The sequence below is a fragment of the Lachnoclostridium phocaeense genome (assembly GCF_959599685.1).
Lineage (GTDB): Bacteria > Bacillota > Clostridia > Lachnospirales > Lachnospiraceae > Claveliimonas > Claveliimonas monacensis.
The window spans coordinates 1-40666 of sequence record NZ_CAUGIN010000027.1; the positions used below are offsets into that span (position 1 = coordinate 1).

At 52.0% G+C, this 40666-nt stretch carries 45 protein-coding genes, 1 tRNA gene, 1 pseudogene, 1 CRISPR repeat array and 1 other annotated feature; of the genes and pseudogenes, 27 read left to right on the top strand and 20 right to left on the bottom strand.

Going from position 1 to position 40666, the window contains the following annotated elements; translation table 11 throughout:
- Positions 1 to 71 precede the first annotated feature (71 nt).
- A CRISPR array of direct repeats spans positions 72 to 477; the repeat unit is 35 nt; unit sequence TAGAAATGAAGAGAGCCCGTTTAGGGCGTTGACAC.
- A 164-nt stretch (positions 478 to 641) separates the two neighbouring features.
- The gene (locus Q5911_RS11455; RefSeq protein WP_303182890.1) at positions 642 to 1682 is read right to left on the bottom strand and encodes a WYL domain-containing protein; all 1041 of its coding nucleotides are present in this window, start codon (positions 1680 to 1682) and stop codon (positions 642 to 644) included.
- 247 nt (positions 1683 to 1929) lie between these two features.
- Here Q5911_RS11455 and Q5911_RS11460 point away from each other — a divergent pair, with 247 nt between their 5' ends.
- The 3 genes from Q5911_RS11460 (at position 1930) to Q5911_RS11470 (ending at position 5698) form a co-directional block, all read left to right on the top strand.
- Positions 1930 to 2637, top strand: coding sequence for a hypothetical protein (locus Q5911_RS11460; RefSeq protein WP_303182893.1), 708 nt, complete (start codon positions 1930 to 1932; stop codon positions 2635 to 2637).
- Positions 2638 to 2650: 13 nt separating this feature from the next.
- A complete protein-coding gene (locus tag Q5911_RS11465) occupies positions 2651 to 3769 on the top strand; it encodes a hypothetical protein (protein WP_303182896.1) in 1119 nt (372 codons plus the stop codon).
- A gap of 384 nt (positions 3770 to 4153) precedes the next feature.
- Positions 4154 to 5698 (top strand): TM1812 family CRISPR-associated protein, encoded by a 1545-nt coding sequence (locus Q5911_RS11470; protein ID WP_303182897.1) that lies wholly within the window; start codon positions 4154 to 4156, stop codon positions 5696 to 5698.
- A 29-nt stretch (positions 5699 to 5727) separates the two neighbouring features.
- Here the strand turns inward: Q5911_RS11470 and Q5911_RS11475 are convergent, their stop codons facing one another.
- Entirely contained in the window at positions 5728 to 6414 is a 687-nt protein-coding gene (locus Q5911_RS11475; protein WP_303182899.1) for a YoaK family protein, read from the bottom strand.
- A 184-nt stretch (positions 6415 to 6598) separates the two neighbouring features.
- On the opposite strand from Q5911_RS11475, the gene Q5911_RS11480 reads away from it, so the two are divergent.
- Positions 6599 to 7489, top strand: coding sequence for a LysR family transcriptional regulator (locus Q5911_RS11480; RefSeq protein ID WP_303182901.1), 891 nt, complete (start codon positions 6599 to 6601; stop codon positions 7487 to 7489).
- Here the strand turns inward: Q5911_RS11480 and Q5911_RS11485 are convergent.
- Entirely contained in the window at positions 7470 to 7757 is a 288-nt protein-coding gene (locus Q5911_RS11485; protein WP_087174241.1) for a phage holin family protein, read from the bottom strand. The genes Q5911_RS11480 and Q5911_RS11485 overlap by 20 nt on opposite strands.
- A gap of 140 nt (positions 7758 to 7897) precedes the next feature.
- A tRNA-Ala gene (locus tag Q5911_RS11490) sits at positions 7898 to 7970 on the bottom strand.
- A gap of 209 nt (positions 7971 to 8179) precedes the next feature.
- On the opposite strand from Q5911_RS11490, the gene arcC reads away from it, so the two are divergent.
- From arcC to Q5911_RS11540, 10 genes are all read left to right on the top strand, one after another.
- A complete protein-coding gene (arcC, locus tag Q5911_RS11495) occupies positions 8180 to 9109 on the top strand; it encodes a carbamate kinase (protein ID WP_303182906.1) in 930 nt (309 codons plus the stop codon).
- Between the two features lie 33 nt (positions 9110 to 9142).
- Positions 9143 to 9295, top strand: a complete 153-nt coding sequence (locus Q5911_RS11500; RefSeq protein WP_303182908.1) for a hypothetical protein — start codon at positions 9143 to 9145, stop codon at positions 9293 to 9295.
- Between the two features lie 160 nt (positions 9296 to 9455).
- Entirely contained in the window at positions 9456 to 10229 is a 774-nt protein-coding gene (locus Q5911_RS11505; protein ID WP_303182910.1) for an ABC transporter ATP-binding protein, read from the top strand.
- A complete protein-coding gene (locus Q5911_RS11510) occupies positions 10230 to 11447 on the top strand; it encodes an ABC transporter permease (RefSeq protein ID WP_303182912.1) in 1218 nt (405 codons plus the stop codon).
- Between the two features lie 86 nt (positions 11448 to 11533).
- Positions 11534 to 11788, top strand: coding sequence for a PRC-barrel domain-containing protein (locus tag Q5911_RS11515; protein ID WP_087174247.1), 255 nt, complete (start codon positions 11534 to 11536; stop codon positions 11786 to 11788).
- Positions 11789 to 11857: 69 nt separating this feature from the next.
- On the top strand, positions 11858 to 12319 hold the full coding sequence (nrdR, locus tag Q5911_RS11520; protein WP_087174248.1) for a transcriptional regulator NrdR: 462 nt from the start codon (positions 11858 to 11860) through the stop codon (positions 12317 to 12319).
- Positions 12312 to 13562, top strand: coding sequence for a threonine/serine ThrE exporter family protein (locus Q5911_RS11525; protein ID WP_331592489.1), 1251 nt, complete (start codon positions 12312 to 12314; stop codon positions 13560 to 13562). The genes nrdR and Q5911_RS11525 overlap by 8 nt, the downstream gene beginning before the upstream one ends.
- 130 nt (positions 13563 to 13692) lie before the next feature.
- Positions 13693 to 14427, top strand: coding sequence for a tRNA pseudouridine(38-40) synthase TruA (gene truA / locus Q5911_RS11530; protein WP_087174250.1), 735 nt, complete (start codon positions 13693 to 13695; stop codon positions 14425 to 14427).
- Between the two features lie 32 nt (positions 14428 to 14459).
- Positions 14460 to 15212, top strand: coding sequence for an exodeoxyribonuclease III (gene xth, locus Q5911_RS11535; RefSeq protein WP_303182916.1), 753 nt, complete (start codon positions 14460 to 14462; stop codon positions 15210 to 15212).
- Between the two features lie 29 nt (positions 15213 to 15241).
- Entirely contained in the window at positions 15242 to 15781 is a 540-nt protein-coding gene (locus Q5911_RS11540) for an isochorismatase family protein (protein WP_076776035.1), read from the top strand.
- A 43-nt stretch (positions 15782 to 15824) separates the two neighbouring features.
- Here Q5911_RS11540 and ymfI read toward each other — a convergent pair whose 3' ends face one another.
- Positions 15825 to 16571, bottom strand: a complete 747-nt coding sequence (gene ymfI / locus Q5911_RS11545; protein ID WP_303182921.1) for an elongation factor P 5-aminopentanone reductase — start codon at positions 16569 to 16571, stop codon at positions 15825 to 15827.
- A 138-nt stretch (positions 16572 to 16709) separates the two neighbouring features.
- Positions 16710 to 17027 (bottom strand): annotated as a pseudogene (locus Q5911_RS11550) (MFS transporter); the annotation flags it as partial.
- A gap of 146 nt (positions 17028 to 17173) precedes the next feature.
- Here Q5911_RS11550 and Q5911_RS11555 point away from each other — a divergent pair.
- The gene (locus tag Q5911_RS11555; RefSeq protein WP_087174257.1) at positions 17174 to 17710 is read left to right on the top strand and encodes an HD domain-containing protein; all 537 of its coding nucleotides are present in this window, start codon (positions 17174 to 17176) and stop codon (positions 17708 to 17710) included.
- Between the two features lie 63 nt (positions 17711 to 17773).
- Here Q5911_RS11555 and Q5911_RS11560 read toward each other — a convergent pair whose 3' ends face one another.
- The 10 genes from Q5911_RS11560 to Q5911_RS11605 form a co-directional block, all read right to left on the bottom strand.
- Positions 17774 to 18547: an ABC transporter permease gene (locus Q5911_RS11560; protein WP_303182922.1), complete on the bottom strand. Its 774-nt coding sequence runs from the start codon at positions 18545 to 18547 to the stop codon at positions 17774 to 17776.
- The gene (locus Q5911_RS11565) at positions 18522 to 19493 is read right to left on the bottom strand and encodes an ATP-binding cassette domain-containing protein (RefSeq protein WP_303182924.1); all 972 of its coding nucleotides are present in this window, start codon (positions 19491 to 19493) and stop codon (positions 18522 to 18524) included. Before Q5911_RS11565 ends, Q5911_RS11560 begins: the two co-directional genes overlap by 26 nt.
- A 109-nt stretch (positions 19494 to 19602) precedes the next feature.
- Positions 19603 to 20244 carry a TetR/AcrR family transcriptional regulator gene (locus tag Q5911_RS11570; RefSeq protein ID WP_303182926.1) on the bottom strand — a complete coding sequence of 214 codons (642 nt, stop codon included), beginning with the start codon at positions 20242 to 20244 and terminating at the stop codon, positions 19603 to 19605.
- A 61-nt stretch (positions 20245 to 20305) separates the two neighbouring features.
- On the bottom strand, positions 20306 to 20647 hold the full coding sequence (locus tag Q5911_RS11575; RefSeq protein ID WP_303182928.1) for a hypothetical protein: 342 nt from the start codon (positions 20645 to 20647) through the stop codon (positions 20306 to 20308).
- A gap of 31 nt (positions 20648 to 20678) precedes the next feature.
- Positions 20679 to 21131 (bottom strand): thioredoxin-dependent thiol peroxidase, encoded by a 453-nt coding sequence (bcp, locus tag Q5911_RS11580; protein WP_303182930.1) that lies wholly within the window; start codon positions 21129 to 21131, stop codon positions 20679 to 20681.
- Between the two features lie 26 nt (positions 21132 to 21157).
- Positions 21158 to 21529: a hypothetical protein gene (locus Q5911_RS11585; RefSeq protein WP_303182932.1), complete on the bottom strand. Its 372-nt coding sequence runs from the start codon at positions 21527 to 21529 to the stop codon at positions 21158 to 21160.
- A complete protein-coding gene (locus tag Q5911_RS11590) occupies positions 21526 to 22140 on the bottom strand; it encodes a helix-turn-helix domain-containing protein (RefSeq protein ID WP_303182934.1) in 615 nt (204 codons plus the stop codon). Before Q5911_RS11590 ends, Q5911_RS11585 begins: the two co-directional genes overlap by 4 nt.
- A 164-nt stretch (positions 22141 to 22304) precedes the next feature.
- The gene (locus tag Q5911_RS11595) at positions 22305 to 22976 is read right to left on the bottom strand and encodes a DNA alkylation repair protein (protein WP_303182936.1); all 672 of its coding nucleotides are present in this window, start codon (positions 22974 to 22976) and stop codon (positions 22305 to 22307) included.
- Positions 22973 to 23338, bottom strand: a complete 366-nt coding sequence (locus Q5911_RS11600) for a helix-turn-helix domain-containing protein (protein ID WP_303182938.1) — start codon at positions 23336 to 23338, stop codon at positions 22973 to 22975. Before Q5911_RS11600 ends, Q5911_RS11595 begins: the two co-directional genes overlap by 4 nt.
- Before the next feature lie 127 nt (positions 23339 to 23465).
- Complete coding sequence (locus Q5911_RS11605) at positions 23466 to 23816, bottom strand: DUF2200 domain-containing protein (protein WP_303182940.1); 351 nt, start codon at positions 23814 to 23816, stop codon at positions 23466 to 23468.
- Positions 23817 to 24127: 311 nt separating this feature from the next.
- Between Q5911_RS11605 and Q5911_RS11610 the strand changes: the two genes are divergently transcribed.
- Complete coding sequence (locus Q5911_RS11610; RefSeq protein ID WP_303182942.1) at positions 24128 to 25087, top strand: hypothetical protein; 960 nt, start codon at positions 24128 to 24130, stop codon at positions 25085 to 25087.
- On the opposite strand, the gene Q5911_RS11615 is transcribed toward Q5911_RS11610, so the two are convergent.
- The 4 genes from Q5911_RS11615 to Q5911_RS11630 form a co-directional block, all read right to left on the bottom strand.
- Complete coding sequence (locus tag Q5911_RS11615) at positions 25056 to 25532, bottom strand: GNAT family N-acetyltransferase (RefSeq protein ID WP_303182944.1); 477 nt, start codon at positions 25530 to 25532, stop codon at positions 25056 to 25058. The genes Q5911_RS11610 and Q5911_RS11615 overlap by 32 nt on opposite strands.
- Positions 25529 to 25858 (bottom strand): LPS biosynthesis protein, encoded by a 330-nt coding sequence (locus Q5911_RS11620; RefSeq protein ID WP_303182947.1) that lies wholly within the window; start codon positions 25856 to 25858, stop codon positions 25529 to 25531. The genes Q5911_RS11615 and Q5911_RS11620 overlap by 4 nt, the downstream gene beginning before the upstream one ends.
- Before the next feature lie 25 nt (positions 25859 to 25883).
- Entirely contained in the window at positions 25884 to 26627 is a 744-nt protein-coding gene (locus tag Q5911_RS14960; protein ID WP_334307018.1) for a M23 family metallopeptidase, read from the bottom strand.
- 239 nt (positions 26628 to 26866) lie between these two features.
- The gene (locus Q5911_RS11630; protein WP_076780679.1) at positions 26867 to 27211 is read right to left on the bottom strand and encodes a TIGR04076 family protein; all 345 of its coding nucleotides are present in this window, start codon (positions 27209 to 27211) and stop codon (positions 26867 to 26869) included.
- Between the two features lie 146 nt (positions 27212 to 27357).
- Here Q5911_RS11630 and Q5911_RS11635 point away from each other — a divergent pair, with 146 nt between their 5' ends.
- From Q5911_RS11635 to sigF, 11 genes are all read left to right on the top strand, one after another.
- On the top strand, positions 27358 to 28029 hold the full coding sequence (locus Q5911_RS11635; protein ID WP_191384805.1) for a Crp/Fnr family transcriptional regulator: 672 nt from the start codon (positions 27358 to 27360) through the stop codon (positions 28027 to 28029).
- Between the two features lie 321 nt (positions 28030 to 28350).
- Positions 28351 to 29277 (top strand): DUF1848 domain-containing protein, encoded by a 927-nt coding sequence (locus Q5911_RS11640; protein ID WP_303182950.1) that lies wholly within the window; start codon positions 28351 to 28353, stop codon positions 29275 to 29277.
- A gap of 16 nt (positions 29278 to 29293) precedes the next feature.
- Positions 29294 to 30097 carry a protein-ADP-ribose hydrolase gene (locus tag Q5911_RS11645; protein WP_303182952.1) on the top strand — a complete coding sequence of 268 codons (804 nt, stop codon included), beginning with the start codon at positions 29294 to 29296 and terminating at the stop codon, positions 30095 to 30097.
- 696 nt (positions 30098 to 30793) lie between these two features.
- Positions 30794 to 31039 (top strand) — a binding site (T-box leader).
- Positions 31040 to 31138: 99 nt separating this feature from the next.
- The gene (locus tag Q5911_RS11650) at positions 31139 to 33799 is read left to right on the top strand and encodes a valine--tRNA ligase (protein WP_303182954.1); all 2661 of its coding nucleotides are present in this window, start codon (positions 31139 to 31141) and stop codon (positions 33797 to 33799) included.
- A 92-nt stretch (positions 33800 to 33891) separates the two neighbouring features.
- Positions 33892 to 36105, top strand: coding sequence for an LTA synthase family protein (locus tag Q5911_RS11655; RefSeq protein WP_303182956.1), 2214 nt, complete (start codon positions 33892 to 33894; stop codon positions 36103 to 36105).
- A gap of 2 nt (positions 36106 to 36107) precedes the next feature.
- A complete protein-coding gene (locus tag Q5911_RS11660) occupies positions 36108 to 37406 on the top strand; it encodes a bifunctional folylpolyglutamate synthase/dihydrofolate synthase (RefSeq protein ID WP_303182958.1) in 1299 nt (432 codons plus the stop codon).
- Between the two features lie 15 nt (positions 37407 to 37421).
- A complete protein-coding gene (locus Q5911_RS11665) occupies positions 37422 to 37565 on the top strand; it encodes a hypothetical protein (protein ID WP_164488608.1) in 144 nt (47 codons plus the stop codon).
- A gap of 18 nt (positions 37566 to 37583) precedes the next feature.
- A complete protein-coding gene (locus Q5911_RS11670) occupies positions 37584 to 38915 on the top strand; it encodes a tetratricopeptide repeat protein (protein ID WP_303182961.1) in 1332 nt (443 codons plus the stop codon).
- A 159-nt stretch (positions 38916 to 39074) separates the two neighbouring features.
- Positions 39075 to 39386 (top strand): STAS domain-containing protein, encoded by a 312-nt coding sequence (locus Q5911_RS11675; protein ID WP_076776163.1) that lies wholly within the window; start codon positions 39075 to 39077, stop codon positions 39384 to 39386.
- A 1-nt stretch (position 39387) separates the two neighbouring features.
- On the top strand, positions 39388 to 39855 hold the full coding sequence (gene spoIIAB, locus Q5911_RS11680) for an anti-sigma F factor (RefSeq protein WP_303182963.1): 468 nt from the start codon (positions 39388 to 39390) through the stop codon (positions 39853 to 39855).
- Positions 39834 to 40547, top strand: a complete 714-nt coding sequence (sigF, locus tag Q5911_RS11685; RefSeq protein WP_076776168.1) for an RNA polymerase sporulation sigma factor SigF — start codon at positions 39834 to 39836, stop codon at positions 40545 to 40547. The genes spoIIAB and sigF overlap by 22 nt, the downstream gene beginning before the upstream one ends.
- Positions 40548 to 40666 lie beyond the last annotated feature (119 nt).

Sequence of the window (40666 nt, forward strand, 5' to 3'; positions counted from 1 at the left end):
AATTTTCTGGCAAATACCTGCAAAAATGAGCCTGGGAAGCCAGTGTTTATGCGGGTTTCAGAAGGGTACTGTAGAAATGAAGAGAGCCCGTTTAGGGCGTTGACACCGGACATTTTTCGAAAGGCTTCTATGCTTTTATCATAATCATAGAAATGAAGAGAGCCCGTTTAGGGCGTTGACACACATATAATTTATGCTGGCAAACTCTGTTAAGATTTGTAGAAATGAAGAGAGCCCGTTTAGGGCGTTGACACCAAACAAACCAAACATCTTTTTCATCTTTTTTTCGTCGTAGAAATGAAGAGAGCCCGTTTAGGGCGTTGACACCAACTGTTTTTTCATTACCACAACATACATGATAATGGCGTAGAAATGAAGAGAGCCCGTTTAGGGCGTTGACACATTCATCACTTGGTGAGTCACCACTAGATGATAAACTCGGTAGAAATGAAGAGAGCCCGTTTAGGGCGTTGACACCTAAAGTCCTGACTCTGTGTATACTGATCAACCAAGAGTAGAAATGGAAGGAGCCCGCTTAGGACATATAAAGGAGAAATGCCAAAAAAACGAGACACTCCACACACGTTAGTATGGAATGTCTCGTTTTTTAGTAATGTAAATATGGAGTCCATTTTCTTCGTTCAGGTTAAAGCTTCTGCGTCTTCAGAAGAGTAAACGGCCAGTGCGTCTTTGTATAATGTTTGAAAATGACGGCGAAGCCGGTCAGGAGAGAGGATTTCGGCGTCTTTACCGAATTTGAAAAAATAGTATTCAGCCTGTCTGAGCGTGCAGCGGAAGACGTATTCATTTTTATCAGCCAGCTTTTCGACATATGCAGGTCTCATATAAATCTGAGAATTATATTTGTGAACGCCCTCCTCTGTTAATCGAACATGGATTTCCTCCTCTTCACCGAATAAAAACTGTACGGTTCTGCTGGAAATGGCTTCTTTGAGAAGCTCTCGTTCCGCCTGTGTAAGCTTCCCGCTCTGACGGAGAAGCTTAATATCTTTTGCGTTAGGAATCCGAAAGGATGCGCAGGATTTTCGAGCATCAGGGCTCTTAATATCCTGAGAAAGTCCAGTCAGATATTCCCTTGTGGATAGAGCGTCTGCTTCCAGTGAAAAGGGCCAGACCTTATAGGTTTTGCGGCCGGTTGTGATCTTCAACAGCTTCTCCTCCCTCAGAGCCTGGGATACGATATCGTATTTGCTTTTGAAAAATATATGTTCGCGTTTTATATAAGGCAAAGCGGCATATTCTTCAAGGATGCATTTGAGATAGAGCCCGGGACGGTCCTGATAGTATTCTGCTTCTTCACATTCTTCGCTCAGCAGATATCTCAGATTTTCTGTATTGATCCGGTAAATTCTGCTGGTTTCTCCATATCTTCCTTTTGTTTTCATCTGAGAGCGCAGGTCATCCTGCAGGTGTTTCTCTTCATAGAGCAGGAAGTGCTTTACAACCTTTTCCCTGACTTCGTCATTGCCAAGGCTGCTGATGTGTTCCGGGCTGTCAGAACAGCTGAGATCGGTGGAGGCGATATGCTGCAGCTTTGCTTTCTGATCATCCATATACAGTGTGGGAGACGACCTGGCAGACGGATAGAAATTGTGAAAAACAGTGTTCATAAAAGTCGAACGACTGGAAATGTGAAACCTCTCCATGTCTTCATTTATCATAAGAAAGGCTTTCTGGCTTAAGGTTATCCGGACCCGCTGCTCTTCTGAGTATAATTCAAATCCCATAGTCTGTTTGCTCCTTTAATTTGTTACCTATATAGTAACAAAATAAAAGAAAATAATCAAATAAAATGAGAAAACAGTAACAAAAAAGAAAGTTAAATGTACAACTGTTTTGTTTCGTATTGCTCCTGTATAATGACATTAGAAACAAGGAAAGAACAACAGATTTAAGGAGGAATGAGTTATGTTATGGTTTGTATTTGATCAGGTGGTACCAACTTCTATTCTGGGAACTATCGTAAAAGAAGTTGTCGCGGAGTCTGTCACAGACACGGTTGCTGACCTTTTAGGAATCGACAGGGGCCCGTCTGTCTTCGAGAAGATCGAGACAGTCCTGACAGATGTGGAGACGGAGGGAAGGAAGAGAGGCTGTACCAAGGCGGCAGAAGAATATAAATCTGCCATCAAGTACCTTGAGAAGGAGTACGATGCCGCGGTGAAATTTCTCGGGGAAATCAGGGAGCAGGCTGCCAGCGGAACAGAAAGACTTTTCGTGCAGCTGGAGCATCTGACCCGGGAAAAGGAGTCTCTTCAGGCCGAGCTGGACAAGAAGGCAGATCGCGTTGCGGACAAGTATGACATACCTGTCTGCGAGGTGAAGAAATGCTGTATCGGAAGCCGCTTTACCGGAGGACCAGGGGCGTCCCTTGCGGTTCTGGATCTTGTATACGCATACAAGAGGCATAAGCTTCTTGAGGCGGAGCAGGCTGCCTACAGCAAGGCGAGGGAGGAATACGAGGCAAGGGTGGCAGAGCTGAGACAGCGGCTGACAGCAGTTGCTGAAAAGGCTGACAGAAACATGAAGCGGTATGTGGAGCTTTGCCAGGAGCTGCTGGATGAGATGGCCAGGGCTAAAGCAGAGGTAGTCGAACTCGGCATATTATTGAGATAGGGGGGAAAAGAAAATGGGATATGAAGAATTAGTGGAAAAAAGAAAAGTGCTTCTTGCTGATATGGATCAGGACGCTGCGGAGGCAAAGTGCGGACTTGAAGAGACAAGAAAACTCTATCACGTGGCCATCCATACGAGAGAAATACTGGATGATCTGGACCAGCAGTTCAAGGAGAAGACCAGGCTCACAGACGAGGATATTGCGTTCCTGTTCATCGCGGTGGGACTGCAGGTGATGCGCCAGTATCTGCTTACGAGATTTCCGAAGATCATGGATGATAAGACTGCGGCAAAGCGCACGCCCGGGCATCTGGAGGAACATTCCGACCGTCATCACAGGCTCTATAATCCTTCCCTGGCGGAGATTATAACAAATCCTGTGCCCTTTGACGCCATGGTCGGTGCAGACGGAGCTTTAAAAGGGGGCGGGAAAATGGGACACCGCGTGACTGCGATCGGCCATGATCCCCTTCTGGGTCTGATTTTCGGGACGGCGAACATAGCTACGTCTACCCTTACCACGTCCTCCCTTGCGTCCTACCATATCTATACAAACGCGCAGAATGTGGATTACTTCCGCAGTAAGGCAAGGACTGAGCTTGTAATAGGGAAGACCATCAACAAAGCGCTGTATGAGAGGTATGAGGGGAAAGCTATAGTTGCGGCTTCTCTCGCCAAGGAAATCATCCATCTGCACTCTGATCTGTACACAAAGAACAGTCTGCCGCTTCCCGTAATCCCTGTGCTCAATTCCGAGCTGGCCGGGAGATTAGGAAGCTATGGATTACATATGGCCAATGTCCTTGCCGTCGGGAAGCAGGCTGCCGGTGCGGCTCTGATCAATTTCCTGATAGCGACAGCCCACAGACTGTACGGAGGCAATCTGCAGGGCAGAGAGGCAAAGTGCTACGAAGTCAGAACACGCAAGATCGTTTCGTACTCTGATGCCATTGCAACGGGATCCAATCTGGTGGCGACAGCCGTGACCAGGGATATCCGTCTCCTTGATATAGGCGGATTTGCTGTCACTGTATACAGACTGATCACGGACCGGAAGTTTATACGGAGCGTGAAGGAGGAATTTATCTTTGGCCAGTATTTTGACATGGTCAGGGGAGAGGAAAGGAGGTGATCAAACGAAAGACTTTTATTTGTAACAGAGTTCAGGTATAATATTGATACAGATAGAGGTATAAGGGCTGTAAATATGAACAAATTGTAAACATGTCAGAAAATATCCGGAAGTCAATTGATGTCAGAATTTTCTGGCAAATACCTGCAAAAATGAGCCTGGGAAGCCAGTGTTTATGCGGGGTTCAGGAGGGGACTGTAGAAATGGAAGGAGCCCGTTCAGGGCGTTGACACTCAACAGGGGTTGCAGGTTCAAGCGGAATCAATGGAAGTGGAAAAAAGAGAGCCCGTTGAGGGCATTTTTGCCGGAATATTCCGCATAGAAGAATAGGCATGGCTGGAATTAAAGCAATAAAAAAACAGATAAGTAATCAGGAGGACCGGTATGGATGAATTGAGAAAAGTGAAATCAATGGGAGAACAGCATGAGAATGTGCTGCTTATGGCGATGAGTACTCTGCCGCGTCAGCCCAAAATCAATACATATAAAATAGAGGACGGCGCAGAGACCTTATATTTTAAAAGTTTGTCTCAGATGGAGCCTCATACAAAATGTGTGCTGTATATGCTGGCTACCAGAGGGGAAAAGCTGGATCGGATCGTGATCCTGGAAAGCTCAAAGGTGCGTGAGGAAAAACCGGAGAACTGGAAACAGGAAACCGCCACATCACTTTTTGCAAAACGGATCTGCAACTATCTGGGCAGACATGAGGAAGTGGGAATTGAAGTGGCAGACGAACTGGAGAACCTGAAGGAGTCATCCTGCGACTGGAGCATATACGAAGAAGGTCTTCCGGATATTATCACGATCGACTTGGATAACTCAGTGTTTTTCTGGGAGGCGGCGAAGGCAATCCGGGGATCAGAGCGCGGGAAAAGGATCCATCTGTATATGGACATGCAGGGAGGCGACAGAAATGCGGTCTCTCAGATGAATGCGATCGCGGAGCTTCTGGGAAGGCAGAATGTGATCATTCAGGGCCGTTTCGCCAATGATTTTGAGCCGAAACGAGAAAAGCCGCTCCATACAATCCGGGATGCCAGCAGAGAGTACCGAACCTATGAGCTGATTTCGGCCATGGATATATTTGCCCGGTATGGCAGGGGTGATAAGCTGGAAGAATACTTCAGGGAAAGCGGCAGCGGCGATACGAAGGAAAAGAAGCTGGTGGAGGCGATCCAGGAAGCATCCCTTGCGATCAGCAGATGCAGCGGCGATGGATTTGACAGTGCCGTCCAGAAAATAGAGCAGCTGGAAAAAGAATTTGAAAATCCGGATACGATCACTGAGATGGATGTGGTCTACGAGGATATATTTGACGATTATAAACCCTTGCTCACGTCGAAGTACCGCTATGTGGCACAGATCCTCTGGTGTCTGGATAAGCAGTTCCTTCAGCAGGCGCTGACGATCCTTGAGGCGAAAATGCCATGCGAATTCGTGCGGTCAGGTCTTTTGTATTATCTTACTATAGATGAAGACAGGGAGAAATTTTTGGAGAAATGCGAAGAGATTTACAAGGAGCTGCCTAAGAAAGAAAGATACCGGATGAAGGATCTGAATCATTATCTGCTCAAGGACTATTTTTTTTATAATTATAAGCAGAAGTTTTTTGGGGATCCAAAGAAATTGCTGAAATTGAAATTTGGACTGAATAGTAAGCATCGAAAAGAGGTGGGGCTTCTGTGGGAGGACTATAAAGATATTTGCAATCTTCGAAACCAGATCAATCATGCTGCAGATGGGAAACATAATCCGGACGGCTTTTTCTGTTATATGAAGGAGAGAGCATTAGAGAAGGATTCTACTTGGAATGAAGATACGAGAGTTAATGTTGAAGAGAGGATCAGACAATTTTTAGATGACTGGACAAAGCTGGCCGACCAGGTTCCGGAAAAGACCCGGAGGAAAATTGTAGATCTGAGCTGATTTTTCACAGGGAGAGAGGAAAGTCTTCTCTATCCTCTCTCCCCCGCGCCCTCTGTCACAGCCAGAGGAAGCCACTCATTTGCCAGGCACACTGTGTACAGGGCGATGCAAAGGGGCAGCAGGGCGCAGAAGATGCTCCTGGGACCGATGAGCGTCCTGGCGGCAAAGGAACATGCCACACCCACATGGAAGAAGAGCAGAGTACAGCCAAAGAACTTTGCCTTTACCGTGTGGGTCTTATCTTTATTCAGGAAGACCTCCGTGACAGCCATGGTGAACTGCTTCAGATTGTTTGTGGAAAATAAAGTGGAGCTGGCAAAGCCCTTTGCCCCCTTGAAGCTGTTCCACTGGAAGGCAGTGGCAAAGAAGAAGGGGTAGAGAGCCAGGACCGGGTGGATGTCCGCCGGGAAAAGTCCGGCTATGACCGCCGCGGCGCCGTCCAGGAAAATGCTGGCCACCTGAAGATTGACGGAGCTGTGGCGGGGGAGCCAGACAGTCAGGGCGATGGCGGCCATAAAGAGGAGCACGCCGCCCAGCCGGAGGAAGGCATCCGCAAAATCGTGGCCTAGGAGGTCAGTCATAAAGTAGATCATATTGGCAGTCTGGGCGTTCCCGAACAGGTCACAGAAGCTCAGGATCGTATATACGCCGAAAAATCCTCCCACGAATGCCATCATATAGTGGAGGGGAGTCTCATATTTTTTCTTATTTTCCATTTGTCTTCACCATCTTATCAAAAATATCCAAAATCGGGGCACAAACGGCCGCCTTGTGTATTATAGCATATTGCGAAGACATATAAAAATACATATAATATATGATGAAATATATAATAAAAGTATGATAAACGGCGCTCGCTGTACAGAAGATGTGCGCCGGTGAGGCGAGGAGGAGAGCTGTGTGGACATTAAATCACTGAGGTATTTCCTTGCGGTAGTACAGGAGGGAAATATCACCCAGGCGGCGAAAAAGCTGTGCATCGCCCAGCCGCCGCTGAGCAGGCAGATCCGGCTCCTGGAGGAGGAGCTGGGAGTCACTTTGTTCCTGAGAGGGAAAAAGAAGATACGGCTGACTGAGGAGGGAAGGTTTCTCAAGCAGCAGGCGGAGGAGATCATCGAGCTCATGGAGAAGACCCAGGAGCAGCTGGGACGGCTGGGCAGCAGCGTCCACGGGCTTGTCTCCGTGGCGGCTGTGGAGTCCTTCGGCATCGGCCTCCTGTCGGAGATGGTGGAGGCCTTTCACAGGGAGTATCCCCGGGTGCACTTCCAGATATGGTGCGGAAACAGCGACGAGGTCCGGGACAAGCTGGAGCGGGGGCTTGCGGATGTGGGCATCGTGAGGGCGCCGGTCTACATGGTGCAGTGTGAGCAGATTTTCCTCCGGAGCGAGCCCTGGGTGGCGGCCATGAGCCGGAACCATCCTCTGGCCGGGGAGGCGGGGGATGAGGTGCGGCTGGAACGGCTCGGCGGTGAGACGCTGATGGTCCCTGTCCGGGCCTCCCTCCAGGAGGAGATCAACCACTGGTTCAACGAGATTGCCCAGGAAAGGGAAATCCTCTGCTATTATAATTCATCCGCCTCCATGCTGCCCATGGTGGAGCGGGGCATGGGGATCGCCATCTGCCCCGGGTCAGCCCGGTATTTTACAGGGGGAGAGGGCATCGTGTACAAGACCATCGTGGAGCCCAGGAAGGAGTCCCGGCTGTACATGGTGAAGCGCAGATATCAGATGCTCCCCCAGGCCGCCGGGGCTTTCTGGAACTTTGTCTCCTCTACTTTCCTGCCTGCTTGATGATCTGGTTGACATAGGTGGAAAGGCCTGCCACCAGCACGCCCTGGACAATGGCAGTGAACACGGCCATTGCTATCTCCGGACCGGTGTGGAAGGGGCAGGTGGCCAGGACCCAGACAGCGCACAGAGCGATGCCGAGCGCTCCCAGGATGAGAGGGATATACTTGTCGTTTACGGTCTGCGCCTGCTTGAGCCAGACGCCGATGAAATACAGGATGACTGCCACAATGAGCAGCTCTGGCTTGATATACTGAACGATCTGTTCCATAGGACTGTCCTCCGCGGTTCGTTTTCTGACAGCTGTGTGGTGCTGTCCCTTTATCCTATGCGGCTGGAGCCCGGGAGGTGAGGAGGGCTGTGAAGATAAAAAAGAGCTTCCGGCATTCAGCCGGAAGCTCCTGTCTGATATGGAGCATACGGGATTCGAACCCGTGGCCTCCACAATGCGAATGTGGCGCGCTCCCAACTGCGCTAATGCCCCATAAGGAAATTATACCACTTCAGGTGAAGAAATCAAGATGAATTTATGGCAGGATCCTTCTGAGTTAAAGACTGAGTTAAAGACCGTGATCAGTGTGTAAAATCCATTGCATTTTCTGAGAAAAAATAATATAATTTCTTTATATTTACTACAAAAGACAGACAAAACAGAGGTCTTAGAAGTCATAGAGGCGTAAAGGAGAAAGAGCGATGAAAAAAAGAGTAGTTGTTGCATTGGGACACAGAGCGCTGGGGATCACACTTCCGGAGCAGAAGGAGGCCGTGAAGAGGACGGCAGTATCTATTGCTGACCTTATTGAGGAGGGGTATCAGGTGGCCATCACCCACAGCAATGCCCCCCAGGTGGGAATGATCCACACGGCTATGAATGAATTCGGCAAAGTACATCAGGACTATACACCGGCTCCTATGTCTGTGTGTTCAGCCATGAGCCAGGGGTATATCGGATACGACCTGCAGAATGCGATCCGGGAGGCGCTCCTGAACAGGGGGATTTACCGCACGGTCAGCACCATACTGACACAGGTGACTGTGGATCCTTACGATGAAGCCTTCTACACACCCACCAAGGTTCTTGGGCGCTACATGACAGCCGAGGAGGCGAACGAGGAGCGCAGGAAGGGTAATTATGTGATCGAGGAGCCTGGGAAGGGCTTCCGCCGTGTCGTTTCAGCTCCCAATCCGGTGGGCATTGTGGAGATTGACGCTATCAAGGCGCTCATCAATGCGGACCAGGTGGTCATCGCCTGCGGCGGCGGCGGTATCCCTGTGATGGAGCAGGACCACCGGCTGAAGGGAGCCAGCGCTGTCATTGAGAAGGACCTGACGGCCGGAAAGATGGCGGAAGAGATCGATGCGGACGAGCTGATCATCCTGACGAGCGTGGAGAAGGTGCGCATCAATATGAACACGCTCCAGGAGTCCGAGCTGGGAGAAATTTCCCTTGCAGAGGCAAAGCAGTACATGGAGGAGGGCCACTTCGGTGTGTACAATATGCTGCCAAAGTTCAAGGCATCTGTGGAGTTCATTGAGAAGAGAGAGGGAAGAAGCGCCCTGATCACCTCCTTTGATAAGCTGAAGGACGGACTCAGAGGAAAGACCGGTACCATTATCCGCTAGGCGCCCTGTGTCGGCAGGCCAGGGATGGCGGAAATGCAGAAGCTGTATACAAGAGAAAAGCCCCGGCCGTGGGAGACCACGGCCGGGTTTTTCAGCATGGCCGTGTTTGCGGCACTGATCGGAGCTGTGTTTTTTGTCAGCCTGGCAGGTCTGGGGGCGAAGCTGTGGTTTCACAGGACGATGTGACACGGGCCGGGGCGGTTGGAACCCAAGATCGTGTAAAATTTCAAACAAAAGGTATTGACAAATTTCCGGGAGGAGATATATTATTGTACTAAAGTAATAGTACAGACGTCTGAGAGAACAAAATAGACCATCCCATGAGGGGAGAAAGGAAGCAGAGGCTATGATCGAGATCAGAGACCTGACCAAGGTGTACAGACTGAACAAAAAACAGATGGCTGAGTCCCACACGAAAAATCCGAAGAAGACGGCTGTGGACCACCTGAGCCTGACAGCGAAAAAAGGTGAAATCTATGGACTTTTAGGTCCCAATGGAGCGGGCAAGACAACGACCCTGCGCTGTGTTTCCACGATCATCAGGCCTACCGGCGGAGAGATTTACGTGGATGGGCACGAGGTGCAGAGGGAGCCTGAAGAAGTGCGGAACTGCATCGGGTTTCTCACAAGTGACATCAAGCTGGATGACCAGTTTGACCCGGACTATATGTTCCGCTTCTTTGGCCGCCTTCACGGAGTGCCGGAGGATGTGCTGCGGAGGCGCAGGGAGGAGCTGTTTGACTATTTTGGCATCAGTGAGTTCGCCCACAAGAAGATACGGGAGCTGTCCACTGGCATGAAGCAGAAGGCGGCCATCGCGGTCAGCCTTGTACATGACCCGGATATCGTTATCTTTGACGAGCCCACCAACGGGCTGGATATCATCACTGCGAGGAGTGTGACAGACTATCTGAAGAAGCTGCGGGATGAGGGAAAGCTGGTCATTGTCTCCACCCATATCATGTCCGAGGCCCAGAAGCTCTGCGACCGTATCGGCATCATCATTGACGGACAGAAGGTGGCGGAGGGCACTCTGGATGAGCTGCTCGCACAGACATGCACAAACGACTTGGAGGACGCGTTCTTCCAGCTCTACTCGGCCAGAAAGGGGGAACTGTAAATGTTAAACGGCATCAGACAGATATTCGGAAAAGAGATGTCCAGGATACTGAGGGATAAAAAGATGGTCTTCTCCGTCTTCCTTCTCCCGGTCATCATCATGGTGGTCCTGCTCACGATCATAAACAGCCTGGCAGGACAGATGCAGTCAGATATAGAAGAGCATACACCTATTGTCTGGATGCAGAACGAGCCGGACAGCTTTGAGGCCTTTCTCGAGTCAGCGGGAATGGAGTATGACGTCAGGACCGTGGCCTCTGACAGTGACAGGACAAAGGCAGAGGACCAGATCCTGAACGGGGAGGCGGACCTGCTCATAGAGTTCCCTGCGGACTTCGACGAACTGGTTACCGGATTCCAGGAGGGGGACCAGGTTCCGCAGGTCAAGACCTACTACAATCCCTCTGAGAATTATTCGTCCCAGGCATACCAGGAAATCTCCGTGGGCATGCTGGAATCCTACCGCCAGACCCTGCTGGCAGGGCGGGTGGGCAACCCGGATGCCATCACGGTATTTACGGTCAATTCTGACAATGACGAGATGGTGATCCAGGACGATGAGAAGGCCAGCGGTCAGGCGCTGGGCATGATGCTCCCCTACTTTATCACGATCCTCCTCTTTGCCGGAGCCATGGGGATAGGCACGGATATGATCGCGGGAGAAAAGGAGCGTGGCACTATGGCCAGTCTTCTCGTGGCGCCGGTGAAACGGTCCGCCATCGTGCTTGGAAAGGTGTTTGCGCTGATGGTGGTGTCAGGCATTTCCTCCATCATCTATGTGGCCGGCATGGTCGTATGTACGCCCTTTATGATGGACTCCATGACAGGCATGGACGAGGCGCTGAACCTGAGCCTGAAGGCGGACCAGATCGTGATGCTGGGGCTGCTTCTCGTGGCGCTCTCCTTCCTGTACTCCGCCGTGGTGGCGCTGATCTCCGTCTTTGCGAAGACCACCAAGGAAGCTAGCAGCTATATCATGCCTGTGTATATGGTCGTGCTGGTAGCGGGGCTCCTGACGATGTTCCGCATGGGAGACGGAAGCCCATGGGATTACTATATTCCATTCTATAACAGTGCCATTGCCCTCCAGGCTATCCTGAGTCATGACCTGACCATATCCCAGTACCTGGTCACCCTTGTAGAGACCCTGGCGCTGGGAGGCATCCTGACAGTGCTCATTGCCAGAGCCTTCAATAACGAGAAGGTCATGGCGCTGTAAAACAGAACAGAAAGCGAAAGTGGAAAGGGCCTCGTGCCGTCACGGACCTCCTTCCGTCTGCATAAGATGAAAGGGGAGGTGACAGCATGAGGCTCTGTGATTTTCAGCAGAAGGAAGTGATCAATGCCTGCGACTGCCGGAAGCTGGGCTATGTGGCAGACCTGGTATTTGATGAATGTACAGGCTGTATCGAGTCGGTGATCGTGCCCAGGGGAGGGTTCCTGTGCGGCTGGTTCGGGGATGCCGGTGAGTACGTCATTCCCTTTGCGTGTATCCGGAAAATCGGTCCGGATATCATCCTGGTAGAGGTACACGAAGAAAAAGGACACAGGAAAAAGTAATAAATTGACAATTCCGGCCAGCGGGATATATACTTGTCTTAATATGTGAAGAAAGGACGGAGGACCAAGATGAAATGCCCATATTGCAACCATCCGGACACAAGAGTCATCGACTCCAGACCGGCAGATGACGGTAATTCCATCCGCAGAAGGCGCTCCTGCGATGTCTGCGGAAAGCGGTTTACCACCTATGAAAAGGTAGAGACTATCCCGCTGATCATCATAAAGAAGGACAACAACAGAGAACAGTACAACCGCGGAAAGATAGAGACGGGCATCCTGCGGGCGTGCTACAAAAGACCTGTGTCCGCGGCTGAGATACAGAAGTGTATCGACAGAGTAGAGACAAAGATATTCAGCCTGGAGGAAAAGGAAATCCCCAGCAGCACGATCGGTGAGATCGTCATGGATGAGCTGAAAAGGCTGGATGAGGTGGCCTACGTCCGATTCGCATCCGTGTACAGGGAATTTAAGGATGTAAACACCTTTATGGACGAGATAAAGAAAATACTGGACAGGGGAAATGCATAAGACAATGGACTATCAGCGTATTTTGGAAGGAATACTCGATATTGGCGAAGCCATGCTCTGCAGCGGGGCGGAAAATTTCAGGCTGGACGACACCATGTACCGGATGTGTAAGAGCTACGGATTCAAGCGCTATGACGTGTTCGTCATACCCAGCAATATCCAGATCACGGTGGAGACGCCGGAGGGAGAGATCCTGACTCAGATCCGGCATATCGAGTCCACAGGCATCAACTATGACCGGCTGGATTATATGAATAATCTGGCCAGATATGTGTGCGCCCACACGCCGGATGCCCGGGAGCTGCACAGGAGGTATCTGGAGGTCATGGCCCGGAAGCAGCAGCCCCTGTGGGTCACCTATCTGGCGGGTGTCATGGGAGGGACCGGGTTTGCTGTCTTCTTCGGCTGCGGGCTGACAGATGCCGTGGTGGCAGTACTTGTGTCCCTGATGATCATGTTTGTGGGTGACTGGCTTGGGAAGAGGGAGGATAATCTCCTCATCTACAATCTTATCCTTGCCTTTCTGTCAGAGACGGTCATCATCGGCATGGATTTCCTGGGCATCGGGACCCATCCGGACAGGATCATGATAGGTATCGTCATGCTGCTCATCAGTGCCCTGAGCACCACCAACGGGATACGGGAAATCCTGCAGAGAGATTTCCTCTCCGGACTTATCAATATCATGAACTCTGTCCTGGGAGCGGCAGGTATTGCCTTTGGCATCGCCATTGCCATGCAGCTTCTCGGAGAAGGAGCCTACGACGGATTCACGCTGAACCACAGCGTGCCCATCCAGCTCGCGTCCTGCACGGTGGCCTGTGTGGGATTTGCCATGTGGTTTAAGATCCAGGGAAAGCAGGTGCTCTTCTCCGGAATCGGGGCCTTTTTCACCTGGGCCATCTACTGCCTGGTATATGCATTCTGGCCCAGCAACTTCGTGGCTACCATGGCGGGAGCTGTCTTTGTAGCGGCATTTGCCTTTATTATGGCCAGGGTCAACAAGGCGCCTGCCACGATATTCCTGACAGCATCGGCCTTTCCGCTGATCCCCGGACCTAATCTCTACTATATGATGTACGGCTGGGTGAGTGGGGACAGAGCCATGGCGGGGCAGGAGACCGGCGTGCTTCTGGAGACGTGCCTCGGTATCGCTCTGGGCTTCCTGATCGTGGATGTAGTGTCCCGGTGTGTCCTCTATGCGGTGAAGCGGGAGGGATTCCGGGGAGAAAATATCATCTAGCCCGGTGAGAAATAAATTGCGCATCCTATTGGAAAGTGCTATGATAAAAGAGGAAGCATATACAGCTTCTTCTTTTTTGATATGCAAAATTTGTTTTTTTCAGATTTACAGATAGATCGGGTGTGTGTGTATGAAAAACTATAAATTGACCATTGCCTATGACGGCAGCCGCTATCAGGGATGGCAGCGGCAGGCGACAACGGACAATACGATACAGTATATCATAGAGTGGAGCCTGGGGAGGATCGTGGGATACCGGGTGCAGGTGGACGGCTCAGGCAGGACGGACAGCGGTGTCCATGCCAGGGGACAGGTGGCCAGCGTGAAGCTGTCCGGTCTCTACGACCCGGCGGAGCTGAAAGCTGCTCTGAACCGCTATCTTCCGGAAGATATCCGCGTTCTAAAAGTGGAACTTGTAAAGAACAACTTCCATGCGAGAAAAAGCGCCAAGGGGAAGAAATACGAATACTATATAGACTGTCGGGAAAAGCCGGATGTGTTTTCCAGGAGATACTGCTACCATTATCCGGAGAAACTGGATATAGAAGCCATGCGGGATGCTGTGAAATATCTCATCGGCGTCAAGAATTTTGCCAGCTTTACGGACAACAAAGAAACCAACGATACAGTCCGCAGGATCTACAATATCAAGATCGTGCGCTCCGGGGAGAAGGTGAGGATCACCTACTACGGGTCGGGCTTCCTCTACCACATGGTCCGCATCCTGACAGGGACACTGATCGAGATCGGGACAGGCCGGCGGGATGCCAGCAAGCTCCCGGTGGTCATAGCGGCGGAGGACCGCAGCCTGGCGGGATTTCTCGCTCCGGCCAGAGGCCTGTTTTTGAGAAAAGTATATTATTAGATGGCAAATAGATAACAAGGAGAAACTAGACTATGAAATTGATCTCTTGGAATGTGAACGGCCTGCGGGCCTGTGTGCAGAAGGGGTTTACAGACTTTTTCAGGGAGGCGGATGCGGATATTTTCTGTATCCAGGAGACCAAGCTGCAGGAGGGACAGATTGACCTGGAGACCCCGGGTTATCATCAGTACTGGAACTATGCTGTGAAGAAAGGATACTCCGGCACGGCTGTGTTTACGAAGGAAGAGCCGTTGTCTGTATCCTGCGGCATCGGCATGGAGGAGCATGACCAGGAGGGCAGGGTCATTACCCTGGAGTACCCGGAGTTTTATTTTGTCACCGTGTACACCCCCAACTCCCAGAATGAACTGGCAAGGCTTCCCTACAGGATGCAGTGGGAGGCAGATTTCCTGGCTTACCTTAAGAAGCTGGAGGAAAAAAAGCCGGTGATCTTCTGCGGGGACCTGAACGTGGCCCACAGGGAGATTGACCTGAAAAATCCGAAGACAAACAGGAAGAACGCGGGCTTTACAGACGAGGAGAGGCAGAAATTTACAGAGCTCTTGGAGGCCGGGTTCATTGATACCTTCCGCTATTTCTACCCTGACAGGGAAGGGATCTATTCCTGGTGGTCCTACCGGTTTAAAGCCAGAGAGAAGAATGCAGGGTGGCGTATTGACTATTTCTGTGTGTCCAAATGCCTGGAGGACAGGCTGGAGGATGCGAAAATACTGACAGATGTGATGGGATCTGACCACTGTCCGGTGGAGCTGGATCTCAAATAACAGGATAAAAGAAAGGGGAGGGCGCATTTATGAGGATCGAAAGAGAACACACGGCAGCCATTGTCATTGATTACCAGGAGAAACTGATGCCTGCCATGGACAGAAAGGAAGCTCTCACTGAGAATTCTTCTATCCTGCTGGCGGGGCTGCGCACATTGGGCATTCCCATGGTGCTTACCCAGCAGTACACAAAGGGGCTGGGAAGTACAGTGAAAGAACTGACCCGGGCTGCGGGGACAGAAGAGTTCGTAGAAAAAATCCGCTTTAGTGCCTTTGAGGATGTGATCAGAAGCTGTCCGCAGATACAGGAGAAAAAATATATCATCCTGTGCGGTGTGGAAGCCCACATCTGTGTGCTGCAGACATTGATCGATCTGAAGGAGGCAGGCTATGTGCCTGTTCTTGTGACAGACTGTGTCTCCAGCCGCAGAAGAGCAGACTGCGAAACAGCTTTCATAAGAGCACAGCAGGAGGGAGCCATCCTCACGACATACGAGGCCCTGCTCTTTGAGCTGCTTGAAAAAGCCGGGACAGACGAGAGCAAGAAGATCCAGAGGCTTGTAAAATAAGAAGCACAGACGTAAATGGAAGGTATATCTGATCTGAGGCAGATCAGATATACCCTCCGTCTATTCCTATGATCTGTCCGGTCATATAGTGGGGAGCATGGGAGATCTGCCACACGAGATCCGCCACTTCCTCCGGCGTTCCAAAACGGCCGGCGGGAATCTCCTCTTTCAGCTCCTGATTCTCTTCGGGAGAAAGCCAGCCGTTCATGGCTGTGTCGATGACGCCGCAGGCGATGGCGTTGACCTGGATGCCGCTTGGAGCCAGCTCTTTGGCCAGCGCCCTGGTCAGTCCGTGGATGCCGGACTTGGCGGCCGAGTAGGCGGCCTCGCAGGATGCCCCCACGGTTCCCCACATAGAGGAGATGCTGATAATCCTTCCCTGTTTCCGGGTCACCATAGGCGGGATGGCGCTGCGGCAGCAGTAGAAGACGGAGGACAGATTGGTGTCAAGAAGTCTTTGCCACTCGCTGTCTGTCATGTCAGTGAGCAGTCCCATATGGGCGATGCCTGCATTGTTGACAAGCACGTCCAGGCAGGGACAGATCTGATAAATTTTCTCAAATATCTGCCGGACATCCGCCGGGCTGCCTACGTCTCCCGGAACCAGGGTACAGTGTCCGGGGAAATGGCTGTTGATTTCTCCCTGTACTTCTGACAGCTCATCCAGGGATGAGCGGCAGTTGAGAAAGACGTGCCACCCCTCCCGGGCAAATCGAAGGGCGCAGGCCCGGCCAATGCCCCTGGAGGCTCCTGTGATAAGTGCGTATTTTGCAGACGGTTTTGCGGACATGAACATTCTCCTTTTTCCCTTTTGCTCTATTTTACAGCAGAGTCCGGTCCGGTGTCCAGCATGTCCACGGTCAATTTGTTTACCGTTTCTGTATTATCCACAGAAAATACGATAAAAGTATGTCCTTCTTCAGTTTTTTCAACAGACAGCTTTCCTCTCATTACAGCAGCCCTCCTTTGGTTTTTTGGCGAGTGCGATTCCCGTCAGCAGAAGGAGCGGGAAAATGACACCTGCCAGAACGCCCGCTTTCAGATTGTCATCCATTGCTCCGGATACCAGGCCTACCAGGGTGGAACCTGCTGAGCAGCCAACATCTCCGCCAAGGGCCAGTAAGGCAAACAGGGCCGTTCCGCCTTTTGGAAGAGCGGCAGAAGCCTTGCTGAAAGTACCTGGCCACATGATGCCGACGGACAGACCGCAGACGGCGCAGGAGGCCAGACTGAGAAGAGGGAATGGAGGAAATCAAACAATAGAGTTGCTATTTCTGTCCACTGATGCTATGATGTATGCATGATTTAGACAAGTTATTTTTGCAGGGAGAGGAGAATTCGGAGACAATTATCATTAGCGATGGAAGCAGAGGATGAAAAAGAGGTATGAATATGATCGACAGGGCAGTTGAATTTGCGACGAAGGCTCACGAAGGACAGTTCCGGAAGGGGACAAGGCGCCCCTATATCGTCCATCCCATAGAGGTCAAGGACATTGTGTCCACCATGACCCGGGATGAGGAGGTGATCAGTGCCGCGGTGCTCCACGACACGATAGAGGACTGCCAGGGAGTGACCCGGGAGGTGCTGGCGCTAGAGTTCAGTCCCCGGGTGGCCGCCATGGTGGCGGGAGAGAGCGAGGATAAATCCAGGACATGGATGGAGAGGAAGAGCGCAACGATCCAGTCCATCGGGAGCGCCCCCAGGGAGGTGCAGATGATCGGGCTGGCAGACAAATTGTCCAACATGCGGGACATTGACCGGGACTATCCCAAGGTGGGGGAGGAGCTCTGGAAGCGCTTCCGCATGAAAGATAAGAAAATGATCGGCTGGTACTACAAGGGCGTGCGGGATGCCCTTGCCGAAGACTTCCAGAAGGAACCGGTATTTCAGGAATACTGCCGGTTGATACAGAAGAACTTCGACTAAGAAAAGGACCGGATATGCAGGCTGGGGCTTGTGCATATCCGGTCCTTCCTCTCGCGGCCGCTCCTATCCGTGCAGCTTTTTCCTGAGGAGCAGCACAGAGGCTGCGTAAAAGACAGATGAGAGGAGGATGCACCACAGAAAGGCAGCCGCAAGTAATCCCATATCTGCGGGATGCCCTGCCAGAGCGTCTCGCAGAGAGTCGATGACAGGGGTCATGGGCTGATGCCGGGCGAATGTCCGCAGCAGGGGCGGCAGATGTTCGGCAGGGACAAAACCGGAACTCAGATAGGGCAGGATGATGGCCAGAGAGGAGAGAGAACTGGCGCCCTGGGCGCTTTTTGACAGAATGCCCACAGTGGCAGAAAGCCAGGACAGCGCCAGGATCATGCCTGACAAAAGGAGGAATGAAATCCCCAGGCCCGGCAGGCTGAGGGCAGGGCGAAAGCCCATTAGCAGTGCGATGAGGAGGACGACAGCAGATGTCACAAGGCTCCGTCCGTACGCCTCCAGTACATGGCCGGATAGGAGAGTTCTCCGGCGGATGGGAAGGGTGACAAATCTGCTCATGATCCCACTGGTGATATCCTGGTTTATCATGATGGCAGTGGTGGAGGACCCCTGAGCCGCACACTGGATGAGAACGCCGGGGACGATGTAGGCTGTGTAGGATGTGCCGCCTACATGGATCAGGCTGCCGAAGAGAGAGACAAAGAGCAGCATCATGAGAGCGGGGAGCAGGATGCTGGTGAGAAAAGTTTCCGGGTTTCTGCAGGACAGGAGCAGACAGCGCCAGGCGATAGTGAGGGTGTCCCTATAGTTTCGCTTTGTTGTTTCCATACGATTTTTCCTCCTTGATCATGGTTAAAAATACATCTTCCAGTGAGGGGGAAAGCTCTGAGAATTTCCGGACAGAAATGTGTCCCTCCCGAAGATGGCGAAAGAGTTCTCCCAGAGTATCTGCCCTTCCGTCTGTAAATACGGTCAGAGCGCATTCCTCCGGATGGGAGCTGGTCTGCCATTTCCCCGCAGGAGTTCCCAGAAGAGAGGCGGCCCGTTCCAGGTCCTCCGGACTGTAGAAGGCAAACCGCACGGCGCCCCGGGGAAGGAGGGACTTCAGACGGGCGGGAGTCCCCTCTGCCAGGATTTTCCCTTCGCTCAGGATGCCGATCTGGTCAGCCAGCTGCTCTGCCTCCTCCAGGTGCTGGGTGGTGAGGAGGACGGTCATGCCTCCGTCCCGGAGTCTGCGGACAATCTGCCACATGGCCAGGCGGCTCTGGGGATCCAGGCCGGTGGTGGGCTCATCCAGGAAAAGGACATCGGGACTTCCCACAAGGCTCATGGCGATGTCCAGCTTCCTCTTCATCCCTCCCGACCAGCCGGAGACCCTTCGGTCCGCATGGGAGGAGAGGTCAAAATATTCCAGGAGCCGGACCGCTGATCTCACGGGGGCTGCCAGATGGCGCAGACGTCCCATGAGGAGAAGGTTCTCTGTTCCCGTCAGGCTCTCATCCAGGCAGGAGAACTGTCCGGTCACGCTGATGACATGGTGGACCTTCTCCGGCTCCCTGGTCACATCAAGGCCCCGGACCCGGGCAGTCCCACCGTCAGGGCGAAGCTGGGTGGTCAGTATGCGGACTGTGGTAGTCTTCCCGGCACCGTTGGAGCCAAGGAGAGCGTAGATGGTCCCTGCAGGGACTGAAAAGGTGAGGTCTCTTAGGACCTCTCTGTCTTTATAGCGTTTCTTCAGCGAGGATACGAAAATCGATACATTGTTTCTTTCCATGGGTGACCTCCTTTTTTGGAGCTTGTGTCGCAAGGCTCCTTTATACATTTATTAATACCGAACGAAGGTATGTATAAGTTTAATATAAAATTGCCTATGAAAGGCAATCTTATACGTCCTGCTGAAGGGCAGGGTGATTTCTGATCAGGTCAGCCGCCTTTTCATCATAGATGGGAAGCCCCATCCTGGCAAGCACCTCGCAGCTGCACTGGTACCTGCGGAATATCTCCTCCGCACTGCCGGGAAAGACAGATGGGATCAGCCAGACATCCAGAAGGACCATTAGCTCGGACAGCTCCTTTGGATAGTCTGTCTGGATGGAGCCGTCCCGGCAGCCTTCCTCGATGAGTTCCAGCCAGCGGGGGCACAGAGTATGGCGGTTTGTCTCCAGCATCCCAGCCAGGATCCGGGGATTTTTAAGGAGTGGGACAGCCTGGGCGGAAAAGCTGGCCTGCTCTTCGTTGGACTGGTTCAGCAGGATGGCCAGCTTTATCTTTTCCAGGCCACTCAGATCCGTCCGTTTCTTTACCTCCTCAAAGGGATTATTTTTGAAAAAGAGCCTGTCTCCCAGGGCATTCAGGATATCTTCCTTTGACTTGAAGTGGTGGTAGATGGCACCCTTGCTTAAACCCCCCAGCTCGTCTACAATGTCCTGGATCGTCGTATGGTCATATCCTTTTTCCAGAAAGAGCCGCTGTGATACATCCAGTATCTTCTCTACAGTGACTTCCGGGTACTTGTTTCTCGCCATGGCATCCTCCTGCATACATTCGTTTGGTATGTATATAGTATACGGGGCAAAGGACAATGTGTCAATGATTTTTCATACTGATAGTATAAATGACAGCCCTGAAGAGACACCCCACTCCAAGCCCCAGGTATCCGTCCGCCAGATACCAGAGGACATGTGGAAAGGCGGTGGCATTGTAGTGAATGGGAACTGTGGGAAGGAACAGGGCGCACACGAGGAGCGGATAGGCATATTTGAAAGGGGCCCGGGACAGAGCGCCCAGAAGAAGAGAGAGGAGAAAAGTGGAGAACAGCAGGACGACCACCAGTCCCATCATATCAGTGGGGCCGGCGGTCAGGGGAAACAGATAAAACATGACAGCCTGTATCAGAGCAAGTACAAGCTCTTTCCTGTATTTTTTCATCCTTCTGCCCTCCTTTCCGGGCCGGGGCAGACTACAGCTCTGCCAGCATCTGGGCCGGGTTGTCGGCTGCCTTCACCTTCCCGAAGGCTTTGACGATGGTGCCCTCCTCATCGATCAGGTAGGTGGTGCGCACCACGCCCATGGCCTTTTTCCCGTACATATTTTTCTCCTTCCACACATCGTAGGCCTGGATGCAGGTGAGCTCCGGATCGGAGAGCAGGGTGAAGGGAAGACCGTACTTTTCCTCAAATTTCTTGTGGGAGGTCACGCTGTCCTTGCTGACGCCAAGGACGACAGCGCCCTTCTCGGCAAACTGGGGATAGAGGTCCCCGAAGCCGCAGGCCTGTTTGGTGCAGCCGGGAGTGTTGTCTTTGGGATAAAAATAGAGGATGACCTTCTTTCCCCTGTATTCCTCCAGCGTGTGCATGTCTCCGTTCTGGTCCGGCAGAGAAAATGCCGGTGCCTTTGTTCCGATTTCCAGCATAGTGGTTCCTCCTTTAATCTGAAAATTTATTCTGAAATAAAGGGTATCCCCATCTTGCGCAGGGATTTCCCATAAAATGTCCGGGTTTCCTCGTCGGGGAAGAGCAGCAGGACCTGAAAATTATCTGCAGCAAGGCCTGTGTCGCTGCAGTGCCATTCCACGTCAAAAAGCATTTCCCGGAGTGCCTCCCCGGTGAGCTTTGCCGTTTTACGGTTGGACGAAAGGCGGGGGACATAGAAAGAAAAGCTTTCTTTGCCGTTCTCCACAGCCTTTACAAGAGACTGCGCGTACTCCTCCTTGCTGTTTTCTTTGGAAATCTTATCCGGCGCCTCTACAACCTGCATGCCCTCTTCCAGGGGCTGCGCAGGGGCGCTGTCAATGCAAAGCTTGATGATCATATGTCTGTGTCCCTTCCTTTCTCTGGAGCGGTGTCCTCCTCTCTGACGAGGCTGACCCGCAGAAAACTTTCCTTTACTTTGGCGGCATACTGCAGCTCATAGGACGTTTTTCCATCCAGCATGGCCTGTGAGATAGCCGCGGTCTCCTTCTGGACATCCGCCTCGTGGGCATACCAGCCGAGCATGGTCCTGTTCTCGCCCCAGAAGGAGGAGCTGTCCACTCCGAAGAGGGCAAAATGAGGCGCGTCCGGGTGGCTGGATACGCGCATGGACATCACCTTATAGCAGTTGACCAGCTGTTTGCCGTCGTGGCTGCGGATCATGATCTTGCCTGTGGACACTGCCGCGGGGGCGGGAGCGGGAGAGGCCGGTGACGGGCTCTCGGAAGCAGGGCCTGCCTGCTCCTGGCTGTCTGACTGGTCTGAGACCAGATAGTCCAGGGAGACCTTCAATATCCGGGAGAGGGTGATCATTTTCTCCATCTCCGGGTATCCGTTTCCCTGCTCCCAGCGGGAGATGGCCTGCCTGCTGACATGCAGCTGCTCAGCCAGCTCCTCCTGGGAGATATTTCTTTCTTTTCTTACTGTGCGAAGATTTTCTCCAAAGCTCATAGGGTGCCTCCTTATATGTATGATATGCTGTCAGATCCGGCCGCTTCCATGTGCGGCGGGCCGTTGTGGTATGCCTGTATCATAGCGGAAATGCCCTGAGCAGGCCACCAACCCTGGCTTGCAATAGCGCAACCTGGGGTTGCATTTTATATTTCAGAGGTATATCAGAGGTATTTTGACCCCTCCCGGACACTCAGCTTGTCCATCTTTTCCCCGTAGGTGCGGATAAAGTCCCGCACCCACTCGGGATCAGTCTTTGAGTAATCCCGCAGGCTCCAGCCGATGGCCTTGTTGATGAAAAACTCCCGGCTTCCCAGATTGTTGATGAGGATTTTCTCCAGCAGCTCTGTGTTGGTCTTCTCTTTCCTGCCAAGCTGATGGTCGATGGCGATCCTGCGCAGCCAGAAGTCCTCATCCAGAGACCACTCCAGCATCAGGTCATCCACCCGGCTGTCCTGAAGGCCAATGCGGCCGACGACCTGGTCAAAGAGGTCAATGGTGTCCCACCACTGCTTTGCCTTGATGTAGGTCCTTATCTTAGGGATATCCTCATAAGTGAGCAGGTCCTGCATAGTCCTCAGATAGTCTCCCGCCAGATACTGGAATTCCCGGTGCCCGTCTGCGTAGCACTGGTCGAGGAAAGTCCAGTCGATCCTTCCGGCTTTCTTTTCCTGTCTGAGAAAATCTCTGTACAGCGCTCTGCGCTTCGGGGTGGGAAGACCGTAGAAGGGGAACAGTTCCCTCATGTACCTGGACATTTTGACAGCGTTTTCTCTGTCTTCCTGTTCCTCAAATCTCTTTTTGACAGCAAGATATTTTTCCATACTCTGGTTCATTTCTGTACCTCCTGCAGCAGGTCCTCCGGCGCCATTCCAAACAGCTTTGCCAGGGCAATGAGGTTGGTGGTGGTGGGCTCCGAGGTGCCGTTTTCCCATTTGGAGACAGCCTGCCTGCTGATTCCCAGCGCCTGGGCCACGAATTCCTGGGTCATCCCACTGTCCGTGCGGTGCTTCCTCAGCACCTCACCCAGGGATTTCCTTGTCCTGGCCGTCTCAGGGGTGACATTGCCGGACCGGATGTATTTCCTTAGGGCTTTCACGACCAAAATGAAGAGATAGACGCCGCCCACAAAGGTCCCAAGGACATAGATGAGATTAAAAAATGCAATAACAACAGATAAAGCAGATAAAATTTCCATATAGGATCCCTCCTTTTGATGGATACAGCATAGCATGTATGCGCAGTTGCATCTATCAACCCGGGCGCAACTTTGCGGTTGCACCGGAAACTGCCCAAGGCGGATATGTAGAGGGCGTGCTTTTTTATCAGCTGCGCAGGATTTTCTCCAGGGCCTTGCCTTTGGCCAGCTCGTCAATGAGTTTATCCATATAGCGGATCTTCTGCATGAGCGGATCCTGGATTTCCTCCACACGGATACCGCAGACAACCCCCTTGATGAGAGAAGAGGCGGGGGTGATCCGGGGTGCGTTCTCAAAAAATGCCTTTAAGTCCGCCCCCGAGTCAAGCTGCCGTGCAAGTCCTGGCTCATCGTATCCTGTGAGCCAGCAGATGACAGTGTCTACCTCTTCCTTGGTCCGTCCTTTTTTCTGTGCTTTCTGAAGATACAGAGGATAGATGTCTGCGAAAGGATAAGAAAATACTTTGTTTTCTGCCATTGGAACCGCCTCCTTTTGTTATTCATAGTGTATCATCTCTGTTTTGCAGTGTCTATCATTTCCCTAAATTCGTTTTCATAAATTTGTACAATATGTCCTATTGATACCCTTGTCAGTTTCTTGTATAATGTAAACCATCTACAGAGAAAATCTTTTCTCTGAGGCTGCCCGGCAGCCATTCTTATTTATGATCATCCGGCATTCGTCCGGGGCGGTTTCCGCTACAGAAATTCCTTTTTATGAAGTCTGCAGACAGGTGAAAAGGTTGCAGTCCGTTGTTTTTATGTCTATAATGGAGGTGTGACATCTTTATGTGCATGACGAAAAAAGTAAATATGGTAAATGTGGATGACTCAGAATATCCCACAGCTGACCGGGAATACAAGGACCGGCTCTTCCGGCTCGTGTTCAACAACAAGGAGGACCTCTTGTCCCTTTACAACGCCGTGGCAGGCGCGCAGTATAAGAACCCGGATGAGCTGGAGATCAACACGCTGGGAAATGTGCTCTATCTTTCCATGAAAAATGACATTTCTTTCCTTGTCAGCGGCACCCTGAACTTATATGAGCACCAGAGCACCTACAATCCCAATATGCCCATGAGGGGAGTGTTGTATTTTGCCAGGCTGTACGGAAAGATCATAGCCCGGGACAATATCAACATCTACAGCTCCAGTCCCAGGAAGTTTCCTTTTCCGCAGCATATTGTGTTCTACAATGGGACGGAAAACCAGCCGGATCGGACGGTTCTCCGGCTCTCCGATCTTTTCGAGAGGAGCGGGGAAGGGAAAACTCCTGCGCTGGAATGTATCACGGTGATGCTGAATATCAACTACGGACACAACAGAGCCCTTTTGGAGAAGTGCCGGCGGCTGAATGAATACGCCATTTTTGTGGACAGAGTGCGGAGAAATCTGAAGGCCGGAAAGCCGCTGGAGGAAGCAATCATGCAGACGATAGACGACTGCATTCGGGACGAAATTCTGAGGGACATCCTGATCCAGCAGAAAGCGGAGGTGGTGCAGGTGATACTTGAGACATTTGACAAAGAGAAGTATGAGAAGGCCGTGAAGAGCGAAGCCTATGAGGACGGCTATCAGGCTGGGAAGGATGAAGGGTATCAAGCCGGGAAAGAGTCCGTGCTGAGGGAGAAGATAAAGAAAAAGCTGTCCAGGGGAAAGACAGCACAGGAGATCGCGGAAGATTTGGAGGAGAGCCTGGAGACGGTGGAAAAGCTGATCACTCAGCTTTCCGGCACGTCTTCTCCATAACATAGTTTGTCAGCCGGATACCGCGGCGCTCCACGGTCTGCTCTTTTACAATGCGGTATCCTCTTTTTTCAAAAAAAGGCTTTGCGGTGATGGAAGCGTGGGTCGTAAACTGGACGGGGGAAGGCTCCGGGGAGAGGGCAGCCTCCAGGCGGTCGCAGATGGCGGTGGCTATGCCCTGGCGCTGAAAATCTTTATGTACGTAGAGGCGGTCCAGGTAGCCTGTGTCGTCCATGTCGCCAAATCCGGCTATGACGCCGTCTTCCTCCGCGACAATGGTGTGGTGGGCCAGCAGCGTGGCCTGCCACTTTTTCATATCCAGTTCTTTTGGAGCCCACGCGTCCAGCTGCTTGGAGGTGTAGTCCCGGGCGCAGACCGTGTGGACCGTATCCTGAAACAGGCGGACGATGGCGGCAAGGTCCTTTGAGGTATATGCTCTGTAAATCATAGGTCTTTCCTCAGGACCTCCTTTGGCGGCTCGATCTCATTGGCCAGCGTGTGTTCGGTGAGCTCGGACAGGAGCCGGAGCTTTTTGTTCAGCATGGGTCTCATGCAGTTGGGGACATGCTCCTGGTGGGCCCGGTGTATGGCTACGCACTCTTTGCAGTTGCCGTGATAGCGGCACGCTTTTTTGCAGGGGCAGTGGTCCTTATTTTTGTATTCCTCCCTGAACTGAGCGGCAAATTCTTCCTGGAGCTTCAGGCCCTCGGCCCGGTTTCCCCTGTGAAACTCTCTCATTGCCTCCAGTTCTTTTGGATTGTTTTCTATGTTCATAGGTTCCTCCTGAAATGAGGGGGGGTTATTTTTTGTTGCTAACTGTCTGTCCAATTTCAATATAAGGCGGATAGGAGGATTTTCCGGGAATATATAGGCCTCTGTCATCAAAGACTTCATATTTGGAAGTATCCTGGACATATATATCCGCAAATTGAATGGGAAGCCCCGGTGAAGTGTAGAAGCTCCGTCCTTGCTGCAGCTGAAAGTGCAGATGGGGTTCGGAGGTGTTGCCGGAATTTCCACATTGGGCAATCTTTTGCCCCCTTTTGACAGTTTGTCCGACGGATACAAGGACACTGCCTGGTTTGAGGTGAGCCAGCAGAGAGTGTTCGTTTTCTGCGTGGAAAAGCAATATATAGTTTCCACGGATATCCCGGGCATCACAGACGGCCTCTCTTCTGGCAGTGATCCGACTGTCCGGCTGTCCTGCGGATACTTCCGCTACTACGCCATCAGCCGGAGCAAGAATGTCCTTTCCATAGCAATAAAAAGAGGATGGGTCTGCCTCCGGGCCGTGAAAGCTTTTGCCTTCTGCGTCAAGTATGACAAAGTCATAAGCGTATCTCTGGGTGGGAATATCCCAGGAGTGGGATGTTCTTTTCGAAATACCTCCGTTTACAACAACCCATTTTCCCTCAAAAGGAAGAGAATATTCTGCGCACAGACGGCAGTTCCGTATATCCGGGAGGTTCCCGTGGTATCTGTGCTCCAGTGCGATGATGCCTCCCATCTGTTTCAATGACTGGAAAAATACAGAAACATTCATTTTAATAGCCCTCCCTGTTCGGTATAAAAAGCAGCAACTCTAAAGCAGCTCTCCTTTATCACTATATCATCCTCCCGGGACAGTGTATCACTGCACCCTGGGAATGTCCACATTTTTCAGGAAATCACTGGAGGTGATCGCCGCAGGTCGATCCGGTAATACTGGGAAAGCCTTCCCTTTTCATATCGGTCATACTCACAGGACAGCCGGCCGCATGACCCTTGCGGTGCCTCCTTTGTCTACCTGACGGGCGTGTAGTCAATCTTTGACTCTTCCTCGGTGGCCTCTAGCTTGAAGATGACAGGACGCAGTCCGTCATTGCAGGAGACAATGGCAACGCCCGGCTTTCTGATCCAGTCTCCATAGTAGAAGAGGTCCTGCCCTGCGCCGTGGGCCAGGGCGAATACATACTGGTAGATGGCCTTCCAGGCCTCGTCGCACATGCCTTCAGGCTTTGCGTAGTCCGCATAGAAGACCTGGCCCTCCTTCAGCATGGGACAGGCGGTCAGCCCCTCGATGCCGTACTCGCCGGCCAGTTCCTTGTCGAGGGTAGTTTTCAGCACAGTGATCTTTACGCGTTTCATCATAAATAGTACCTCCGTTTTCTGATGATTTTTTGATGACCATTGCGGCGGCGCCGGAGCAGAAAGGCCCAGACCTTGCGGGCGGACGCCGGAATGTATTATTATGAAAGTATCCTGAAAATGCAGTCCAGAAAGGGGGAGCTGCCATGCAGACACCCAGATACATTTTTGCAGATGATTTTTCTGCATTTGAAACCTATTTTAAGTCTGTTCCGGGAAGAAGGCGTTCCTTTAAAAAGGGAGACAGCCTGTGGGCCGCGGGACAGCCCTTCTCGCCGGTCTATTATATCCTGTCCGGGCTGGCCCTGACCTGCATCCACCACGAGGAGGGGCACAGGAAGATACTTTCCTTTCACGGAAAAGGGACCGTCTTCCCGGTCTATCACGGCAATCGGTTCAAAATAGAAAGATCCATTGCCACCCAGGCTCTGGAGGATGTGGAAGCGCTGGAATTTTCCCCGCCCCAGTTCCGCCGCATGATGGAAGAGAGCTTTCCTCTCACAGAGACGGTCATCGACTGGTATGCATCCTACGTCAACCTGCTCCTCTATGAGACGGCGCACCAGGAATACAACAGTGCCTTCATAAAGCTGTGCAACCTCCTCTATCTCCTGGCAGAAAGAGAGGAGACAGAGGCGGGCCCAGTCATTTATCTGAGCCAGGAGGAGCTGGCGGATATCCTTGCGGCCAACCGGGTCAATCTCTCCAGAAATCTTTCCCGTCTCCGGCAGGAGGGAGTCATCGCTACAAGCCGGAAGCAGATCCGCATCCTGCGGCCGGACCTGCTGGCAGCCCGCTGCTCCAGCGAGACGCTGTGACAGCCGGACACAGCCAGAGCACCAGCGCACGACTCAGAACATAGCAGGGGGCAGCGGGTGCAGCTGTCCGGCTTCTGCTGCCTGGCCAGGTGCATTACATTATCATCATACACGAAATCAGAGGGATTGTCTGTAGTCTAAGCTACAGAGAGTGCTCTGATTTTTCTGTCATTCAAAAACGGGATGTGCTATAATGGATGATGTATGATGCGGGGCAAAAAACATGCATTTTTTGACAGCATGCAGATGGCATACAGACAGCATACAGACGGCATGTGACGTCACGGCGATGTGCAGACCCCGCGGTGCCAGGGAGGACTTATGATCATCAGCGCAAGCAGGAGGACCGACATTCCTGCCCTGTATCCGGAGTGGTTTATGAACCGGCTGCTGGCAGAGGAAGTCCTGGTCCCCAACCCCTACAACAGAAAAAAGGTGAGCCGCATCCGCCTTACGCCTGAGGTGGTGGACTGCTTTGTGTTCTGGACGAAAAATCCGGAACCCATGCTGCCCTATCTGAAGATGATGGACAGGCTGGACTATTCCTATTATTTTCAGATGACGGTCACGGACTACGAGCAGGATATCGAGCCGGGGCTCCCGGCCACAGAGGAGTCTATTGCCTCCTTTATCCTTCTTAGCCAGCGGCTGGGGAAAGAACGGGTGGACTTTCGCTTTGACCCCATCCTCCTCACGGAGAAATATACCATTGACTATCATTTGGAAAAGTTTGATATGATGTGCCAGTGGCTGCATCCCTATACGACCCGGTGTATCTTCAGTTTTGTGGACGCATACAGAGGCAGTCCGTTTCGTGAGCTGGAGGATGAGGAGAAATTTATGCTGGCGGAGGGACTTTCCAGGATAGCTGCAAAGTATGGTCTCCCACTCTATACCTGTGCGGAGAAGATCGATCTGAGCCGGTATGGCATTCAGCATGCAGCCTGCATCGACAAGGAGAAGGTGCGTGAGATCATCGGATATAAACTGGACCTGAAGAAAGACAGGGGACAGAGGAAGGAGTGCGGCTGCTGTGAGAGCGTGGACATCGGCATGTACGACACCTGCGTCCACGGGTGTCATTACTGCTACGCGACAGCCAGCCTTGCCAGCGCAAAGAGCAGGAGGAGTGAGCATGATCCGGAGTCGCCCATTCTGATCGGACACCTGCAGGGAGACGAGACGATCACAGACAGAGAGGTGTCGTCCAGCAGGGATATACAACTCTCGCTGTTTGATTTTATGTGATTTTTGGAGGAGTACAATGAACCGTTCGGAGAAAGCATCCTGGCTGATCCGGGAGCTGAAAAAAGAAAATCCCGGCTATGCTGTCATACAGGAGCCGGCAGATGATACAGAGAAGCGGAGGCTTCTGCGCAGCCTGATGAATGTGCGCTGGCCAGGGGAGGCGGACAGCGCTTTTTTGCAGGTGCAGGATGAGCTGCTTCGGGAGGAGCTGGAGGAAAAGGGCATTGTGAGCGCGGAGGACCTGCCTGTGATCCGGCAGGAGTACCCCTGTACAGCTATCAAAAATGACGGGCGGATCGTGCTGTGGCGGGGCGATATCACCACCCTGGCTGTGGATGCCATAGTCAATGCGGCCAACTCCCAGATGCTGGGGTGTTTTGTCCCCTGCCACGGCTGTATCGACAATGCGATCCACTCGGCGGCCGGCATTCAGCTCAGGAATGAGTGCGCACAGCTAATGGAAGCCCAGGGCTACGAGGAGCCTGTGGGAAAGGCAAAGATTACAAAAGGTTACAATCTGCCCGCAAAATATGTGATCCACACAGTGGGCCCGGTGGTGGGCGTGCAGGTGACGGAAAAGCAGAAGGAGGAGCTGGCCTCCTGCTACAGGAGCTGCCTGAAGCTGGCGGAGAAGAGCGGGCTTAAATCGGTGGCCTTCTGCTGCATCTCGACGGGGGAATTTCATTTTCCAGGCAAGTTGGCAGCCCGGATCGCTGTGGAGACGATCGACAGATATTTGTCCGGCTCCAGGCTTGAGCGGGTGGTAATTGATGTGTTTAAGGAGGAGGACCTGCATATTTATCAGAAGATTTTTCGGTAATCGTGTGAAAAAACAGGTTACTTATCCCCCGGACTGAAATAAGTTATCCACATCTGTGGTGGATAAAACGTGAAAATTTTGGGCAAACGGATTAATAGTATGTAGATGAGATGTATGGAATATCAAAATTTTTAACTTATACGCAGAGGAGTAATGTACCATGAGTGAAATTATTAAGTCTGAAGTTCAAAAGAAACAAGAAGAGGTAAAAAGACTATTAGACAAAGATATTTTTATCTGTTACAAAAGGGTCAAAAAATAACATCCACTGAGCGAAAATATTTGACGTATTTTGTGACATAATGTATAATGTACTTAACAAGGGAGCCGTTGGCCAGTGCACACCTGGCCGCCGGTACAATAAAGTCTTAAAATAGTGCCTTATCTTACCAGGACAGGGGCACTATTTTTTGTGCCTGTAAAAGGTAATGACAAGGGTAATTACAGCGCACAGCATGATAACAAAAGTAAAAAGATCACTGTATGTAACCATAGTACCAGCCTCCTTTGCAAAATCTGGCGGCTGGTATAGCACCCCAACGGCTCCCTGGGTAAATACATGATTCTGTTTGACTATTAAATGGGGATCTGCTTTTTGTCTGTAGTCCCCACATCCCAGTTCTTAAGAGTTTATGAAAATTCAGTGAATTCCTTGACAAAACCACACTGTCTGGCTATCATTATGGATAGTTTATGAAAAAGGCGGAGAAGAAGAGGAGTACGCAGGTGTTACCGCTCCACAAAAGAGAGGGCTGTCCGTGGGCTGAGAGGCGGCCTGGAGAAGGAACTGCGGAAGGTAGCTTTGGAGCCGGATGGCTGAATGGCAGACAGCAGGTAAGTCGTCCCGGAGTCGTTCACGTTACAGAATAAGAGAAGATATATGGAGGCGTTTCTTCCATATTAAATAAAGGTGGTACCGCGGACAAGTTATTCGCCCTTTACGTTTCAGTGAGGGGTGATTTTTTATTCATCAGATCCCTTCGCTGTGTCAGTTACATACACTGTGTATCCGCAGGAAGAATGATTATGAGGAGGAAGACCATGAGCCAGAATCTGGAGAAAACCTACAATCCAAAAGAGATTGAACCGAAACTGTATGACAAGTGGTGTGAGAACAAATACTTCCACGCTGAGGTAGACAGGAGCAGAAAACCTTTTACAACTGTCATGCCGCCCCCGAATATCACAGGAAAGCTGCATATGGGCCACGCCCTGGACAACACACTGCAGGATATCCTGATCCGCTATAAGAGGATGCAGGGATACAATGCCCTGTGGATCCCGGGAACAGACCACGCTGCCATCTCCACAGAGGTGAAGGTGACAAACCAGCTCAAAGAGGAAGGAATTGACAAGAAGGAACTGGGACGGGAGAAATTCCTGGAGCGCACCTGGCAGTGGAAGGAAGAGTACGCGGGAACCATCGAGGGACAGCTCAAGAAGCTGGGTGTTTCCTGTGACTGGGACAGAGAGCGTTTTACCATGGACGAGGGCTGTTCCAAGGCAGTGGAGGAAGTGTTCATCAGCCTGTATGAGAAAGGCTATATCTATAAAGGATCCAGGATCATCAACTGGTGTCCGGTATGTAAGACATCCCTCTCCGACGCGGAAGTGGAGCACGAGGAGCAGGATGGACATTTCTGGCACATCAAGTACCCCATTGTAGGGACAGATGACTATCTGGAGATCGCGACTACCCGTCCGGAGACCATGCTGGGAGATACAGCCATCGCTGTGCATCCGGACGATGAGAGATACAAAGACATCGTAGGAAAGAAATGTCTGCTTCCGCTGACAGACCGGGAGATCCCCATTGTGGCGGACTACTATGTAGACAAAGAATTCGGAACCGGTGCCGTGAAGATCACACCGGCTCACGACCCCAACGATTTTGAGGTTGGAAAACGGCATAACCTGCCTGAGATCAACATCATGAATGACGACGCCACCATCAATGAGCAGTACGGCGGCAAGTACGCCGGCATGGACCGCTATGAGGCGAGAAAAGCCATGGTGAAGGATCTGGAAGAGCAGGGATACCTTGTAAAGGTAGAGCCCCACTCTCACAACGTAGGAACCCACGACCGCTGCCACACCACAGTGGAGCCTCTCATCAAGCAGCAGTGGTTCGTGAAGATGGATGAGCTGGCAAAGCCTGCCATCGAGGCTGTGAAGAACGGCGATCTGAAATTTGTGCCGGAGCGGTTTGACAAGATCTACCTGCACTGGCTTGAAAATATCCGTGACTGGTGTATTTCCCGTCAGATCTGGTGGGGACACCGGATCCCGGCCTACTACTGCGACGAGTGCGGCGAGGTAGTAGTATCCAGGGGAATGCCGGAGAAATGCCCGAAGTGCGGCTGCACCCATCTTACACAGGATGAGGATACGCTGGACACCTGGTTCAGTTCTGCCCTGTGGCCCTTCTCCACGCTGGGATGGCCGGAAAAGAGCGAGGACCTGGACTACTTCTATCCCACAGATGTACTTGTGACAGGATACGATATCATTTTCTTCTGGGTGATCCGCATGGTATTTTCCGGGTATGCCCATACAGGAAAGAGCCCCTTCCACACCGTGTTCATCCACGGCCTTGTGAGAGACTCCCAGGGACGCAAGATGAGCAAGTCCTTAGGAAACGGCATTGACCCGCTGGAGATCATTGACCAGTACGGCGCGGACGCCCTGCGTATGACCCTGGTGACAGGAAATGCCCCCGGAAACGACATGCGCTTCTACAATGAGAGAGTGGAGGCCAGCCGTAACTTTGCTAATAAAGTGTGGAATGCTTCCAGGTTCATTCTCATGAACATGGAGGATAAAACGATCACAGAGCCGGAGCTTGAGAAGCTTCTGCCGGCGGATAAGTGGATCCTTTCCAGGTGCAGCAGGCTGATCCGGGATGTCACAGAGAACATGGACAAGTTTGAGCTGGGTATCGCTCTGCAGAAAGTCTATGACTTTATCTGGGATGAGTTCTGTGACTGGTATATCGAGTTTGTAAAACAGAGAATGTACAATGCCAAGGAAGAGCCGGAGTCAGCGAACGTGGCTCTCTGGACTTTAAGGGAAGTGCTGAAAAACGCGCTGAAGCTGCTCCATCCGTTCATGCCTTTCGTGACAGAGGAGATCTACAGCAAACTGATCCCGGAGGAAGAGTCGCTGATGATGTCCGACTGGCCGGAAGCGAAAAAAGAGTGGGAGTTCCCCCAGGCTGAAAATGTGGTGGAACACCTGAAACTCATCGCCAGCGGTGTGAGAAATATCCGGGCGGAGATGAATGTTCCGGCAAACAGGAAAGTCAAGATCTATGTGGTAAGCGAAGACAAGGAGCTGCTTGCGGGCTTCGAGGAGCTGAAAGATGCCATGATCCGTCTCGCCAATGCGTCAGACTTTATCATGCAGCAGAATAAAGAAGGCATCGGTGAGGACGCTATCTCCGTAGTTGTTCCGGATGCCGCCGCCTATCTGCCGCTTGAAGATATGATCGACTTTGACCAGGAGATCGAGCGTCTCACAAAAGAGGAGGCCCGTCTCACAAAAGAGATCGCGCGGTCCAATGGCATGCTGGGCAATGAGAAATTTGTCAGCAAGGCTCCCGCTGCCAAAGTGCAGGAGGAGAGAGAGAAGCTGGAAAAATACCAGCAGATGATGGCGCAGGTAAAAGACCGCCTTGCCTCATTGAAAGAGAAGATGGCTTAGAGGAGCGGCAGTACCGCAAGAGCAGACAGAAGAGAACCGACAACCGTCAGAATGTCAGCAGATGATCCACAGGGAAAAGGAAAGGGATGACAATGAAAAAAATTCACTTGAAAAAGCCTGATATCAAGGGCGCCCTTTATAAAATCAGACATTTGAAAAAAGAAGATATAAAGGCGTGGCACCGGGCAAGGAAGGAGCGCCGGGAGAGGATCCTGGAGGCCCGCCGTAACGGGCCGTTTGCCCAGAAAATGAAGCCGGTCTACGCTTTTATGAACCGCTTTTCACTGGTGTTTCATGCCCTGCTGGCATGTCTGATCAATTTTGCCATAGAGGCCATCTCCAGGCATTCACCCTTTGAGGCCTGGGATTATATGGTGGGATCGCCGCTGGTGTTCCTGTACAATGCATTTATGATCTTTATGACCTTCACGGTGGTGTACCTGGTGCGGAGGCGGGTTTTCGCCCGCATCGTCATCAGCGTGCTCTGGCTGGTTCTGGGGGTGGCCAACGGCTACATGCTGATGGTCCGTGTGACCCCCTTTAACGCCCAGGATCTGAAGGCGGCTGGAGAGGGACTGACCCTGATCAACAACTACTTTGATCCGCTGGAGCTGGTGCTGGTGATCGTGGGCCTGGCTGCTGTCATCGTGTGGAGCGTGTCCATGTGGAGGCGGGGCGGCCAGTTTGAGGGGAAGATGCACCGCATTCTGGCGCTTGTGGGCGTTGTAGTGTGCTTCGGCGCCTACACATTCATCTCCCAGGTGGCTCTGGACAAGCGGGTTGTCTCCAATTATTTTGGAAATATAGCATTCGCCTACGAGGATTATGGACTTCCCTACTGCTTTATGGCCAGTCTCTTTAATACAGGTATCGACGAGCCCAATGGCTACAGCCAGGAGACGATGGACCAGATCAGCAGTAACGGGGAGATCACAAAGAATGAGACAGGCCGCTCAGAAGAAGAGCTGCCCAATGTGATCTTTATACAGCTGGAATCCTACTTTGATGTGGAGGAGGCAGAGTTTTTCACAACTTCTGAGGATGCCACTCCCAACCTTCACGCCATGGCGGAGCAGTACTCATCTGGCTATTTTAAAGTGCCTTCTGTGGGGGCGGGGACAGCCAACACAGAATTTGAGGTGCTCACTGGTATGAACATGCGCTACTTTGGCCCTGGAGAGTACCCCTACAAGACGATCGTGAAGTTTCAGCCCACGGAGAGTGCTGCCACGGCGTTTGGCGCCCTTGGATACGGGACCCACGCCCTCCACAACAACGGAGGGAATTTCTACAGCCGTGCCAGAGTGTACAATATGATGGGCTTTGACTCATTTACGAGCAAAGAGTTTATGAACATTCTCCAGACTACAGAAAACGGCTGGTCCAAGGATGAGATACTCATCGACCATATCCTGGAGGCCATGGACACCACGCAGCAGCAGGACTTTGTGTTCGGCGTCAGCGTCCAGGGACACGGAGATTATCCGGAGGAGCAGGTCATCGAGAATCCGAAGATCACGGTAGAGGGCATCGAGGATGAGGCTCTCAAGAATAAATGGGAATACTATGTGAATCAGGTCTATGAGATGGACAAGTTCGCAGGCGACCTGGTGGCTGCTATTGAGGAGAGAGGAGAGCCCACAGTGGTCGTGTTCTATGGAGACCACCTTCCCACCATGGGGCTGGAGGCGGAGGACTTAAAGAGCCGCTATCTCTACAATACAAACTATGTGATCTGGGACAACATCGGCCTTGCAAAGGAGGACAGGAACATTCCTTCCTACCAGATCATGGCAGACGTGATGGAGCGTCTGGACATCCACTCCGGTGCAGTCTTCAACTATCACCAGGAGCGCCGGCAGACCAAGAATTACCTGGCAGACCTGGAGCTTCTGCAGTACGATATCATGTACGGAGAGCAGTATGTGTACGATGGCGAACCGCCCATCACCGAGGGACATATGCAGATGGGTGTGAAGGATGTGGAGATCACGGATCTGGTGCCAAAGCTGGAGGAAGGCTACAGTCTGTATGGCGAGAACTTTACCAAGAACAGCCGGGTCTACGTGAACGGCGAGCGGCAGAAGAGTTCCTTCCTGAATAATACAAGGATCGAGCTGCCGGAGACCACTCTGGAAAACGGCGATGTAGTGACTGTCAGCCAGGTGGGGTCCAGCAATACGATCTTCCGCACTTCGTGTGAGTATGTTTACCAGGACGGCACGCTGAATAAAGTGCCGGGAACAGGAAGCGCAGACCAGGAGGGTGTATCCTGGGTTGTGGCAAACGGAGAAGAGGAAGAGTAGAAATGACCTATCAAGAGGCTGTTGCTTATATAGAAGAGATACCGAAATTTACAGAGAAGCATTCCCTGGCCTATATACGTGACTTTCTGAAAAGAATGGGAAACCCGGGGATGGACAGAAAGATCATCCATGTGGCGGGAACCAATGGGAAGGGGTCCGTCTGTGCCTACATGCAGGCGGTGCTCCTGGAGATGGGGAGACGGACAGGATTTTTTACGTCCCCCCATCTGATATCCATAAATGAGCGGATCGTGGTGGACCGGGAACAGATAGATGATGCAGAATTTCTCGCCGTGTTTGAGCAGGTGAAAGAGACAGTGGATGGGATGGCAGCGGACGGCGTCTCCCATCCTTCTTATTTTGAGTTTCTTTTTGGAATGGCCATGCTGGCTTTTGCCCATGCAGATGTGGAGTATATCATCCTGGAGACAGGGCTGGGAGGCAGGCTGGATGCCACCAACGCAGTGGAGCACCCGGCCGTCGCGGTGATCACTTCCATCAGTCTGGATCACACGGCGTATCTGGGGGATACGGTGGAGCAGATCGCAGCTGAGAAGGCCGGGATCATCAAGAAGGGAGTTCCTGTCATCTTTGACGGGACAGATCCGGGGGCTGCGGCAGTTATAGAAGCGCGGGCAAAGGCCCTCCACGCAGATTGTAGAAAGCTTGGGAAAAATGCGTTCGAAATCCGGGAAATTACAAGGAAACATATTGCATTTTCAAGGGGCAGTGCGTATGATAAAGATGAACTCTGGACGATTCGGGGATGCGGGACTTACCAGATGATGAATGTGTCCCTGGCTCTTGCGGCGCTGGAGACGGTGCTCCCGGAGGAATATGTAGATTATGAAAGATGGAAAAAAGCGGTCTCCCGCGTTGTCTGGAAGGGCCGGATGGAGGAGATACGGCCGGGGATCTTCCTGGACGGAGCCCACAATCCGGGGGCTGTGGAAGCTTTTGCAGACACGCTGGATGCGCTCGGGGAGAGGGGGCCGGTGATCCTTTTTTCCGCTGTGTCGGACAAGGAGTATGAAAAGATGGTCTCCATCCTGTGCGGCAGAGTGAAGGCCGGACTTTATATTGTCACAGAAATCAAAGACAGCAGAAAGGTTCCTGCGAGGGAGCTGGGAGAGATCTTCCGCAGATATACGGACAGTCAGGTGCTGGTGTGCCGGGAGCCCGGAGAGGCCCTTCAGGAGGCGCTGGCAAGGCGGCATGACCGCTGTATCTGCTGCCTTGGCTCTCTTTATATGATCGGAGAGCTGCGGAGACTATTTGAAGAGAATGCTGTCTGCACATAGAGGAGGTATAGATTTATGCTGAACTACGAAGAAGAACTGAAGAAATTCCAGCCCAGCGTGGAAGTGGAAGACATAGAGGACGCAGTATACCAGGAAGATCTGACGGATATGAGTGATATTCTGCGGGAGATGATCGAGCAGACAAACAACAGTAAGTAGAAAGAATACGGGGATCATATGGAGTATACACAGAAACTGGTGTACCAGTCCAACTACTGGTACAATGACGGACTTAAGAGGGCCAGGATCAGGGACATGTCCGGAGCGGTCACATCCCTGAAGAAAAGCCTTCAGTATAACAGAGAAAACATCGCGGCGAGAAACCTTCTGGGACTTGTCTATTATGGACGGGGAGAAGTCGGGGAGGCACTTGTGGAGTGGATCCTCAGCAAGAATTTCCAGGCCCATGAGAACATCGCCAATTACTATATAAAGAAACTGCAGGAAAATCCGACGGAGCTTGAGAAAGTAAACCAGGCGATTCGCAAATTTAACCAGAGTCTCTCCTACTGCTATCAGGACGGGGAGGATCTGGCCATTATCCAGCTGAAAAAAGTGGTGGCGGATCACCCCACTTTTCTGAAGGCTTACCAGCTTTTATCCCTGCTGTACCTGCATACCCAGCAGTACGGGAAAGCGCGCCACACTCTGAAGGAGGCCCACAGGCTGGACACGACCAACGACATCACCCTGCGGTACATGCATGAGATGAACGAGCTGCGCAGGAACAGGGCGCTCCGCCAGGCGGACAAAGAGGGCAAAAAAGAAAAACCCCAGACAGTCACCTACAATATCGGAAATGAGACGATTATTCAGCCGGCTTCCGCAGGTGTAAAAGAAAATGCGGGTCTCATGACGATTGTGAACATTGTGATCGGTCTGGTGGTGGGCGTGGCTGTCATGTGGTTCCTGATCATGCCGGCTGTGAACAGTTCAACAGCAGAGAGGACCAACCGGCAGGTGAAAGAGTTCAGCAGCCAGATCGCGGAGCAGGAGGCCCAGATCAGTGCGCTGCAGACGGAGCTGGAACAGTATCGGGCCAACAGCGAGGCCACGGAGACAGCCCAGCAGACGGCGGCATCCACCCAGGACAGCTATGAGATCGTCCTGAACATGTATGATCACTACCAGGCGGAGGACATGAGTGACGCTGCTATGGTGGAGGAGCTTTTGAAAGTCAATCCGGATTCTCTCGGGGCAGTCGGAAGAGAGCAGTTTGACACGATGACAGAGGACATTTACGGCAGATACTGCGAGACGCTCTACTACACAGCCCAGCAGAACTTTGAGGTGGCCAACTATGCGGACGCCATTGCAAACCTGAACACAGTTATGCAGATGAACGCAGGCTACGACGATGGACAGGCCATGTGGCTTCTGGCCCAGTCCTACTCTGCCTCCGGTGATACGGAGAATGCCAACACATGGACAGAGAGGGTACAGACGGAGTACCCCAATATTGATACATCCAGAGGCGGCGACAGCTCCGGGGAGGACGCTTCCGAGTAGGGGTGCCCGGCTGACAAGCGTATAAAAAAGACACAAAAGAGAAGGATATACAGAAGAAAGTATATCCTTCTCTTTTTTTCTACAGGAAAGGCCGGGCCTTCCTGCAGGATAGGGGCCCTCCCACGGGCCGGAAAAAAGAAAAGGATGGAGGAATTGCAATTGAAGTATCAGGTACAGGAGAATTGTCTCACTATTTTTCTGCCGGAAGATGTGGATCATCACAATGCGGAAGAGATCAAGAGGGAGGCGGACAGACTCATCGACAGAGAGCACATCCGATATATTATTTTTGATTTTGCGGACACCGGTTTTATGGACAGCTCCGGCATAGGAGTCATCATGGGACGGTACAAAAAGGTATATATGATGGGAGGCGAAGTGTGGGCGGTCCACACAAATGAGAGGATGAGAAAGATCCTGACCATGTCCGGCGTTATGAAGATTATGCAGATCTATGAGGAGGATAAATAAGATGGAGCGTATAGGGGATGTGACAAATGAAATGGAACTTTATTTTGACAGCCACTCGTCCAACGAGGCTTTTGCCAGAGTGACGGTGGCAGCCTTTATGACCCAGCTGAACCCCACGGTGGAGGAGGTGTCGGATGTGAAGACAGCCGTGTCGGAGGCGGTCACCAATGCCATCATACACGGCTATGAGAACACACTCCACAAAGTACATATCAGGGCCTGGATCCAGGGGAAGAGCCTGTTTCTGGAAGTGTCTGACAGGGGCGTGGGGATCCCGGATGTGAAGAAGGCCATGGAGCCCCTCTTTACCACAAAGCCGGAGATGGAGCGGTCCGGCATGGGATTTTCCTTTATGGAGGCCTTTATGGATGAGCTGGAGGTAGAGTCGGAGCCTGGGAAAGGCACCACGGTGAAAATGAGAAAGGAGATCGGCAGAGGAAGGGAGCTATGGACCACACAATCGCTTTGATACAGAAGTCTCACGAAGGGGATGAAGAGGCGAAAGCACAGATTGTGGAGGAAAATACAGGACTGATATGGTGCATTGTAAAACGCTTCCGGGGGAGGGGAGCGGAGGTGGAGGATCTGTTCCAGATCGGCAGCATCGGCCTTCTGAAAGCCATCGACAAGTTTGACCTGTCCTATGACGTGAAGTTTTCCACCTACGCAGTGCCCATGATATCCGGGGAGATCAAGCGGTTCCTGCGGGATGACGGCATGATCAAGGTGAGCCGGTCCCTGAAAGAGACCGCCTACAAAGCCAGTCTCTGCAGGGAAAAATTGCGGGAGCGCACAGGGAAGGAGCCAACGGTAGAGGAGGTGGCCCGGGAGGCCGGGGTGGAGACAGAGGAGCTGGTGCTTGCCATGGAGGCGGGAGCGGAGGTAGAGTCCCTCCACAAGACAATCTATCAGAAAGACGGGCGTGAGATCCAGCTCCTGGACAAACTGGAAGAAAGGGAGGAAAGAGAAGAGAAGCTTCTGGACCACATGCTCCTCTCCCAGCTTCTGGAGCAGCTGGAACCCCTGGAGAGAAGGATTATCTATCTGCGGTATTTTGCAGACAAAACTCAGTCGGAGGTGGGAAAGATGATGGGGATCTCCCAGGTGCAGGTCTCCAGGATGGAGAAAAAAATACTGGGAAGAATGCGAGAAAAAATCTGAAAAAGGCATACCCTGACGTATATTTTTCCGGGGGCATATCCATACTATTTCCAGAGACGGCAGCGGTAGTGTCAAATAAGTTATGAAAAAGCGAAGCCTAAAAAATAGGCTCCGATTGA

What these genes read in the sequence shown, in the direction of transcription:
- Q5911_RS11455 (WP_303182890.1), bottom strand. Translation starts at nt 1,682, where the DNA reads ATGATAAATGAAGACATGGAGAGGTTTCACATTTCCAGTCGTTCGACT.
- Q5911_RS11460 (WP_303182893.1), top strand. Translation starts at nt 1,930, where the DNA reads ATGTTATGGTTTGTATTTGATCAGGTGGTACCAACTTCTATTCTGGGA.
- Q5911_RS11465 (WP_303182896.1), top strand. Translation starts at nt 2,651, where the DNA reads ATGGGATATGAAGAATTAGTGGAAAAAAGAAAAGTGCTTCTTGCTGAT.
- Q5911_RS11470 (WP_303182897.1), top strand. Translation starts at nt 4,154, where the DNA reads ATGGATGAATTGAGAAAAGTGAAATCAATGGGAGAACAGCATGAGAAT.
- Q5911_RS11475 (WP_303182899.1), bottom strand. Translation starts at nt 6,414, where the DNA reads ATGGAAAATAAGAAAAAATATGAGACTCCCCTCCACTATATGATGGCA.
- Q5911_RS11485 (WP_087174241.1), bottom strand. Translation starts at nt 7,757, where the DNA reads ATGGAACAGATCGTTCAGTATATCAAGCCAGAGCTGCTCATTGTGGCA.
- arcC (WP_303182906.1), top strand. Translation starts at nt 8,180, where the DNA reads ATGAAAAAAAGAGTAGTTGTTGCATTGGGACACAGAGCGCTGGGGATC.
- Q5911_RS11500 (WP_303182908.1), top strand. Translation starts at nt 9,143, where the DNA reads ATGCAGAAGCTGTATACAAGAGAAAAGCCCCGGCCGTGGGAGACCACG.
- Q5911_RS11505 (WP_303182910.1), top strand. Translation starts at nt 9,456, where the DNA reads ATGATCGAGATCAGAGACCTGACCAAGGTGTACAGACTGAACAAAAAA.
- Q5911_RS11510 (WP_303182912.1), top strand. Translation starts at nt 10,230, where the DNA reads ATGTTAAACGGCATCAGACAGATATTCGGAAAAGAGATGTCCAGGATA.
- Q5911_RS11515 (WP_087174247.1), top strand. Translation starts at nt 11,534, where the DNA reads ATGAGGCTCTGTGATTTTCAGCAGAAGGAAGTGATCAATGCCTGCGAC.
- nrdR (WP_087174248.1), top strand. Translation starts at nt 11,858, where the DNA reads ATGAAATGCCCATATTGCAACCATCCGGACACAAGAGTCATCGACTCC.
- Q5911_RS11525 (WP_331592489.1), top strand. Translation starts at nt 12,312, where the DNA reads ATGCATAAGACAATGGACTATCAGCGTATTTTGGAAGGAATACTCGAT.
- truA (WP_087174250.1), top strand. Translation starts at nt 13,693, where the DNA reads ATGAAAAACTATAAATTGACCATTGCCTATGACGGCAGCCGCTATCAG.
- xth (WP_303182916.1), top strand. Translation starts at nt 14,460, where the DNA reads ATGAAATTGATCTCTTGGAATGTGAACGGCCTGCGGGCCTGTGTGCAG.
- Q5911_RS11540 (WP_076776035.1), top strand. Translation starts at nt 15,242, where the DNA reads ATGAGGATCGAAAGAGAACACACGGCAGCCATTGTCATTGATTACCAG.
- ymfI (WP_303182921.1), bottom strand. Translation starts at nt 16,571, where the DNA reads ATGTCCGCAAAACCGTCTGCAAAATACGCACTTATCACAGGAGCCTCC.
- Q5911_RS11555 (WP_087174257.1), top strand. Translation starts at nt 17,174, where the DNA reads ATGATCGACAGGGCAGTTGAATTTGCGACGAAGGCTCACGAAGGACAG.
- Q5911_RS11560 (WP_303182922.1), bottom strand. Translation starts at nt 18,547, where the DNA reads ATGGAAACAACAAAGCGAAACTATAGGGACACCCTCACTATCGCCTGG.
- Q5911_RS11565 (WP_303182924.1), bottom strand. Translation starts at nt 19,493, where the DNA reads ATGGAAAGAAACAATGTATCGATTTTCGTATCCTCGCTGAAGAAACGC.
- Q5911_RS11570 (WP_303182926.1), bottom strand. Translation starts at nt 20,244, where the DNA reads ATGGCGAGAAACAAGTACCCGGAAGTCACTGTAGAGAAGATACTGGAT.
- Q5911_RS11575 (WP_303182928.1), bottom strand. Translation starts at nt 20,647, where the DNA reads ATGAAAAAATACAGGAAAGAGCTTGTACTTGCTCTGATACAGGCTGTC.
- bcp (WP_303182930.1), bottom strand. Translation starts at nt 21,131, where the DNA reads ATGCTGGAAATCGGAACAAAGGCACCGGCATTTTCTCTGCCGGACCAG.
- Q5911_RS11585 (WP_303182932.1), bottom strand. Translation starts at nt 21,529, where the DNA reads ATGATCATCAAGCTTTGCATTGACAGCGCCCCTGCGCAGCCCCTGGAA.
- Q5911_RS11590 (WP_303182934.1), bottom strand. Translation starts at nt 22,140, where the DNA reads ATGAGCTTTGGAGAAAATCTTCGCACAGTAAGAAAAGAAAGAAATATC.
- Q5911_RS11595 (WP_303182936.1), bottom strand. Translation starts at nt 22,976, where the DNA reads ATGAACCAGAGTATGGAAAAATATCTTGCTGTCAAAAAGAGATTTGAG.
- Q5911_RS11600 (WP_303182938.1), bottom strand. Translation starts at nt 23,338, where the DNA reads ATGGAAATTTTATCTGCTTTATCTGTTGTTATTGCATTTTTTAATCTC.
- Q5911_RS11605 (WP_303182940.1), bottom strand. Translation starts at nt 23,816, where the DNA reads ATGGCAGAAAACAAAGTATTTTCTTATCCTTTCGCAGACATCTATCCT.
- Q5911_RS11610 (WP_303182942.1), top strand. Translation starts at nt 24,128, where the DNA reads ATGTGCATGACGAAAAAAGTAAATATGGTAAATGTGGATGACTCAGAA.
- Q5911_RS11615 (WP_303182944.1), bottom strand. Translation starts at nt 25,532, where the DNA reads ATGATTTACAGAGCATATACCTCAAAGGACCTTGCCGCCATCGTCCGC.
- Q5911_RS11620 (WP_303182947.1), bottom strand. Translation starts at nt 25,858, where the DNA reads ATGAACATAGAAAACAATCCAAAAGAACTGGAGGCAATGAGAGAGTTT.
- Q5911_RS14960 (WP_334307018.1), bottom strand. Translation starts at nt 26,627, where the DNA reads ATGAATGTTTCTGTATTTTTCCAGTCATTGAAACAGATGGGAGGCATC.
- Q5911_RS11630 (WP_076780679.1), bottom strand. Translation starts at nt 27,211, where the DNA reads ATGAAACGCGTAAAGATCACTGTGCTGAAAACTACCCTCGACAAGGAA.
- Q5911_RS11635 (WP_191384805.1), top strand. Translation starts at nt 27,358, where the DNA reads ATGCAGACACCCAGATACATTTTTGCAGATGATTTTTCTGCATTTGAA.
- Q5911_RS11640 (WP_303182950.1), top strand. Translation starts at nt 28,351, where the DNA reads ATGATCATCAGCGCAAGCAGGAGGACCGACATTCCTGCCCTGTATCCG.
- Q5911_RS11645 (WP_303182952.1), top strand. Translation starts at nt 29,294, where the DNA reads ATGAACCGTTCGGAGAAAGCATCCTGGCTGATCCGGGAGCTGAAAAAA.
- Q5911_RS11650 (WP_303182954.1), top strand. Translation starts at nt 31,139, where the DNA reads ATGAGCCAGAATCTGGAGAAAACCTACAATCCAAAAGAGATTGAACCG.
- Q5911_RS11655 (WP_303182956.1), top strand. Translation starts at nt 33,892, where the DNA reads ATGAAAAAAATTCACTTGAAAAAGCCTGATATCAAGGGCGCCCTTTAT.
- Q5911_RS11660 (WP_303182958.1), top strand. Translation starts at nt 36,108, where the DNA reads ATGACCTATCAAGAGGCTGTTGCTTATATAGAAGAGATACCGAAATTT.
- Q5911_RS11665 (WP_164488608.1), top strand. Translation starts at nt 37,422, where the DNA reads ATGCTGAACTACGAAGAAGAACTGAAGAAATTCCAGCCCAGCGTGGAA.
- Q5911_RS11670 (WP_303182961.1), top strand. Translation starts at nt 37,584, where the DNA reads ATGGAGTATACACAGAAACTGGTGTACCAGTCCAACTACTGGTACAAT.
- spoIIAB (WP_303182963.1), top strand. Translation starts at nt 39,388, where the DNA reads ATGGAGCGTATAGGGGATGTGACAAATGAAATGGAACTTTATTTTGAC.
- sigF (WP_076776168.1), top strand. Translation starts at nt 39,834, where the DNA reads ATGGACCACACAATCGCTTTGATACAGAAGTCTCACGAAGGGGATGAA.